We start from the raw sequence: 57,671 nt of genomic DNA, 5'->3' as shown, positions 1-57,671 counted from the left end.
TCCGCTGAACCGCCTCGGCTTTCGAAGGTGAGCACGTCTTCGCAGCCTTCCGCGATACCCCCCATGCGCACGAGGTGCGGGCAGAGGCTACAGCGCTTTGCTCCATTGCCTACGGCTGCGTCGGAATCGGCTGGCTTGTCCGCTTGATTGGGCGTCTCTAAGGTCGCTCGGTCGCTGAAAAATCAGTGATCGGGTGACTGTCTTGGGGATCGAACCCATTACGGCAAGGAGCGCTATGCCTACCGAAATGCTTAAAATAAGTACGCTTGGGGTCAATGGCCGAGATGGCAACGAGGAGCATGCCAAGGCGACAAAGTTGGCACAGGCTGCTTGGGATCGGGCGGTGGCGGCAAACGAACGCAACGATCGGGAAGCTGATGAGCGCTGGGAGAAGGCCCAGAAGCAGGAGGAAGGTGAGCCTAACGGGTACGTTTTTGCGAAGTCTTGCGCACTCCCGGACGGGGTGATGGATCACACAGGGTTTGTGCCTGTGGAGTCATTAGAGCATTACGGCGCCTATGCGGTGCTTGGTTCCGAGGCAGCGATGGCCGCAGGCGCGCAGGCGCTGGAATGGGTTGGAGGGTCTGTCAGTGCATCGGCCCTGACGGCTCGACTCGGGGGCACGCTGGCGGCGGTGTTACCGAGTGGGCTGGCGATCACGGTGGCGGCACTGATCCCGAACACGACTTCGCCGGACAGCGCGTTTTATTCATCCGCGCACTATGCCGAACTGACCAAAGGCAATACCCGCGCTCGGGTGACGCTCAAACAATTGCCAGACGGCTCGGTTGACCTGTACGGGTTCTATACCGGCGGCAAAACGGATTGGCAGAGCGTGCCGGTCATCAAAGCCGAGCCCCGCGGCGACCAGTGGGTCGCGGACATGGGCGACGGTGTTGAAATTATCTGGACGCCGGCTGCTGATCCCAATGCCGTGTTGGGGATTCCTGCGCTCGAGGGTGTGACGCTCAAACCTGCGGTCTGGGTGTATCCGCCCGGCCCCAAAGCAGAGCAGATCCTGATTAACCCGGCGTATCCGCCGGATTATCAGGACGCTATTATCTGGTTTCCCAGCCAACCGACGATTGCGCCAATCTACCTGTCGCTGAGCGTGCGTCGGGGTGAGCCGGGTGTGGTGAGTGGGCTCGGTGAAGACGTACCAGGTGAATGGCTTGATCATGCTAGGTCGGGGCTGGGTGCACCGATTCCGACCAGCATTGCTGATGTACTGCGCGGTCGTAAGTATTCGAGCTTTGATAGTTTTCGAAAAGACCTGTGGAAAGAGGTTTCGAAGAGTCCTGAGTTAGCCGTTCAACTCACTCCACAAAATATTACACGTATGAAAAACGGGTTATCGGCGACCACGCGGCGACAAGATATCGTCGGCAAAAGGCGTGTTTTTGAGCTTCATCACGTTGAGCATATTGCGAATGGTGGCGCTGTTTATGACGTTGACAATTTGCGAGTAAACACACCGAAAAATCATATTGATATGCATCGATAAGGAAACTAATGAAAAAGGCCTTTTCTGAATATACCGAAATCGAATTTATCTCTGAGCTAGATCATTTGATCAACGCCTGTGGCACTGCTTCAGATGACGATCTTGCTGATCTTTTGGAAAAATTCGAAAGCATCACGGGGCATCCAGCAGGATCAGATTTGATTTATTACCCGGAGCCGGGAGCCGACACATCCGCCGGAGGCATCACTAAGACGATCAAGGAATGGCGAGCGGCTAACGGCTTGCCGGGATTTAAAGCGTGAGGTTTCCCTGAGGGCGGGATTTTTTAGTTTTCGCGCGCGGGGAAACTTTGTTATCGCACAGAAAACCCCAGGACAGCACGTAAAGTCCATGGCAAATACCGATTGGTTCCTGGAACTGACATGTCAGGCTGACAAGCGCCGTTTTGTGGCGACGCTCAAGCACAGCATGGAGGCAGGTGGTAAGGCGTCGGAATCGGTTGGAGGGTCTGTCAGTGCATCAGCCCTGACGGCTAGACTCGGGTTAAAGGATGAGAAGCATGAGCGATCCATTCATCAAAAACAGCCTTCCGGATTACACGGAAGAGGAATTCGTTAGCTTCATCGACGAGATTCGAAAAGAGGATAAAGCCTCCACTGATGATCGTGCTGACGAGCTTGTATTGCATCTCAATAAAATCGCTGGCCACCCAGGCGGTATGGATTTGATTTATTACCCCGAGCTGGGAGCAGACACATCGTCTGCAGGGATTGTAAAGACAATCAAAGAATGGCGAGCGGCCCATGGCCTGCCCGGATTCAAAGAGTGATGTTTATCGCAGGCGAAAATTCGACAGAGTTTCGCCTGCGATAACATGGGTCATGGCCTTTTGGGTAATGAGTAAAATGGCCAGACATGGAGGCGGATACAGGAGTGTTGGGCGTGCGCCGCGAGCTTGCCGGATTGATTGGGCGGGTTCCAGGAATTCACATGACAACCATCATGTTGAGCCGATTCCAGAGGGTGGCGAAGTCTACACCGTAGATAAATGTCGAGTTAATACGCAAAAAAACACGTCGACGCACACAAAATATGCGCAAAAAATGAGCGATCCGTTTATTAAAAATAATCTTTCTGATTACACGGAAAAAGAGTTCATCGAGTTCTTGGAGGAGCTTTTCAGGGCGGATGTGGCACCCACTGGTAATCGTGATGATGTGCTGTTGCTGCATCTTGATAAAATCGCTGGTCATCCTGCTAGCTCTGATTTGATTTATTACCCAGAGCCGGGAGCCGATACATCCGCCGAAGGCATCACTAAAACGATCAAGGAATGGCGAGCAGCTAACGGCTTGCCGGGCTTTAAGGAACTTGCAAAAGCATCAAGGCGTTAGAACATGAGCGATGTATCTATTAAAAATAGTCTTCCGGCTTACTCCGAAGAAGAGTTCATAGGTCTTATCGACGAGATTCGCAAAGAAGATAAAGCGCCTACTGATGAACGTGCGGATGAGCTGCTATTCCATTTCAGACAGATTATCGGTCATCCCAGCGGCGCAGATTTGATTTATTACCCGGAGCCCGGAGCCGACACATCCGCCGAAGGCATCACCAAGACGATCAAGGAATGGCGGACGGCGAACGGCTTGCCGGGGTTTAAAGAACGTGCACAATAACTAAAGAGTTAGAATATGAGCGATCCGATTATCAAAAACAGCCTTCCTGATTACTCAGAAAATGAATTCATTGAGTTTTTGGAAGCGCTTTACAGAGCTGATGTAGCACCCACTGGTAATCGTGACGACGAGCTTCTGCACCATTTCAATAAAATTGTCGGCCACCCAAGCCGTATGGATTTGATCTATCACCCTGAGCCGGGAGCCGACACATCCGCCGAAGGCATCACCAAGACGATCAAGGAATGGCGCGCGGCTAACGGCTTGCCGGGATTTAAAGCGTGAGATTTCCCTGGAGGCGATAATTCCTCTGGTTTCGCGCGCGGAGAAATTTTTCCATCACACAGAAAACACCAGGACGACAGGCAAAACCCAAGGCAGATGCAGGAAAATCTTTGCCTACACCGCCTGCACGCAGTCAACTGTGAAGCGCCAACGATTTTTCTGAATGAATCCACCTTCTGCCCTGTCTCAAGCACTGATGGCTCCACCACGGAGCTGACCTCAACAGGACATTAGATATGACTCTGCCTCTAAACGTCGTCGCGATCATGAAAGCCAAGCCCGGCAAAGAAGCTGAGCTACACAGTTTGCTGCAAGACGCCCTGCCGCAATTCCAGCAAGAGCCCGGCTGCCAAGCGTATGCGCTACTGACTGACCTTGAGGACCCTACGCGTTTCATTTCTTATGAAAGCTGGGACGACGAAGCCGCGCTGCAAGCGCATATGAAAGCGCCCACCTTGACGAACGCCATGCCAGCGCTGGAAAAGATCCTCGCTGAGCCCATGCAGCAATTTCGGTTAAATCAGCTGCCGGGCAGTACGCTCTAACGGTGATCCGTGCAAAACCGGCGTGTACGGCACGCGCGCAACGTCACGGGTGCAGGCTCAGGGGGGAACACCCAGCATACGTTGCCGCCGTGGTGAAATGGGTCCAGTGAATCGAAGAAGGGTCAGTGTATGAAATATATCTATATCTTCGTATTGTCGGCATTGAGCTTGAGCAGCATGGCCGCAGACCGCGGGCTTGATCTACCGAGTTGCAACCTACAGGAGCAACGCGCATGGGTAGGCAAAACGGGTGGCCAAATCACTGACATCCGGCAAGCCCACATTTCGGAACGTGGCAATGTTTTGATTGCCGATATCAGTACCTCGCGAAAGGCCCGAATAATTACTGAGGCACAGGCCAAACAGATGTTCGATCGTATAGAAGACATACGCTTACAGTCTGACCGTTTTGTGAAGCAGCAGGGTTTCTTGAGTGCAGCGGAGAACGCCAGTTTTGATCGGGACCTGGATGCAATCGCTCACAAGCTTTGCCAGCCGTAAAAACCTAGCCCCTACCTGCGGCGCGCCAAAGACGCCGCACTCTCCCTATTCAGGTTTCTGCCTGGAACGAAACGCCGCCACCTTCATGCGATTACCGCACGTCGACATGCTGCACCAGCGGCGGCGGTGCGATTTACTCAGGTCATGGAACATCAAAATGCAGTCATGCGCCTCGCACTGGCGAACGAATTCGAATTTCTCGCTCGTGACCAGGCTCACCAAGGCATCGGCCACAGGCCACAGCAGGCTTGCCGGGCTGCCGTCGGTTCGATAAACGCCGACGCGGAACGCTTGCGCCTGGCCATCCCATTCCAGCCTGCTCAACGGGCGCCCCGCGTCCAGCACCTGATTGATCAAGGTGAGATCGGCTGAGGCGCCTTTCAGTGCAGCATTCACCAAAGCCCTTGCACTGTCGCGAAGCGTGCGCGCCTCGGCCAACAGCCCCTGCGGGACCGTCAGGCCTGCGCTCTCAGGCAACAGCCCAGCCAGCTTGAGCCAGCGCGCGACGCTTTGATCATCGGTAAAGCTGTCGTGACGCTGCTCACCCACGCCGTACTCACTGTTGATGAAATCGAGGGCGAGGTTGTCCGCCAAAAAAAGTGGGCTGGAAGAAGTGCTGGTCGGATTCATAGCGCCCTGTAACCAATAAATTAAGTTTGACAGGTTACCAAAAACATACGTAACCTTCAAATTCAAATTTGAACGGTTACACAAGGAGTCACCATGACCTCTCCCAAATCGATTGCAGCGGCAAGCTTTGCGGTTTCTCTGCTGGTTGGCGGTGCGCAGTCGGCCAACGCGACCAGCGTGGTTCATTACCGCTACGAGCAAGTGGGTGATGTGAAAGTTTTCTACCGTGAGGCGGGCAACCCCGACGCACCGACGGTATTGCTGCTTCACGGCTTCGCTGCCTCGTCGTTTATGTTCCGCGACCTTATTCCGCAACTTGCCGATCGCTATCACGTGATCGCGCCGGACCTGCCGGCGTTTGGCTTCACCGAAGCACCTGCACGGGGCGAGTACGCCTACACCTTCACCCAATTGGCGAAAACCATCGGCCAGTTCACCGAACAGCTCAAGCTGGATAAATACGCGCTGATGGTTCACGACTACGGCGCACCGGTGGGTTGGCGCCTGGCTGTGGCCCATCCTGATCGGGTGACCGCGATCATTTCTCAGAACGGTAACGCCTACGAGGAAGGCTTGGGCGATAGCTGGGCGCCTATCCAAACGTACTGGCACGCACCGACGCAGCAGAACCGCGACGCGCTGAAAGACTTCCCGACACCGGCCTCGATCAAGTGGCAATACCTTGAAGGGGTTGCCGACCAAAGCTCGGTTTCACCCGATGGCTACACGTTGGAAGGGCTTCAAATATCGCGGCCTGGCAATGCCGACATTCAGCTCGACCTGGTGTTGGATTACGCCTCGAACGTAGCAATGTACCCAGCCTTCCAGGCGTACTTTCGCAAGTACCAGCCACCGCTGCTGGCGGTGTGGGGCAAGAACGATCCGTTCTTCCTTCCGGCCGGGGCCGAGGCGTGGAAGCGCGACCTGCCGAAGGCGGACATTCGCTTCTACGACACCGGGCACTTCGCGCTCGAAACCCACGGCAAGGAAATCATTCCGGTGATCCGTGAGTTCCTGGACAAGAACATCAAGTAGCGGCAAGGCTTCAGCGGTGGGTCAAGTGGGCGGCTCAACCCACCTGTTTTGCGGGAACATCAGCGGCAGCGCAGTGGACTAAATTGAAGCACCTCTGCCGCTGCCCCAACAGGAATGAAACCGATGCATATTCTTCACATCGCCAGCTCTCCACGCGGGGAGCGCTCCGCTTCCCTGAAATTGGCCTCACGCTATCTTGAGACCGTAACCTCGCTTCATCCCGACGCCAGCATCGATGTGCTGGACGTTTGGACCACCGATCTGCTGCCCTTCGACGGCCCTGCCCTGAATGCCAAATACGCAGACCTGCAAGGCGTGCCAATGAGCGCTGAGCAAGAGGCTGTGTGGAAACAGATTCATGCGTTGGGCGAGCGCTTCCACAGAGCCGACGTCATTGTATTCAGCGTGCCGATGTGGAACTTCGGTATTCCCTACCGCCTCAAGCACTTGATTGACGCGGTGTCACAGCGCGGCGTGCTGTTCGATTTCGATGCCCAAGGCATGAAGGGTCTGCTTAAAGGCAAGCAGGTGGTGGTGTTCGCCACCCGCGGCGTAGCGCTGGGGGAAGACTACCCGACCGACGCCTACGATCATCAGGTCGCGTACCTTAAAACCTGGGCACGGATGGTGGGTATTCCGGCTATCAGCGCGGTGCTGTCGGAAGCAACGCTCGGGGAGGCTGCGACGGCAGACGCCAACTTTACCGCAGCGCTGGACGAAGCCTCGAAGCTGGCCAGCGAACGGGTGTGAATTGGAGCGACAAGCGCTACCTAACAAATGTTAGGTAGCCTATTGACGAGCGCCCTTCGAAGCCCTATGGTCTGCCTACCTAACAAACGTTAGGTTTGATTTCGCTCACCCCAGGAGATGGTCATGAATTCGAAATTGCAGCTGTTTACCTCGCCTTCCGCGTTCCCCAACCCTCAGCGGCTGCGTTTGTTCATGCATGAAAAAGGCATCGCCGATCAGTTCGATGAAATCATCTATGACATGGCGCCGGGTGGAGAACAGCGCGGATGGCGCCATCTGAACATGAACCCATGGGGTGAAACACCGACCCTGCAACTGGCAGACGGTGGCTTTATTTCCGAAACGCCGGCCATCGTGCGCTTTCTTGATCAGTCCTATCCTGGTCGCAAGATCATGGGTGATGACGCCCTGCAGCAGGGGCTCGACAACATGTGGGATAACCGCATTTGGGTGCACATTCTCTATCGCATCGTTACGGCGTTTCATGTGCTGCACACGGGGCTCGGGTTCAAGCTTGAACTGACCAAAAATGAGGCATGGGGTGAGCACTGCCGCAAGGAGGCGCTCACCCACGCGGCACTGGTCAATCGTCATTTGGCGGATGGTCGCGAATGGCTGCTGGGCGGCGCGCAACCCACGTTTTCCGATATTACGCTGGCAACCGCCATCGCCTTCTCCAAGTTCCCGGTCAACGCCACCCCGCTGGATGAGCGCTTCGAACACCTGGACGCTTACTGGAAGCGCTGGCAGCAACGGCCGAGCTTTCAAGCGGCGTACGCTGATCGCAGCAGTGGCATACCCGAACTGGATTCGCCCAGCGTGTAATGCCTGATCAGGCGCCGGGGCGGCCAGCACATGGCAGTCTCGGCGCGATATGAAATCGGTTCTACGGCGCTCCGACAGTGCCTGCCTAACCCTTGTTAGTTTTTTGCTTTAACATACGCCGCTTCCTCAGAAACTCGCCCGAAGTGCGAAAGGCACGACAATGAGCACCAACGCCCGAGAAGCCATACTCACGGCCGCCAGGAACATCGCCCAGTCACAGGGTTACAACGGCCTGAATTTTCGCGACCTTGCGCAAGAAGTTGGCATCAAGCCAGCCAGCATTTATTACCACTTCGCAAGCAAGGCCGATTTGGGTGTCGCTGTTGCCAAACGCTACTGGGAGGACGGCGCCGCTGCGCTTGAAACCCTCTCGGAGCAAAACCCGAACCCCATCGAAGCCCTTCACCGATTCCCCGAGATTTTTCGTCGCTCGCTTGAAGCGGATAATCGCCTGTGCCTGGGCAGTTTCGTCGGGGCTGAAACCGATAGTTTACCCCCCGAAATGTCCCACGAGATTCAAACATTTACCCAGGTCAATGTGGACTGGTTGAGCAGGCTACTGGTCGCGGCAAACGTCTGCGAACCAGCTGAGAGCGACGCCCGCGCGCGGGCTATTTTTTCCGCCGTGGCGGGCGCTCAACTCATCGCGCGCAGCAGGTCGGACATCGCGCTTTTCGATACGTTGATTGATGCGTACCGTGCGTATGGGCCGCTGCCTGCGTAATCGAAAAATGCCTGATCCAGACGTTTGTTGAACCAGCAATCGGCTGGCGCCGTGCAACGTCAAGACGGAATCATCTCGCGTATACGCGAAGCGATGACGTCGACCGCGAAGGGTTTCGTCAGAACGGCCATGCCTTTATCCAGCAGAACATCGCCCATCACTGCATTTTCTGCATAACCCGTAATGAACAAGACTTGCAGACCAGGGCGGACTTCACGCGCCGCGTCTGCCATTTGCCTTCCGTTCATGCCTCCAGGCAGGCCGACATCGGTTACCAACAAATCGATGCGAACATCCGACCGTAAAATTTTCAAGGCCGTGGCACTGTCGCTCGCTTCCAGAACCGCGTACCCCAGATCTCGCAAAATATCCGTGACCAGCATGCGTACGGTTGGCTCGTCATCCACCACCAGCACCGTGGCCTCGTGCACTGACGGCTTAGGCATCGAGGCGCGTTCCTCAACCGATTCGGCATCGTCTGGCCCGTCATGGCGGGGCAGATAAATGCACACGGTTGTACCGTTGCCTACCTCTGATTGGATGCGTACTTGCCCGCCAGATTGCTGGGCAAATCCGTAGATCATCGAAAGGCCCAAGCCGGTGCCTTCGCCAAGCGGTTTGGTGGTGAAGAACGGTTCGAATACGCGCTCCATCACATCGCGTGACATGCCAGTGCCGGTGTCGGTGACGCACACCGACAGGTACTGGCCTTCGACCATATCGAGTTGGCGCGCAGCCTCCAGGCCCAGCCTCCGGTTCGCGGTCTCGATAGTGATACGCCCGCCATGCGGCATCGCGTCGCGTGCGTTGATCGACAGGTTCAGCAAGGCATTTTCAAGCTGCGGCGGGTCGACCAGCGCCAGCCAAAGCCCCGAGGCACCGACGAACTCAATCTGGATGGAGGGCCCTACCGTGCGGCGAATCAAGTCTTCCATGCCGGAGACCAATCGATTCACATTGGTCGGCTTGGGGTCGAGTGTCTGTCGGCGCGAGAATGCAAGCAGCCTGTGGGTTAACGCGGCGGCTCGTTTTGACGCGCTTTGTGCAGCGTCAATGTAGCGGTCCACCTCATTAAAACGGCCCTGACGCAGACGGGTTTGCAACAGCTCAAGGCTGCCGGAGATGCCCGCCAGCAAGTTGTTGAAGTCGTGCGCAAGGCCGCCTGTGAGCTGGCCCACCGCCTCCATCTTCTGCGCCTGGCGCAGGGCTTCCTGCGTCAACAGAAGGTCTGCCGTGCGCTCTTGAACTCTGACCTCAAGCGTATCGTTCAACTCCTGCAAGCGCACTTCCGCAAGCTTGGTTGCGGTCACGTCACGCGAGGTCGACAGCAGCTTTTCCGGGACGCCATTGGGTCCCATTACGGGTGTGACGATGACATCCCACCAACGCGGAGCGCCTTTCATGGTCTTGGCAAAACCCTGGAAGCGGCCGATCCGGCCTTCTTTAGCCTCGGCCACGGCGTGCAAAACCTTGCTGTGCTCCTCGCCTTGCCATAAATCAGGCCAGCACGCGCCTTGAATGGCACCGAAGTCATCGACCTCCATCACACACATGCCGCCCTCGGTCATGAACTCCAGGCGGGCATCCAGATCGAGCACTTTAATGCAGTCAGCCGAGCTTGCGAGTACACGACGGTTGAACTCCTCACTGGCCCGCAGCGCTTCCTCCGCGTCTTTGCGCTGAGTCAAATCCACCGTGGCCACCAACAGGTTTCCAAGCAATCCTGCCGCATCAACAATGCGCTGGATGCTGCTGTTGGCCCAGACCAACGAGCCGTCGGGGCGGCAATAACGCTTATCCAGGGCAGTGCTGCTGCCCGTACGAATCGCCTGCTCTACTGCCGCCAGGGTGGGCGGCAAATCCTCGGCATAGGTTATGTCTGCGATGCCTAGCTGGAGCATCTCTGCTTCAGAACGCCCAAGAATACGGCACAGTTCACTGTTGACTCGAATGAAGCGGCCTGCGGGGTCGACCTCAGACAAGCCAACCGTAGCGCTGGTAAATATGACGCGCAGCCGCTCTTCGCTCTCGCGCAGCCTTGCGTCGGCGCGCGTACTTTCGAGCAACGACCACAGGCGCGCGCACGTCGTTTCAACGATCGCCACTTCAGCCTCGTCCCACGTGCGCGGCTGTGCATGCTGAACAAACAAGATCCCCAGCAGGCGACCCGCTCGCACGAATGGAACGCCAAGAATCGCGCGAGCCTTGATGGCGTTGAACGCAGGGGTTGGACCCGAGGCCATCCAATCTTCGTGGCCATCCTGCAGCGCGACAGTCTGGCCTTGCTTCAACCGCGCACTAAAAGCGGGTGCAAAATCATCCAAACGCCACGTACCCGGCATCAAGGCGGCGGTTGCCCCATTCCACTCGCGCAGCACTGAGACCTGCGTTTGCGTGTCATCCATTTCACCGAAGCCGACATGATCGACGCCCAAATGCTCACCGAGCAGTGCGGCGGCCCGCGCCATCATCTCCAACGGATTGGAAAGCGCTCGCAGTTGATCTTCCAGCGCAAGCTGAAACCTGTGTTGAAGGCGCTCGGCGGCGTGCAACCGGTCGCACCGGGCATCATCCAGATGCAACGCAATGAGATGCGCGAAGCCTTTGACCATGTCCAGAACCGGTGGGTTATCCAGGTGGGCCGGGTGTGGACCCACCGCGCACAGACCGCCCCACAGGCTGCCATCTTTCAAGACGATGGGCATGAACAGACAGCTCTGAACCCCCTGCCCCTGAAGACTCGGATGACAAAGGTGCTCGGCAAGGTTGCTGATGACTATCGCTTGCTTGGCTGCGCCGGCCTGATGGTCAATGGCAGGCACACACTTCAGTTCATCGCCCGGCTGCACATTCAAACCGATGGCATCGCGCACCGCGCAGGCCATTGAACGACCCTGAATCACGCGGGCAACCGCTGCAAAGCCCATCCCGGTCATACCGCACACGGTTTCCAGCAACGCAGAGATCGCGCCCATGCACGCTATGTCCGCCTGGTCGATTGCCAATTCAGCGGGGCACACACTATCGACCGACATATCTGGCATCGCAGGTTTACTCGAAAAGTGAAAGTTCAGCGTTCAAAAGATTTCCGCCAGGTTGCGCCTGACCTCTCCCACCGTGAGATTTAGTGTGGGAATTGAGCCGTGATTTGAGCTGGCTGCAGTCGAGCCTAAGCAACGACCTAAACGCTCAGACATCCGGATAAGCTAAAAGTCCGCATGAGAGCCAAGAAAGCGATAAGTACGCAGGTTGCGGGCAACGTTTGAGACAATCGCGCCGGGTTGCAGCCAGTTATCGTCCATGAAAGGGTGCAACTTTAATGGGTATTAATATTCCCCGTGCGAAACCGACTTTTACTCATGGAGCAACAATGCGGATCTACATCACAGGCGCCTCCTGCGCAGGCGTGACAACGCTGGGCCGTACCCTCGCCTCTTTGCTCAGCCTGCGCCATCTTGATGTCGATGACTTCTATTGGCTGCCCTCCAACCCTCCATTTACAACCAAGCGCCCACCGGATGAGCGCGTGGCTCTGATTCAACAAAACTTCGGCGATGACGATTGGGTACTGACCGGTTCCTGCATGGGTTGGGGCGACGCGCTGATTAGCAACGTCGATCTGATCGTGTTTGTGGTAACGCCAACCCTGGTTCGCCTCGAACGATTGGCCGCACGTGAAAAACAGCGCTTTGGAGACCGAATCGCACCCGGCGGCGACATGCATGAGATCCATATGGCGTTCCGGGAATGGGCCTCGCAGTATGACGACCCAACGTTCTCCGGCCGCAACAGGGCGTGGCACGAGCGCTGGATGTCGACGCAAACAGCACCGACGGCAAGGGTTGATGGGTTGAGCAGTGCTGAAAAAATGGCGGCAGATGTCATTCAGGCGTTGTCATCCGCGCTTTAAGCAGCATGGTATCGACGCATCGCCGCTCTGTCGGCACACACTGCAAATGTTCATAAACCCGGCGTATTGTAAAACCCCCTTGCAGGCAGCGCCTGCACCCGCCATGCCCCTTACTGGAGACGCCATGAACAAGTTCTGCACTTTTTTGCTCGCAATGTCCCTCCCCGCCATGAGCTGGGCCAGCGATGCTTTACCCAATTTGCCTGCCGTCACACAGTCGTTGTTGGCGGGTAAATCTGTGTCCGTGGTACTTGATCTGGGCCTGTGTAAGCCGGGATCAAGTGAGGCCAAGCCGACCAAAACCCGCGGTGGCCTGCGTATTGATGCCTTTCGCATCACTGAAGACGGCACCCTGGCATTCGCCGACGATCACTTCACGGTGAATCGTGAAGACAAGCCGATTAATCAATTCCTGCGCTACCGGGTGCACGCAGATGGCACTGCCGAGTTCAGCATGACGATATTCTCCGTGCCCAATTACCAGCAGATGGATAAAACCCTCACTTACAACTGCGCTATCGGCAAGGGCATGAGTTTTTTTGCCGCCGATTGAATTCAATGGGGCTGGGGCTGCGCTGACCGATTACTGTCGGGGCTGGCACTGAAGTTTTACAGGTTCAGCCCCCGTCGTGCTGACTGTTTTAAAGCACTAGCGTAAAGACCGCTTTTGGCCGCAGGCAGTCTCAGCCAGCGCCGTGCGATCACGTGGCCTACCTCGTTGTTTTGCAGGATGAGTACATTTCCTACAGCAAGCCGCGAAACGTTGAGGCCAGAGGCGACAGCGCCTTGCTCCATTGCCTACGCTTGCGTCAGAATCGGCCGGCTTGTGCGCTTGAGTGAGCGTCTCTAAGGTTGCCCGGTCGCTGAATACTCAGTGATCGGGTTTAGTAGCCCTTGGTTGAATTATGTTGAGTGCACAAGCTTCATCAATCAGACAGTTCTGTCTGTGTTTGATGGCGGCTGTGCGCAGGGCGCCTCCGGGCGCGCCGGCTTTGCATAATTCCCCGGTCTACTAACCTGCGTACCGCTGCCACCCTTTTCGTTTAGTAGCGAAACGGTGTCAGCTCAACTCAGGAATTATGTTGATGTTCAAAATCACGCCCAACCCTCCGAGCGAGCCGAGCCTGAAACTCAACCAGGCTGCGCATCGAACGATAGATCGTTATCTCAATCCAGAAACCGCCGCACCTTTGCTGAGACCGGGTTTGTTCAGCGTTGCCGCCGATACCAGCAGTGAAGCCCTGATCGCCAATAGTTATGAAACCTTTTGCTCGGTTACCGCGTTGTTGCTTGACCTGTCGGAGGATTTGACGGGAAAACAGCGGGATGTGGCGTTGGCGATTCACCAGTTGAGTGAGTTGGGGGTTTTGCTGATCGATAGGCTGATGGAGCGGGAGGCGGCTGTAGCTGTCGGCCAAGCTTAAAAGTCGGCAACCCAACAGATCGCCGAGTTGTCGTGACGTTCTTATGACAAATCGGCGATTTTCTATGGCGCTGTTGCGTTTTTGCTCAAAAAGCCAAACGCTCGCGTCCGGCGGATAAGAGCGCCATCCGCTAATATTCAGCGAGTCGCTAGTCCATTGTGCGTTCGGGTTCAACGCCTACTGGCGATTTCCTTCCAGATGTAGGCGTAGTTGTATTGCAGCCAGCGAACCAGGACTTTATCGAACTGCCGACGGAACCAGTTGCGCTTTCTAACTGCCAGCCTCTCTTCTATCGACTCTCTGAGTAGTTCGGTGTCGAATCCCGTCCATACCGGAGGCACCGCTGCGACGAGATTGGTGAAACATACCGGCGCGACCTCTGAATAGAGGATCGTGTAAAGTTTTTCAGGGTCGACGCCTCTCACCTGATTCGCCACGTACTCATATTCGACGGGAAAATCATTGAATGGCTCGGAAAGCGCAGCTCTGACTTTCGTCAGTAGTGGTTCGGTCAGAAGATTTCCCAATGAATGTATGAGCGCCTCTAACTCTTCGTCCAGTGAGCTCGCCATCGCTTCGCCTGCGGCACCACCGGCAATTGTCCCAGCCAAGACAATTGCTATTGCGAAAATGGGGGCGCCTGGACCGCACAACGACCTTGCCCCCGAGAAACGCCTCTCTCAACCGCGCTTCGGCAGTTTCCAATTCGGCCGCACAAAGTGGCACGTATAGCCGTTCGGTATCCGCTCCAGATAATCCTGATGCTCCGGCTCCGCTTCCCAAAACGGCCCCGCCGGTTCGATTTCAGTCACCACGCGGCCCGGCCATAACTTCGAGGCGTCTACGTCGGCAGCGGTGTCTTCGGCAACGTCGCGTTGCTGTTCGCTCAGGTAATAGATCGCCGAGCGATAACCTGGCCCAAGGTCGTTGCCTTGGCGGTTTGGCGTGCTGGGGTCGTGTATCTGGAAAAAGAATTCAAGAATCTGCCGGTATGTGATCACCGCCGGGTCGAAGACGATTTCAATCGCTTCAGCATGGTTACCATGGTTGCGGTAGGTGGCATTCGGCACATCGCCGCCGGTGTAGCCGACGCGTGTGTGCAGCACGCCGGGGTAGCGACGCAACAGGTCTTGCATGCCCCAGAAGCAGCCACCGGCGAGGATCGCGGTTTCGGTTTGGTTGGTCATGGTCGGTGCTTCCCCTTAATGGATATGGCTTAGTTATGGGGCCGTGCCGGCCAATACCAAGCCTGCGCTGCAGGTTATTCGCGCGGGCAATTGCGGCCATCGGTCGCATACGGGCGATCCCCCCTCTATTCCCCAACCCATCTGCCGATACCCCGGTTAACCGCACAGTCAAGATCCCGCGTGCCCCCCATCCGATCGAGCCCCCTAATGCAGCCATTTTCCTTCCTGAAAAAAACCCGGGCCAATCGCCAGGGCAGCGCCACCCTGACCTGCACCGCGAATGAACTCGACGCCGCCCTCACCCACCTGCACATCACGCCCACATTGATCACCGGCTTCATCTCGCCTCACCTGGACATCGACCACGTCGCCGCCAAGCTCAAACGCCGGTTCGCGCACAGTGCTATCAGCCTGTGCACCACCTCCGGCGAGCTGTGCAATTCGGCCGATGCGCTGTACTGCGCCACAGGCGAGCGTTGGGACCGGATTGTGTTGCAGCTGTTTGATGAGAGTGTGATCGCCTCCGCCGAAGTGGTGATGGTGCCGCTGGAATGTGAAGACATTCGCAGTGGCGGCAAGCGCTTGGGGATGCAGGAACGAATCGCCAAGTTGGTGGGCAACATCAAGCGGGTGCAAGTGCGCACGCAGATCGATCATCGCGATACGTTGGCGTATGTGGTGTTCGATGGGTTGTCGGCGTCGGAGTCGTTTTTTATGGAGGCGCTGTATGAATCGGGGCGTTTTCCGTGTTTGTTTGTCGGCGGCTCAGCGGGCGGCAAGTCGGACTTTCAGAAGACGCTGATCCATGACGGCCAGCGCAGTTATCAGAACCATGCACAAATTGTGTTCCTGAAAACGGCGGCGCAGGTGCGCTTTGGTGTGTTTAAAAGCCAGAACTTCAAGCCGGCAGATTTGACCTTCAGTGTGCTGACCGCCTCGGTAGAGGACCGCACGATTGACCAGGTGATCGACAGCAGCGGCAACATCAAGAGCATGGTGCAGGCGCTGTGCGATGCCTTCAATTGCACGGCCCAGGCGCTGGAGCAAAAGTTGGCGGATTACTCATTTGCCATCCGCGTGGGCAGTGAGTTGTTTGTGCGCTCCATCGCGCGCATCGACTACGAGCAGCAAATCGTCCAGCTGTTTTGCGACGTGGCGCCCGGCGAGGAGTTGGTCATGGTGCGGCGCACGCCGTTGCGTGAGGCCACCCGTTTGGACTATGAGCAATTCCTGCGTGGCAAGGGCGGCCAGCCGGTGGCGGGCATTCTGAATGACTGCATTTTGCGCAGGCTGAACAACGGCGCCGAACTGGGCAGCATGGCCGGTACGTTTGGGGATGTGCCGCTGGCCGGTTTTTCGACCTTTGGTGAAATTCTCGGCTTGAACTTGAACCAGACGCTGACCGCGATTTTCTTCTTTCGGGTGGCCAAGGGCGCGAGTTTCAGCGACGAATACGTCGACAACTTTATTGCGCATTACGGCGAGTTCAAGGCGTTTTTCCTGCGCCGCCAAGTGAAGAAGCTGGCGGGATTGAACCACGTAGTGGTCAAGCAGATTGCCGCGTTCAAGAACAATGACTTCACCGGCACCCTGAACACCCGCGGGCTCGACAGCAATATTTTGCCGGTGTTCGAAGGCCTCGCGGACTTGGGCCAGGTGTTGGCCCACGCCGAGCACCAGCAGGCGCAGATCGCCTCGCAGCTCAAGCACTACTCTGGCGAGTTGCACGCATCGATGGACGAACTGGTCGGCACCATCGACCGGCAAAACACCGTGTCGGCGCAGGCCGGAGCCACGGTCGAAGACCTGTCCAGCCAAGCCGACGACGCCGTGGTGGGCGCGCGCAGCCTGGCCGGTTCGAGTTTGCGCATCCAGTCGATTGTGCAAGTGATTCAGCAGATCGCCGGGCAAACCAACTTGTTGGCGCTCAACGCCGCTATCGAGGCCGCGCGAGCAGGCGACTTGGGCCGGGGCTTTGCGGTGGTGGCGGACGAGGTGCGCAAGCTGGCGGAAATAACCCGCAAGAATGCGGCGGACATCGGCGTGGATATCGGCTTGCTGTCCAGCGAGATCCAACGCGTCGCCCAGCAAATCGAAGACCAGTCCACCGGTGTGGGCGCCTTGCGCGAAATGCTCGATGCGCTGGAGGCGTCCAGCCGCGCGACCGAGGGTACGGCGCAGCGTACGAAGACCCTTGCGGATACGTTGACTGGGCTAACGCATGCGTGAGCTTTAACGGGGCGCAGTTCGGGTTAATAACCGGCAGCGCAGCATGACATTGAGCCGCTGTTGGAGGCCATGATGTATCGGTTTTTGGGGCAGGCGGTGACCCATTAAAACAAAGCACTACTCAAATTTAAACGTATTGAATACGATGCAAAAATAGCATTTATACAAAAATGCACCGTATAGGATGCGAATTGATATGGAAGACTTGGGCCTCCTGATCAAAAGCCTGCGTAAGGCGGCTGGCCTTTCACAAAGCCAGCTCGCGCAACGGCACGGTATGAGTCGCGCGACAATTTCGGGGATTGAGAACAACACCGTCCCTGAGGTAGGGATTCGCAAGGTTGCTGCGATCCTTGAGGGCTTGGGTTATGCGTTGACCGCAATACCCAAGCATCGACGTATGACGCTCGACGAACTGAAAGCAGGAAACGTCCATGAGTAGGCAACGTGACCGACTCTGTATCGGCGCCGGCGTCGGCGTCCGCAGCGTGGCGGCAGGAACGCTCGGGCGCAGCGAAGAACACCTGCGCGATTCGGTGTTCTCGTACAACGCAGCCGCAACCGAAAAAGACGCGGTTTCCTTGACCATGCCCGTGCGCTTGCAGAGCTACAACTGGGCGTATGGAATCCACCCGCTGTTTGAGATGCACATTCCCGAGGGGCACCTCAAAGCGGAACTCGTGCGGCGTTTCAGTAAATCAGTGCGCGGCTTTGACGACTTCGCCTTACTGGGAATCGTCGGTCCACATCAGTTGGGGCGTATCAGCGTTGCACACCACGCCGGTGACGAATCGCTGCCTGAAATCAAGCTCTCTGAGGTGCTGGTCTACGACGGGACGAAAGATCTGTTCGACGACCTACTGAAGACATACGCCGCCTATTCAGGTGTTTCGGGTGTTCAGCCAAAGGTACTGGTGCGCGATGCGGGTGACACGGTTTCCAATGTTGGGCGCCTCACCCACCCTGGCGCCACGCACCTGGTGAAGGCGTTCAATGACACCGACTTCGCGCATCTGGCGGCCAATGAGTTTTTCTGCATGCGTGCGGCCTTTCATACAGGCCTGGACGTGCCTGAATGCCAGCTTAGCCAACACGCTAAATTTCTGGTGGTTAAGCGGTTCGACATCGGTGCTACCGCCTACCTCGGGTTTGAGGATATGTGCGTCCTATCGGGATGGGGGACGAATAAGAAGTACGACGGCAGCTATCAGGGCTGCGCGAAGCTGATCAAGACGTATGTATCCCCGCACCGCGTGACCAAGGCGTTGGAGGACTTCTTCATGATGGTGGCGCTTTCTGCCGCCCTTCAAAATGGTGACGCGCATTTAAAGAATTTCGGTTTGCTGTATGAGAATTGTGGCGAAGACGCTGATGTTTGGCTCGCCCCCGCTTACGATCTGGTGACGACCACGGTATATCAAGTCAACGATATTATGGGTCTGTTGCTTGGCGGCTCAAAGGCTTGGCCAACACGCAAGATGCTGGTGCAGTTCGCGCGCAGCTCGTGCAATTTGACGGAAGCTCGCTGCACCCAATTGCTAGCGCGCGTGCACAGTGGCGTGAGCCGTGCGAGGGTGGAGCTTTCGGATTATCAGAGTACCCACCCTGAGTTCGAGGCGTTCGGGGAAAGGATGAGCGCTGCGTGGGCCACCGGGCTGGTGCAGAGTATTGAGCCAGAGTGATTTCGCCGGTTACTTGCGCGCAGGTCTCTTGGGCAACAGTCACAGCACATACCGCTTGCCCCTTCAACGCAAGTGCCCCGCTCGCCTGATAACGCCGGGGCCTTTTCCTTTACTACGCGATCAGCGCGCTTAGTCGCTCAGCGCGCATCGTGCTTTTCAGCCGCGCTTCACAGCTTGAACCGGCTGACCAGTTCATTAAACGAAACCGCCAGGCGCGACAGGTCTTGTGAAGACGCCGTGGTCTGATGCGCGCCTGCAGCCGTCTGTGTCGACAGGTCCTGGATGTTGATCAAGTTGCGGTCTACCTCGCGCGCGACATTCGCTTGCTCCTCGCACGCACTGGCGATGACGAGGTTGCGGTCGTTAATCTGGCCGATGCCTTGCGCGATCTGTTCCAGCGCATCCCCGGTGGCCTGGGCCAGCACTTGCGTGTCAGTGACCAGCGACTGGCTCTTGCCCATCGCTACCACCGCCTGATCGGCCCTGGATTGCACTGCGCCGATCATGCTTTCAATTTCGCCCGTGGACGATTGCGTCCTGGCCGCCAATGCGCGCACTTCGTCTGCAACCACCGCAAAACCACGGCCTTGCTCGCCCGCCCGGGCAGCCTCGATGGCAGCGTTCAGCGCCAGCAAGTTGGTTTGTTCGGCAATGCCGCGGATCACGTCGAGCACCTTGCCAATATCGCGAACCTGCACTGCCAGGTCTTCCACGATGGCGGTCGACGACTTGATTTCCACGGTCGCGCTGTTCACCGCAGTCACCGCGCTCTGTGCCTGACCCACACCCTGGCTGGCCTGCGAGCTGGCTGATTTGGACGCTTCGGAGGCCGACTGCGCATTACGCGCAACCTCTTCCACCGCCGAGGTCATTTCGGTCACCGCAGTGGCCGCCTGCTGAATCTCATCATTTTGGCGAAGCAGCCCGCGGCTGCCGTCTTCGGTCACCGCGTTCAATTCCTCGGCGGCCGACGCCAACTGATTGGACGCATCCGCAATCTGGTGGATGGTGGTTTTAAGGCTGCCCTGCATTGCCCCCAAGGCGGTCAACAATTGCCCGGTCTCATCGCGCGCGGCACTGTGGATGGTCTGGGTCAGGTCACCTTGGGCAATACGTTCGGCGCTGGAAACAGCCAACGCGATAGGCCGGCTGATGAGTCGGCTGATAAAAATACCCAGGAGCAAGGCTGCAACAAAGGCAATCGCGATGCCGATGTAAAGTGTGGTGGTTGCTGACCGCCCTAAATCATCAGCGTCTTTGGCACCTTCGCCGATTTGGCGATTGTTTGATTCGACCATGATAGTCATCTCGTCAATGACCGTGTTGAAACCGCGTTGCACGTCACCGGCAATCAGCGAACGAGCCGCCGGAACGTCGCCAGCTTGCAACGCGCTGACTGCTTTTTGCACTTGCGCCTGATAATCCGGCCAGTCCTTTACCATCTTGTCACCCGCCGCGCGCTCGTCATCTGCAAGCGGCGTGGTTCGGTACTCGGCAAAGGCTTTTTCACTGGCCACGCGGCTGGCGGTCAGGTTATTTAATATCTCGTCCTTGGCGCTTTGTGGCGCCCCGGCAGCGGTGGCGGAAACGAGGCTGTACAAATCGCGAAGCTGGGCGATGGCATTAGTTTTGGCTTCGGCGGTTTTCGCCACTGAAACAAGGTTGTTCGAAAACGTCAAATTCAGGCTGTCGGATAACTGCGTGACCCCACGGTTACCGAGTAACCCAACCACCAGGGTGATAACCGCACACACACCAAATGCTGCGATTAGTTTGCTGGACAGCTTCGCATCACGAAACCAATGCATATTTTTCACCCTATGATCTGTAGTAAAGGTAAGCCCTGAGATGAGCAGAGACGCGGTATTAACCGCGCTCTTAAAGTTTGTCGGCAAGAACATGTGACGCTTTAACGTTCAGAGACCAGAGGTACTTTCTGTAGGTCGCTTCAGGGACGCGACGTAACGGCAGTCGACAGTGCAACCCGCGACTGGTCGCGCCAGCCGCTACGCAGACCTTTCTTTAAATCAGCCTGAATCGTCCAACAATTGCGCTCAAGTCTTCGGCCAGCCGCGACAACTCATGGCTGGCGCCGGTCGTCTGCGAGGCGCCCTGGGATGACTGGATAGACAAGTCGCGGATGTTGACCAGGTTACGATCAACTTCCCGAGCCACGTGCGCTTGTTCCTGCGATGCGCTGGCGATGACTAAATTCAGACCATTAATCTCGCTGACCGCCGCGTTGATTTTGCCAAGGGCTTCGCTCGCGCCTTCTGCGATGAGCAAGGTGCTGGCGGCCAATTCAGTGTTGCCTTGCATGGAACCGACGGCTCGGTCCGTGCCGTTCTGAATACCGCTGACCAAGCGTTCGATTTCGCTGGTCGATTGCTGCGTGCGGTGCGCCAGCGCGCGCACTTCGTCGGCGACAACGGCAAACCCACGGCCTGCTTCACCTGCCCGGGCAGCCTCGATGGCGGCGTTAAGCGCTAACAGGTTGGTTTGATCCGCAAGGCCACGAATCACGTCGAGCACTTTGCCAATGTCACGCGACTGGCCGGCCAACTCGCCAATCAGCAGGGAAGTTTTACCGATGTCCACGCCCATATTATCGATGGCCGTTACGGTTTTTTTGACCAGCGCCGAGCCTTCTTCGGCCGCCCCCGTCGCGCTGCTGGAAGAACGCGAGGTGTGTTCGGCGTTGCGCGCGACCTCTTCTACAGCGCTGGTCATTTGATTGACAGCGGTGGCCGCCATATCAATCTCATTCGCCTGTTTTTGCAGGCCAACTGCACCTTCTTGAGTGATGCTGGTAAGTTGCTCGGCGGCGGTCGAGAGTTGGTTGGCGGATGACGCGATTTGCTGCAAGGTCTGGCGCAGTTGCTGTTGCATGTTGCCGACGGCGGCGGCCACGCTAGTGGTGTCGCCGCTGGCCAATTCAATGTTCTTGCTGAGGTCGCCCTGGGCGATGACGCGGGTGAAGTCGGCCACAACACTCGGCTCGCCGCCGATAGCGCGCAGGATACTGCGCGTGGTCATCAGGGTAACGATGACGCCGATCACCGAAATAAGCAGCGTCACGAAAATCGCGATAATACGCGTTTGACTGGCGCTGGCGACTTGCTCCTGAAAACGCAGTTGCGCCTGGTCCTTGCCCTGTTCACGCAGTTGCTGGAGCGTCCCGAAGACTTGTTCGGCAAACGGTTTAACTTCTTCGCGATTGATTTTGGTGGCGCCAAGGATGTCGCCTGACTCGATAACGGTGGTCTGATGACGCATGCCGTCACGCAGCTTTCTGTAGTCGCTTTGCAGTTTTTCGAAGACACCGTCGCTCGGCGTATTGTTGCCTTTGGCCGTCAGTTGCTCGGTCAGGTTATCAATGCGCGCAAAAGCGCTTTCGTTCTGGGCCTTCCATTGCGGTATCTGCACCGGGTCGCCGATCGCAATCATGCGCAAAATGTTGATGTCTACGCGGGTCAGGGCTCCGTCGATGCTGTTGACCGCCTCCATCTTCAGGAAGTCTTTGTTAAACAACGCATCGACATTGTCGGTCGATGTTTTAAGGGCTTGAATCATGAAGATGGACAACGCAACAAACACCAAAATTATGGCAAATGTCGACAGCATCAAACGCCGTTTGACGCTGAAGCCTGCGTTCGCTTCGTTCTTATTGATCATGAAATACCCCTGATGACAGAGATGTAACTGCGGAGGGAGCCCTAAAGCCTGAATACCTAGCTTATCGACTTGAATGGTCGGGTCTTGAGGGGCTGAGTGCAGGGATAATGGGGATCTGGGCCTGCCCGTGGTCCACCTCGACAGACTCTTCTGGCAGCCCAACTGGGTCGAACCCGACGCGGAGCAATTCCGCACACGGGTGCGCGACGCGCTATCGACGCGCAACTGGGTATGTGAAGGCAACTATGCGCGGCGAACCTTCGACCTTCGCCTGCCCGAGGCCGACTTGATCATCTGGCTCGATACACCGAGGCTGACGTGTTTTGCCCGAGTACTCTTGCGCAGCCTTATGAATCGCCCCAGCGCAGACCGGGCAGCAGGCTGCCAGGAGAAGCTCGACCGCGAGTTCCTGAGTTTTCTAAAGTTCGTCTGGGGTTTTGATCGCGATTACCGACCGGGTATAGAGAAGGTTCGCCTGGCCATCGGTCCGCAGATACCGCTGCTGCACTTGCGCAACCGTCAGCAAGTCGCCGCGTTTCTCGATGGTTTGCCTGCCATGTCGCCAATAGCTCGTGAAGGCAAGTAGTTCCCCGCGCCGCTACCCGGCGCGCTTAGCGTTTGCAAGCTGCTCTTCACGACGGCGTGAACGTGGGCAGCTCTCGATGCCACACGCAGGGGCCTGACGCGCGGGCTTAAGCTGATATGATTCCGGCACTTACCCGCTGAGTAGCAAACGATGAATCGCCAGAAGAAACTGAAGCAGCTGTTTAAGGCCAAAGCCAAAAAGGCCAGCGCCAAACTGGCGCCGAAAAACAAAGATCAATACATCAGTAAGGCCGACCGCGCGAAACTGGCGGCTGAGTCTGAGCCCGCGTCAACCACCGAGTGCGACGCGTCCAGTTGAAGGCGTACCGACTTCGTATTTGCCCCAGATACGCCGCAGGTGGCGCGCCGAACCAAAACCTGCGCGCTCGGCGACGGTGTCGATGTTCAGCGCCGACTCGGCGAGTAATTCACGCGCCACCGTCAGACGCAGCGTGTGCAGGTAATCCAGCGGGCTGATGCCTGCGTGTTCGTGGAATAACCGCGCCAAGTGGCGGCTGCTGGTGCAGGCCAGGGCGGCCATGCGCGTGACGCTCCATGCCTCGCACGGGGCGGCCGTTATGGCGTCCTGCACCCGATGCACGGCCGGGTGCACGTGGTTGCGACCGGCTAGCCAAGGCGACAGTTGCGGGTCGGCGCCGCTGCGGCGCATGTACACCACCATGTCGCGCGCGACGGCGCAGGCCAGCCTTGGCCCCGCCAGCTCGGCAACCAGGTGCAGCATCAGGTCGATACCGGCCGTCACCCCCGCGCTGCAACTGACCGGGCCGTCGATGACATACAGGCGGTTTTCAAGCACGCGAGCCTTGGGCGCGATGGCCTGCAGTGTCGCGCACAACGCGTGGTGCGTGGTGCACTGGCGCCCATCCAGTAGCCCCGCCCGAGCGGCACTCAACGCCCCCGCGCACACGCACACCAACCGCTCGCCCGAGGGCGCAAAAACGTTTTTCAGCCACTCAGTGAGCACCGCGTTGGCCGACTCGAATGCCTGCCGGCAAGCTGTCGTCAGCGGCGGCGTGGAGCCCACCAACACCACCAGCGTGCCAGGTGCCAAGGCTGGCGGCAGCGGCGCCAAGCCATTCAGCGGCAGGCCGATGGACGTTTGCAGCGCCGCTACCGGGCTGACGTACTGCAAGTCGAAAGCGACCGACGCAGGGCCTTCGGCTTGCGCGGCAAGGCGCAACACTTCGGCAGGCCCGGCCAAATCCAGCATCAGTGCGTTGGGCAACAGCACGAACAGCACCGGCACGCTCATGGCTTCAACCCTGCAACGCCTGGGCGACGGTGACGATGCGCGCAAAACGGTGTTCCAGGACCAGCTCTGTACGCTCGCGAATCTCGGCCGGGGTGTAACGCCGGCCGCTGCGCGCGTGCGTCATCTCGAAGGTCAGCGTCGCTTCGCTGACAAAGTCCACATTGAAGCCGCTGTCGGACGCGTGCCGCGTGGTGGTTTCACAGCATTGTTCGGTACGAATGCCACTGATAATCAGCGTCGTGACTCCCATCTGTGTGAGCCGGGCCGCCAGCGGCGTTCCGGCAAAAGCGCTGTGGTAGCGCTTGTGAATGATCAGGTCCGGGTTGATCGACAACTCGCTGAATGCCCTGACGTGACCCGAGGCCAGTGAAAAATGCCCGTGGTCCTCAACATGTAAGACTTGTATCACCGGGATGCCGTGTTGAACACACCCGTCGATCAGTGCCTGTTGTTTTTCCAGGTAACCGGGCAGGTCATTTTCGGACCAATAGTCTGAATGGCGGAACGACTGCTGGGCATCGATTACAATAAGCGCTTTGTGGCTCATAAGGGTCCTTAAGGCTTGCATCGTGAGGAATGATGCAAGCCATGCTAAGGACGTTGCCGGGTGAACAACAGGCGTGCTTCGGACCACTTGAGGACGTATTCGGACATCATTACCCAAGGCACTCTGCGCACCCTGATGGGTTCAGCAACCGCTCAATGCCACCTGCGGCCGCTCGCCCGCAAAGAACCATGGCCGCAACCGCACGCCTACGCTATTGCCGATAAACGCCGCCACTAACCATACCCAGCCATGCAAGCTGCCCGAGGCGATACCGCTGAAGTACGCACCGATATTGCAACCGTACGCCAGACGCGAGCCATAACCGAGTAACAGGCCACCGATCACCGCAGCCACCAGCGAGCGCGCCGGAATTTTCAGGTTGGGGGCGAAACGCCCAGCCAACCCTGCGGCCAACAAGGCACCGAGCATAATGCCGATGTCCATGACGCTGGTGATGTCTTCCCACACCGGCGCGGCGAGTGCCTTGGCATTGCCCGGCATTTGCCAGAACGCCCAACTGGCCACATCCACCCCCAACCCGCTCGCCACTTTGGCGCCCCACAACGCGAACGCCGAGGTGATGCCCCAAGGCCGCCCGGCCAACGCCAGGGTCGCGTAGTTGAGCAGCGCCAAGCCTATGGCGCCCCACACCAATGGCCACGGCCCGCGCAGAAAGCGGCGCAGGCCCGTGTGTTGACTGGTCACGGCCTGTTCAAGCTGGCCGTGGCGGCGTTTTTCCAGGCGCACCGTGACGGCTGCAATCAGGCCGAACACCGCCAGGCTAATGAGCAAAGCAGGCAGCACGCCGAAGCTTTTGACGATGGACACCGCAGGGAACGCCGGCAGCGCAAACCACCAGTCAACATGGTGCGTGGCGATCAACGAACCGCAAATAAAGAACAGCAATGTGACCAACATGCGCGCATTACCGCCGCCCGCAGTGAACAAGGTGCCCGATGCGCAACCGCCACCCAACTGCATGCCGATGCCGAAAATAAACGCACCAAACACCACCGACACACCGGCCGGCGCCACCAGCCCGACCAACGGCTGGCCAAACAGTGTGCCCGCGCCCAGCGCGGGGAAGAACAGCAGCACCGCCACGGCCAGCATCACCATTTGCGCACGCAGACCGGCGCCACGCCGGTCATTGATAAACACCCGCCAAGCGGAGGTGAAACCAAAGGCTGCGTGGTACAGGGTCAAGCCCAGCGCGGCGCCGACTACCAGCAGCAGCACCTGGCGTGAACCGACGCTGCTTTGCAGTAATATAGCGCCCATCACCAGAATGATGAGAGCCGCCCACGGCGCGATGGGCTTGCGCGCGGGGGCGAGGGGAATAGCGTGACTCATGAGGTATCTCGGTGTGTATGAATGGGGGTGCGTACGATGGCGGCGAGTATAAACCCTGTGGCGGCGCTTTTTTGGGAGTAATCCGGGGTGCGTATCGGTCGCGCTCTGATAGCGCCGCCATGCAGTCAAATGTGGGAGTGTGCTTGCCCGCTCCCACAGTAAGGCGCTTGTGCACACAACCATGGGTTGCTTGGCGCGGCCCACGAGTAAAACGCAAAACGCAGCCTCTGCGTGGTGAGGCTTTGCATAGGCAGGTGAGCCCTTGGCTAAAGATATTGAGAACCCGTGCATTTCCACGTGCCAGCTCAGTGGCGATTTATGCGTCAGCTGCGGCCGGACCAAGGACGACATACGCAAATGGAAACGCATGAAACGCCCGGAAAAAATGGCCGCCGTTCAGCGTGCAACGTTGCGCTTGAAGGCGCTGAAAAAGCCCAGGTAAGGCTGGCGCTGTTGCCAGCCTTTGGGGCGTCACATCAGCCTCGACCGATGGAGCCGGTGACCGGCAGATTGCCCAGCAGCTTGAGCCCGGTGGTCTTCACAAACGTGTCGTAGTCCATCGGCCGTTGAATACGCGTTTCAGCATTGGGCAGCACGTAGGCCCAGGCGCGTTTCGAGGAGGCGTCATACACCAGCTTGAACAGGCGCGTCGGCACCCACACTTTGTTGCGGCCCGTGGTTCGGTAACCCGCGTCAAACAACGGGCCGGTGAACACATACACATTGCCGCCGGCGCGCTTGGCAAACTTGCGCACGTCCGCCTCGACCTTGCTCCAGATCTTGCGATTGTTGGTGGGGTTTTGCGGCACCATGTTCGACAGCGCGAACGACTGCGCCATCGCATGCGCGTTCGGTGCATCGGCAGCGGGGGCTTGATGGCCGCGGTCCATGGCCGGCTTCTGGCTGCGGTAGTCGCTCAACTCTGCACGACCACTTTTCGGGATGCGCGGGTCCGGGTAGAACTGGTTGGTGCGCTCCTCACCTTTGGCATCGCGCAGTTGGGCAGCGTTCAGGCGCTCGACGACCAACAGCGGCGTCTTGCTGGTTTGCGAATACAGCACCGCAAACGTGTCGGAACACAGCGCCATGGGCTTCATCGACGCGGGCACGGTGGTCGTCTTGATTGGGTTCGATGCGGGGAAGAGTTCAGCGCAACTGTCAAACGAAGCCTTTCGCTGCTCGGCGGTATAAGGGTTTGCCAGACTGCGGGCGTGCGCCGAGGTGGAAAGTAAAACAAGGGCCGAGAGCCCGATTGCAAGGTTGCGTAGGTACATGCGTTAGATCTTATGGTGAGGGTCAACGGATAACGAATTCCGGCTCATGGAACCGACAGAGGCACGAGCGCTGACGATCGTGCGGGGCTTATGGACCCTCATAAGCGCCTTTGGTGCCGCGAGTGTCGTGCACAGGTTGAACCTCAGTGGCCTCAGGGGCTCAGAACCCTACATACTCGGGAGAATCTTATGACCCAAATCGCATTAGTCGTGGGCGCCAGCGGCATCGTTGGCAGCGCCATCACCCAATTACTGCTCGACAATCAATGGCAGGTCGCCGCGCTTTCCCGCAGCCCCTCGAAAGTGCCTGGGGTGATTCCGGTGGCTGCCGACCTGCAAGACCAGGCTTCAGTGCAACAAGCGCTGGCCGACCTGAAGCCGACCCATGTGTTCATCACCACCTGGTCTCGCCAGGCCACCGAGGCCGGGAATATTCGCGTCAATGCCGCCATGGTGCGCAACGTACTCGACGCCGTGCGCCCGGCTGGCAGCGTGCAGCACGTGGCATTGGTCACCGGTTTGAAGCACTACCTTGGCCCGTTCGAAGCTTACGGCAAAGGCAGCCTGCCGCAGACCCCGTTCCGTGAAGAACAGGGCCGACTGGCTGTGGAGAACTTCTATTATGCGCAGGAAGACGAAGTGTTCGCCGCCGCTGAAAAGGACGGTTTCACCTGGAGCGTTCACCGCCCGCATACGGTCACCGGCGTCGCCGTGGGCAATGCGATGAACATGGCGACCACCCTCGCCGTCTACGCCAGCATCTGCAAACACACCGGGCGCCCGTTTGTGTTTCCGGGCTCGCGCGTGCAGTGGGACAGCCTCACGGACATGACCGACGCGCGGCAACTGGCCAAACAGCAGCTGTGGGCCGCCACCACGCCTGCGGCGGCCAACCAGGCGTTCAACATCACCAATGGCGATGTGTTTCGCTGGCAATGGATGTGGGGCCAGATCGCTGGTTATTTCGGCCTGACACCCGCCGACTTCCCGGCCTCCGTCACCCCGCTTGAACAGCAAATGGCCGATGATCAGAACACCTGGCGCCAGATCGCCGAGCAACATGGCCTGGCAGAAACCGACATCAGCCGCTTGGCCTCGCCTTGGCATACCGATGCCGACCTTGGCCGGCCGATCGAGGTGGTTACGGACATGTCCAAGAGCCGCAAAATGGGGTTCACCGCCTACCAGGCCAGCGACCAGGCGTTTTTTGATGTGTTCGATCAACTGCGGGCCCAGCGCTTGATTCCTTGAGGCGGGCTACCGCGGGCCGAGCGCGCGCTTGACCGGCAGCGGTCAAGCGCCTTGCGCCTAATGCCCTGACGCCGCAGGCCCATCGGCAGAGCGCTGCCCCGGTTTGAAACCATGCGCCTGCGCCGACCACGCGATGCACAACGCCACCGCCAACAACGCCAGCATCGCCCACGGAAATGACGCCACGCCCCACGTATCCAGCAACACTGCGCCGAGGATACCGCTGGCGGCAATAGCGCTGTTCCACGCCACCACATTCAACGATAACGCCACGTCTGCGCCATCGCCCGCTGCGTCTGCAAGCGCAGTTTGCAGCAACGTTGCGGCGCCGCCAAAACTTAGGCCCCACACCGCTACGCCGAGGTAAATCACCTGCGGCACATCGCCCAGCAAGCCGAATGCCACACTCACCGTCGCAAACATCGCCAGGCTTGCCAGCACAGTCTTGCGCAGCAACGGCTCGACCAATTTGGCCGTCAGCCAAATGCCGGCCAATGCGGCAACGCCGAACACCAGCAACACCAGGTCCACGCGGCCAGCCAAACCGGCCGGCAGCAAAAATGGCGCGATATAGGTGTACAGAATGTTGTGCGCCAGCATCCAACTGATCACCACCGCCAGCACTGGCCTTACGCCGGGCGTGGTCAGCACGTTGCGCAGCGACACACGCTGGTGCTCAGCCTGTGGCGGATAGTCGGGCACCTTCACCAGCACCCAGACGATTAACACCAGTGTCAGCGCCGACATGATGCCGAACGTCGTGCGCCAGCCCACCAGGCCGCCTAGCCAGGTGCCGAGCGGTACGCCCAGCGACAGCGCAATCGGTGTGCCGACCATCGCCAGTGCGAGCGCCTTGCCCTGCTGATGCGGCGCGACCATGCGCCGGGCGTAACCGGCCAACAAACTCCAGGCCAACCCGGCCGCCACACCGGCAAAAAATCGCGCCACCAAGGTCACGCCATAGTGCGCCGAAAACGCCGTGATGGAGTTGAACAGCAGAAAGCCGACAATCGTCAGCATCAGCACATTACGCCGCCGCCAACCACGGGTGGCGATGGTCATGGGGATCACCGCCAGTACCGAACCCAGCGCGTAGGCGGTGACCATCTGCCCGGCCATCGACGGGGAAATCGCCAAGCCTTCACTGATCAACGGCAACAGGCCTGCGGGCAGGGTTTCGGTGACGATGCAGATAAAACCCGTCATGGCCAAGGCGAGCAAGGCGCCTATCGGCAAGCGGTCGGATGCTGCGGCTGCGCTGAGTGAGGGTGTCACGAGAGACTCCTTGAGGGGACTTAAATATCGATCGATACAGATGTTGCAGCACACACTGCCGATTGTCAAAGACTTATGTATCGACTAGTATTTATCTCGTTATTCAGAGGATTGCTGACATGGCACAAATGGGCCGCCCGCGTAATTTCGACCGTGATCACGCCGTGGAACAGGCCATGCACCTGTTCTGGGAACACGGCTACGACGCCACTTCGCTGACCCAGCTCAAGGCCGGCCTGGGTGGCGGTATTTCTGCGCCGAGCTTTTACGCGGCGTTCGGTTCTAAAGAGGCGCTGTTCGATGAATGCGTGCAGCGCTATCTGGCGACCTACGCCCAAGTCACCGAATGCCTGTGGGATGAAACCCTGCCTCCGCGACAAGCCATTGACACTGCGCTGCGCCAGTCGGCGCGTATGCAGTGTGAAGACGGGCATCCCAAAGGCTGCATGGTGACGCTTGGGGTTATGAGTGCACCGAGCCTCGACAATGCGCAGGTTGCCCAAGCATTAACGCACTCCAGGGCGCGAACGCGCGCTGGCATCCTGGCGTGTGTTGAGCGCGGGGTCAGTGCGGGGCAGCTACCGGCCACGCTTGATGTAGAGGCGCTAGCTACCGTGTTTGACGGTTTCTTGCAGGGCGTGTCGATACTTGCGCGCGATAACGCATCGCACGCGACCCTTGATTCGGCCATCACACAGGTTCTGCTGACATGGGACATTGCGGCGTCGAGCGTTACGCTCCAAGCCAAAGGCGACGCTGCAGCAGTGGCGCAGCAAGCATCCTGATGAAGCGCGGTAACCGGGTAGCAGAACAGCCTGCAACCTGACGGTGGCCTGCCAGGCAGTGCGCGCGCTCTGGCCCAGGGACTTTTGAACGCCGCCAAATCCAGGGCAAAAAAAAGCCTGCATCTCTGCAGGCTTTTTACTGTCTGGCTCCACGACCTGGACTCGAACCAGGGACCCAATGATTAACAGTCATTTGCTCTACCAACTGAGCTATCGCGGAATGCGCCGTATGTTACTGATTAAAAAGAGAAAGTCAAGCATCGTGCGGCAACTGTCTGAAATCCAGGATTCGACCAGGGCTAAACGGGGTGCGCAGGCTCGCGCTGGCAGTGACTTTCAGCCAATTAGCCAAATAACTGGCGCGGTCACGCGGCGCTTGCTCACGGCGATACTAGCAGTCGATTGATTTATAAGAGTTTTAATATAATGAAACGTTATGGCATGAATCTCGCTCTAAACCCTTCAAGCAGGTCAAGCGATGACAAGACGTGTGGCAGTGCCCGGGGCTTATAACCCACGGCAAAGCGGTCTAAACTGTTTCCCAAGTTTCACGGAACTGAAGGAACAGCCAGACGCTTGGCACTCGCCACGCTCACCGAGCCTGTAGGACAGTTTAGCGCTTAGAGGCCGTCAACTTATGAAAACACCGACCCAGACCAACGCAATTGACTTCGACAGCGCTAAATTGCAACGCCTGGGGTTTGGTCAGCCATCTCTGCGTCCTCACCGCCCCGTCACTTTTTCCGAACTTCGCCGGCAATTGGGTCAGCAATTGCAGACCAGCCTCGAACCGGAACGCATCCTGGGTTTGTTCTTTCGCGAGATCCAGCGGTTGGTGCCTCTCGACGCGCTGCACTATCGCCATGAAGCCAGCGACTTGCGCCTGGAGTTCGGGCAGCGCGGCCACCATTCGGTCAGCTACACGTTGAGCCATGAAGGCGAGCATTTGGGCGAGCTGATCTTCCGTCGCAACCAGCGCTTTATGGAAGACGAACTCGGCCAGCTTGAGTCCCTGCTCGCGAGCTTGCTTTACCCTATGCGCAACGCGCTGCTCTACCGCGCCGCCACCCGCAGCGCGCTGCGTGACCCATTGACTGAAACCGGCAATCGCATCGCCATGGACCAGACCCTGCAACGGGAAATCGACATGGCGAAACGGCACTTGAGCCCGCTGTCCTTGCTGATGCTGGACATTGATCACTTCAAGACAATCAATGACACCTACGGCCATGCAGCTGGCGATGCGGTGCTGCGCGCGGTGGCCGCCTCGATCAAAAGCCAGCTGCGCAATGTGGACATGGTGTTTCGGTTTGGCGGGGAAGAGTTTCTGATTCTGCTCTCGAATACCGGCCGGGACGCGGCAGAAATGGTCGGCGAGCGCTTGCGCCGTGCAGCGCAAGCTCAGGATTACTGGGCAGATGACATGCGCATTGACTTGACGGTGAGTCTGGGCTGCTCGACCTTGTTGGCCGCCGAATCTGCCGAAAGCCTGTTGCGCCGGGCGGACAGCGCCTTGTACGTGGCCAAACGCGAAGGCCGCAACCGCCTGGCAATGGCGGGGTAACTACCCCGCTACATCCCCCTCACTTCCCCGCCAACTCGCTTACATCAAGCCTCGCTGGCGATGCGCGCCTGACGCTCGCGAAACACGGCTGGTGGCTTTTCCTGGTCTGCTTCCAAGCGCATGCAGCTTTCCAAAAACAGGTACATGTAGTCGTAGCTCTTGCGTACGGCATCGCGCAGCTCTAACTGCAGGGCTTTGCTTGGGTTCATGCCGGCCAGGGTGCAGATGATTTCCAGCGCTTCCCAAGGGTGAGCATCGTCGTACTGGGCATGCATCTTCAGCCACTTCATGGCGCGCTTGCGGTCTTCTTCAGGGAAGGCTGCCGCATACACACCGGTAGAACAGACCACGGCGGACCACTCGCCGGTCGCCCCCTCGATCGCATAGTTGGTCGCAGCAATCGCGACGATCAATGAATCGGCCGAGCTGGTGTGCCAGCACCAATGGCTCAATGCGTGCAACTCAGGCGGTACGTTCTGCGCTTGCAGCTCTTCGAGGCTGACACCATGCGCGCGGGCCCAATTCACCCAATAATCGGCGTGGTTGAGTTCCACGCGAATATTGCGCATCAACCACCGGCGCGCCATGTCTTCGCCAGGGTGGCGGGCAAACTTGGTCTTGGTGAGGTTCTGTGCCATGTACAAGGCAAACTGTTCAACCACTGGCCAACCACCGATCAGGTAGTGGCGCAGGGTCTTGGCGCTGAGCGTGTTATCACGCATGCGCTGGTACAGTTCGTGCTCGACAACCCGGCGCTTGCTTTCGCTACAGTCCTGGATCAATTGCTGCGCCCAGGCAGGGTAACTCGAGGCTTCCATAAGCGGGCCGGTTCTGTTGAATGTGTCGATCACTGTAGGGCTCCTTTTTAAGTGTGATTTTACAGACCAGCAAATGTTTCAGCGGAACGTGCCGGGCGCCTTGAACAACAAAGGCTGCGGCCGCGCGGGTCGGCATTGCAAGCTGTCACAGGTAAACAATTGCGGGCGCTCAATCAGATAGCCTTGAGCGTAATCCACACCGATCTCAAGCAGTGCCTGTTCGATTTGCGGTGTTTCAACAAACTCGGCAATTGTGCGCTTACCCATGACGTGACCTATGTGGTTAATCACTTCGACCATAGCGCGGTTAATCGGGTCGTCCAGCATATCCTTTACGAAACTTCCATCGATCTTCAAGAAGTCTACAGGTAAATGTTTGAGATAAGCGAACGAGGACATTCCGGCGCAGAAGTCATCGAGTGAGAAATGGCAGCCTAACGCTTTGAGTTCATTAATAAACCTGATCGCACTGCCCAAATTGGCAATAGCAACGGTCTCGGTTATTTCAAAACAAATCATTTCCGCAGGTATGCTGTAAGCCTCGAATTTCTCATGTAAAAACTCTAAAAAATCGTCATCTCCGATAGTAATGCCTGACAGATTTATCGCACACATGGCCATGGGGCGGTCTGGCCGCTCATGTATACAGCGGGCAATAATTTTGAATACATTATCAACTACCCAGCGGTCCAGGGACGTCATCAACCCATAACGTTCAGCCGCAGGAATAAAACTGTTGGGAAGAATTATTCGACCCGCCTCATCGTGCAGCCGCAGCAGGATTTCGACATGCCCGTTACCGGCGTCGGTGTTGCCCAGCGCCGAGATTTCTTGCGCATACAGGCAAAAGCGGTTTTCCTCCAGGGCGATATGCAAACGCTGCACCCAGGCCATTTCGCCAAAACGCACGGACAGCTCCGAGTCATCGTCGTGATACACCTGCACGCGGTTGCGGCCCTTTTCCTTGGCCATATAGCACGCCATATCGGCGGCCCGCAGCGACGTTTCCAAGGTGGTCGGGGTGTGCGAAATATGCACCAGGCCAATACTCACAGTGGTCATGAACGGGCGACCCTTCCACACAAAATGCAGGCTTTGCACGGTGTGCCGCAGGCTTTCGGCGATCTTCTCCGCGACCAGTGCCGGGCAGTTCTCCAACAGAATGCCGAACTCGTCGCCCCCCAGGCGCGCCAGGGTGTCACCTTCGCGCAAGTCTGATTGCAGCAGTGCGCAAATATGCCGTAACAGCTCGTCACCCGCCGCATGGCCGCAGGTGTCGTTGACCAGCTTGAACTGGTCCAGGTCGAGAAACATCAGCGCATGCCGTCCATTTGGCTGGCGCGTCACCTGTTGCAGCACCTGCTCGAGACGGAACTCGAATTCGCGGCGGTTGGCCAGGCCCGTCAGGGCGTCGTGGGTCGCTTGCCACGACAAATTAGCGATGTACTGTCGCTCCTGAGTCATGTCGTGCAGCACCAGCACCGCGCCGCTGACCCGGCCGGCACTGATGATCGGCGCGCCCACCAGGGTGACCGACACCGTGCTGCCGTCCAGACGCTGGATCAGTTTGGAGTGTTCGCTGCCGCCACTGAGCCGGCCCTTGATAATGTGCTCGATCAGGGCAAACCCGTCGGGCTCGGCATTTTCATCCAGCAGCTTGAATAATGCCGCCAGGGGCAAGCCCTGCGCCTGGGCGGTTTTCCAGTGGGTCAGCGCCTCGGCCGCAGGGTTCATGTAGGCGATGGCGCCGTCGACATCGGTGGTGATCACGCCGTCGCCGATCGACTCAAGGGTAGTCTGCGCACGCTCGCGCTCCATCTGCAACGCGTCGGCGAACGCGTGGCGCTGTGTCAGCAATTTATGCGTCCGCAACAGCGCCAGGGCAATCAGGCACAGGGCGGTCGCAAGGTTGGTGATCAACAACAGCCGCAGGATGACCCGCGAACCTTCGCCCAGGGCATCGCTGAAGGCCTTGGCGGCTGGCGCGACGCCGTCGTTGATCGCAATGATGTGCGCCTTCCATTCACTCACATCCAGGCTGTTGACTTGACCGCTGCTGATCGCCCGATGCATCGCCTGAGCCAAGTCATCCAATTGCACCAGGTAAGCGTCGCCCACGGTCCACGATTCGATGGCTTTTTCCAGGTAGGTAAAATGCCGGAAATTGAGGTACAGCCAGATCAGGCTGGACACGTCATCGGGGTGGTTGCCGCCTTTGAGAATGCCCTGGCGCGCAGCGGCGAGGTCTGGCGTGGGGCGGTCCAGCGCGACGCGCAGTTCATGGCCGCCCTGGGGCACGGCGATGGCTTGCTGGTATTTGAGGAAGGTCGCCTCGTCGCGCTTGTCGGCGTAAAGGGTCAGGTAATAGATGGCATCTTTCTGGCCTTTGGACCATAGACTTTCACCCGCCACATAACCGCGTACAGCCGACAGTACGTAAAGGCTCACGCAGCCCAATAACGCCTGAAGCAGTACCACTGCGATAAAAGGCCAGACGATGCCCAATAACCGAGGGGTACTAAACGTCATTCCAAGAGTGCGCTTTTGCTTCATGAGGTCCCTTGCATAAGCACTACCAAAAACACGCGAGTGGTTAACGCTCCTGACAGCACAGCTCTGGCTAACGTCGTTCAATCCGATCAGCTACGACGTGCCTATCCAAGGCGGGCGCCGTAAACAGTTCAGCAGGGCCACTGTTTTTGCAGAGGGCCCTCGTACTAAGCACAGAACATGTTTCAAACTAAACAGTTCAAACTTGCTGTAAATGCCCGTACAGCTTTGCATAAAGGCCGCCATCGGCGATCAGTTGCTGATGGTCGCCATCCTCGGCGATATGCCCACCATCAAACACCAGCACACGGTCAGCCTGTTTCACCGCCGAAAGCCGGTGGGCGATGATCAGTGTAGTACGCCCACTGAGAAACCGCGCCAGCGCTTGATGGAGGTTGTACTCGGTGGCAGCGTCCAGGGCGGAGGTGGCCTCATCCAGGATCACCACTTTAGGCTCGGCCAACACCATTCTGGCGATGGCCAGGCGTTGGCGCTGCCCGCCGGAAAAACGCACACCGGAGCGCCCCACCACACTGTCAAGACCCAAGGGCAGTGCCTTGACGGTAGCATCCAATTGGGCGATTTCCAGTGCCTGCCAACACGCTTGGTCGGTACGTGTGCGGCCCATGGTCAGGTTGGCGCGCACCGTATCGTTGAACAGCGCCGGATGTTGCAGTACTACAGCAACGTTTTCACGAATGGTCGCGAGCCCGATTTCTTGCTGGGTCGCCCCGCCGAAGCGAATGCTGCCGGCCTGCGGCGTGTAGAGCCCCAACAGCAATTGCACCAGGGTACTTTTGCCGCCGCCGCTGGCGCCGACAATCGCCACCTTCTCACCCGGCGCGATGGTCAGGTTCAACTGATCGAGCACGCGGTCGTCGCCATAGCCGAAATCAACGCCACGCACCTCAATGCCGACGGTCTCACGCCCGGTGAACGGGTCTTCGCCGCCTGCGTATTGCGGCTCGTCGGCACGCGCCAGCAGTTCGTTGATCCGCGTCAGCGCCCCGCCCGCCGCGTAGAAGGCGTATTGCAGGTTGAGCAACTGCTCCACCGGGCCGATCATGAACCATAAATAGCTGAATACCGCGAGCATCTGGCCGATCGACAGGTCGGAAAACAATACGGTGAGCATCGCCGCTGCGCGAAAGATGTCGATGCCGAACTGGAACAGCAAGCCACTGGCGCGGCTGGAGGCGTCGGTTTTCCACTGCGAGTGAATCGCGTAGTCACGCACTTCCTTGGCACGCTGGCCAAGGCGGCCGAGGAAAAAGCCCTGACGGTTGCCGGCGCGCACTTCCTGGATAGCGTCGAGGGTTTCGGTCAGCGCCTGCGTGAAGCGCGAGGTGCTGTCGTTCTCCAGCTTCTTCAGGTGTTTGACGCGCTTGCCCAACTGCACGGTGGCGTAGATCACTAGCGGGTTGAACAACAAAATCAGCAACGCCAGTTGCCAATGCATCCACACCAGAATCGCCGAGGTGCCAACCAGGGTCAGCATGGCCACGAGGAAACGGCTGAGGGTTTCGCCGACAAACTTGTCCAGCGTGTCCAGGTCGGTCACCAGATGCGTGGTCACCGTGCCGCTGCCGAGGCTTTCGTATTCACTCAGGGAAATGCGCTTGAGCCGTTCGATCAGCCGCACGCGGATGCGATACACGATGTCTTTGGCCAGCCGCGCAAACAAGCGCGACTGCACCACGCCGAACACCAGCGCACCAGAGCGCAGCGTCAAGGTCACCAACAGCATCAGGCCGATATAACCGGCCGCCTTCTGCCAGCCCAAGGGCAGCGCGTGGTTCATCACCTTGAGCGCCGCATCGCCCTGGCCCAGCAACACTTCGTCGACCAGTAACGGCAACAGCAAAGGGATGGGCACGCTGCACAGGGTCGCCAGCACGGCGACGCCATTGGCGATCCACAGGGATTTCTTGTGGCGCAGGGCGAGGCGGCGAATTTCTGCCCAGGTCAGGCGATCAGTGCGCTGGGGCGGCTCGCCACCGTCCGGCTGGTCATGCACAGGTTTTTCATACACAGGCGGCTCGCTCCAACCAACGGGCGAGCAATGGCGACAACTCGGAGAGTGGCTGGTAACCGTTGGTCAACAAGGCCATCTGGCCATTACGCTCGGCGAGCAACGTCGGGAAACCGTCGATGCCCAAATCCTTCACCCAGGTGAAATCAGCACCCGTCGCGGCGTGTTGCTCTGCGCGGTCGAAGGCGCCGGCAAACTCGATACGCGGTATGCCCGCCTCCTCCGCCAGTTCCACCAGCACACTGGCGAGGGTCACATCGCGCCCCTCTACATAAAACGCATGCTGGATCAGCCCCAGCAGCGTCCAGGCGCAATCCGGTGCCAGGCTGCGCGCAGTGACGATGGCGCGGCAGGCCGGCTCCGTGTCGTAGACAAAACCTTCGGGCAACGCCCCCTCAAACGTAAACGACTGACCGGTGGCATCCGTTACCGCCTGCCAGTGTTCGAGGATGTAACGCCGGGTGGTGGGTTCCAATGCCGCGCCGCTGCCGGTGCGCAAGCCGCCCACCACCAGGTGCAGTTCGACGCCGGCGGCCTGAGCCTGCTCAACCAAGGCTTTGGCAACGGGCGCAAAGCCCCAGCACCAGGAACACATCGGGTCCATTACATAGAGCAGGCGCGCGGGCATGGGTCAGGCCTCGGAAGGGGTTTGCTTGTAGTTGAAGCCAATCGGGTGCGGCATATTGCGGGCCTTGGCCAGTTCAATCTGCTTTTGCCGGTCGATTGCGCTGCGACGGGTCTTCTCCGGCAGCTTATCCCAGCAATGCGGGCAACTGATGCCGGCCACATAGTGCTCGGACACGCGGTCTTCTACGCTCACCGGTGTGCGGCAGGCATGGCATTGATCGTAGTCGCCTTCGCTCAGGTCGTGACGCACGGTCACGCGGTTGTCGAACACAAAGCAGTCGCCCTGCCATTTAGTCTCCGCCTGCGGCACCTCTTCGAGGTACTTCAAGATACCGCCCTTGAGGTGGTAAACCTCGTCAAAGCCTTCGCTGAGCATGTAGCTTGAGGCCTTTTCGCAACGAATACCGCCCGTGCAGAACATGGCGACTTTCTTGTGCTTGGCCGGGTCGAAGTTGGCTTTGATATAGTCGGGAAATTCGCGAAAGCTAGTAGTTTTCGGGTCAATCGCGCCTTCGAAGGTGCCGATCGACACTTCGTAGTCGTTGCGCGTATCAATCAACAGCACTTCCGGGTCGCTGATCAGCGCGTTCCAGTCCTGCGGGTTGACGTAGGTGCCAACTTTTTTGTTCGGGTCGACGCCTTCAACGCCCAGGGTCACGATCTCTTTTTTCAGTTTGACCTTGGTGCGGTAGAACGGCTGGTCGTCGCAGTAGGATTCTTTGTGGTCGATGTCGACCATGCGCGGGTCGTTCTTCAGCCAGGCCATCAGGCCATCAATGCCTTCGCGGCTGCCGGAAACGGTGCCGTTGATGCCTTCTTCGGCGATCAGCAAGGTGCCTTTGATGCCGTTGTCGACCATCGCCTGCAGCAGTGGCTCGCGCAGGGCGACGTAATCTTCGAGGGTGACGAACTTATACAGTGCCGCCACGACAATCGGTTGAGTCATGGGTGTTCTCTCCAGGTGGCTACCCTCGTAAAGGGTGAACCGGATATCAAAAAACGCCAACGTGGTAAGGCGCGGGCGGATTCTAGCAAAACCTGCCTCGGTATGGCATCGACTCTGACGCGCTGATATTTCCCTAGTGCTATCGCAGCACCGCCTGACGCAGGCCGCGACAGCCCGCGTGATAGCGTTTCCTGCCCCTCCGGATCTGCCGGAGGGATTGAAGGAACCTATGGATATGGAAGCCGACACCAGCCCCTTGCTTGCTCAACTGATTGACCACGCCCGCCCGCCTGCGCATGGCCGGGACGATTTCAAGACCGCTCTGCAGCGCCTCAATATCAACTCGGTGTTCGACATCGTGCGCGTGTCCGAGCGCGAGTTCGCCAAGCGATTGGCAACCTGCAATGACGACGATGCCCACCCGGTGTACCTCAAGGCCCAGAGTGCCGCCGCGCAACTGGAGACATTATTTCGCCAACAACAAGTCGCGTCAGACGCCACTGCCCTGCGCAATAAACGCAAGGTTGCCGCCGAAACCGGAGCGACCTACCAAGCCTTGTTCAACGAGAACTGGCAACAGTTCTGCTCCAGCACCTCCATCGCCGCAGTCGATTCGCCAGCGGCGTACTTGCGGGCGCTCTACCTGTTCGCCATGCAACTGGAACACAACGCCCAAGGGTCAAACGCCGTCACGTTGAACGATCGACGCGCGGACCTGCACGCGCTGGTGATCGACCAACACAGCGTGTCGGGTCAGGTGCCCATGTTGTCGATCATCAACCAGACCTTGCTAAAAAATATAACCGGCGCTGACGACAAGGATGCCTACACGTTACTGAGCAAGACCTGGTATCCATTTTCTCTGCCCTACCACTTTCACCATCAGCAATGCCGACTGAGCCTGGCAGGCGACACGCCGGCGTTGGGCGAGTTGAACTATCGCATCAGTCGCGAGCTGCCGCTGGCAGCAAAAGCCGGCGCTTACGGGCAGGTCATCACTCAGAATAACGAGGCCCAATGCTTGTTATCCGGGTTGAGCCCTGAACAACAAACACTGCTGAAAAATAGCCTGGTCGCCGCAGACGGCGCGCACACTTTTTTTCGTGACTATTACCAGTGGCGAGAGACGCCAAAAGGTCCCGAGAAGATCAGCGACTTTCTGCGCCTGACACAACTCGATGCCGAACAACTTCAGGCGCTGCTTGCACAACAGACGCACGCACCGCGCAAATCACCTTACTGCCCGCAGAGCACGCAGCTGACGTACGGCGCGTGTTACGTCAACGGCGCAACCACGCCCGTTATCAGCCTGGACAACGGCGCGCCTGCCCAACTGGTCAACGTTAACCTTGAGCGCTTCGACAGGTTGCAACGCATGATTCGCCTGCAGCGCTGGCTCGGCCTGCCGTTCGCGCAACTGGACAGCCTGATAACCAGCGCCATGCGCTGCGAGGGCAGCAGTAACCCTTCGCTGCTGATCAGCCATAACACCCTGAGGGCGCTGGGCGTTTTTTGCTATCTAAGCAAGCACTACGGGCTGCAGGCCGAGGAGTTTGCCGCCTGGCTCCATCAGTTGCCCGTGCATGCCTCAGGCGAGCGCCTGCCCTTGTTTGATCAGGTATTCAATCGCGCAGGCTCTGCTCTGCCACCGCTGTATCTGGACGGCGGTGCATTCGACGCGACTACTCGGCAACAACTCTGCGCGGGGTTGGGCCTGCAGGACACCCAGGCGTCGCTGCAGCTACTGATCAGCCCCGATGTGCCTGCCACACGTACGATCGAGACCGTCAGCGCGATTTATCGGCAAGCACACATTGCCCGCCTGTTTGGCCTGTCGGTCCTGGACTGCCAGCAATGGCTACAAATGCTCGGGCAGGCGACCCTCGCAACGCAACTGCGTAATCCGACATTACGCCGCAAGCCGAAAGGCGCGACTGACTTCCTCGATATGCTCATGCACCTGGACTGGGCCAGCCGCTGGCTCAAGCAAAGCGGGAACAGCCTGTCACTGTTAAACCCTCAACGATCGCTGCACCCATTGGCCCAAGACCCTGCCATTAAGCAGCTGGTCAACGCGTTCGCCGCCTACGACCAGGCGTCTCTCGCCCAAAAGTTGAAGCGTCTGACCCTGCCTCAACAAAACGCTGATGAAAGAGACGACGAAAAAAATCACCTGCCCGCGATTGATTGGGCGTCCATCGGCCAGCAGGTACTGCAAAGGATTCGCGCTGTCGCGAGCGTGGAAGCTGCGCTGAATGATGTTCTAACGCCGCTTAAAATAAGCGTTGACGCTGTTCGTAATGCATTTTTGATCGAGCAAGCCAGGCTCATCCTCCTGCCCCTGTTGAGCGAGGTGCGTGACGAGCTCTGGCGCCTTCATTTACGCCTGAAAGCAATCATTCAAGCCACGGCCCATACGCCAAGCGATACCAGCGGCTATGTCAAATATGATCATGCCAACCAGTTCCTGCGTTTACACGCGCCCACTGCCCCGCCGCTACACACCATCGGCTACTTGATACTGCTGTTACCTAACGCCGCCGACATTCTGCAACTTCCGCTCAGCCCACATGCACTGCATCAATTTCTGCTCAATCCGCACTGGCTTGAGAGTGAGTACGCGGCCTCTTCGTTGCTTGAACTGACCCCGCGCACTCTCTACCTCATGCAGCAATTCAAACAGTGCATCAATCGCTGTGGCACCACCGAAGAACAGCTTCTCGCCTACTTCGAACATGCCCATGCCTTACACAACAGCGCTGTGCAGCCCCCCCCTGAAGAAAAAAACGCGCGACTGGCACAACTTTTAGGCTGGAGTGCCAGTGAAATCGACAGTTTAAGCAGCCAACTGACACCGCCGCGCATTACCTCCATGGACCGCCTGGACTGGGTGCTGCGCTGCCGCCAGGCAAGCGCCGACACCGGCCTGTCGACCCGCATGCTGATTCAAGCCAGCCAGCTTAAAACCGACTCGACGTTTGCCGAATGGAAGGCCGTGGGCGAGGCGCTAACGAGCGCCCAACAGTAACTGACTAATACCCCACTTTTTTTCGACCTGTTCAAGGACTGATCATGTCTCACTTGCTCAATCAACACCTCAATGAAAGCCTGCGCGATGCGATGCTCGCGTATTACCTGACCCACAAAGTGCCTGACGCGTTAAAAAGTAAAATCACCAACGCCGACGCTCTCTACGAGTACTGGCTACTCGACGTGCAGGTCAGCCAAGCCGTGCCGACCAGCCCGGTAGCCTGTGCGATTTCCAGCCTGCAGCAATACATCACGCGCATTCAACTGGGCCTCGAACCCGGCTATGAAACGCATGCGATGACTGCGCAACAGCACCAGACCTGGCGCGAACGCTTGCACACCTACCCACTGTGGAATGCCAACCAACAGCTGCGCTACCACCCCGCCAACTATCTGGACCCGACGTTACGGCGTGACAAGACGGCGAGTTTTCAACACTTGGAAAACGACCTTAGCCAATATCGAATTCAACGGGACACCGTGACCACCGCAGTTAACCGTTACCTTGCCAGGTTCGAAGAAACCGCCAACATACGCACGATCAACGGGTACATCGACGCAGGTTCAAGCGAGCTGTGTAGCGGCACCTATTACTTTGTCGGCAAATCAAGCTCCGAGCATACCTATTACTGGCGCTCCCTCGACCTGTCCAAGCGTTCCGGCGCGGGGCTTGCCCAAGGTGCCTGGTCTGATTGGGAGCGGGTGAACTTATCGGTCTCCGACGCCACTGCCGAGCAGAGTATCCGCCCGGTGTTTTTTAATAATCGAATCTTTTTCATCTGGGCCGAATGCATCAAACCCACCCCCACCAGCGCCTTCAAAGCCGACCAATCGAATGCGGGAGAAAAAGCACAGCTCACCGCATGGATAGACAACCACTACGTCAAGTTTCGGCTTAACTTCTCTTATAAAAAACACGATGGCAGTTGGAGCGTACCGCAGGCGTGTATTGAACAATACTGCGCCACCGAAGACGTCAACGCATCGACCACGGACTTTCTGAAAACGATCACGCAAACGGTGGCGATCGTCGATGCCAGCGGCCCGCCCGTGCTGTTTTTAAGTGTCCTTGCAACCGCACGTAAAGACCCTAAACAGCAGGAGAACTTTATTGGCAAGTTTTTCCAGTCCGTGCAAATCGACCAGTCCTTCAACATCACCACGCTCGCCGATGGCGGCAGCCCCGAGCGTTATAGCGTGCTGCCGGGCTCAGACGTGGACGAAGAAATAAACCGGCTGCTGGAACCCTTCGACCCCTCGCAGAAAACCAGGGTGCGCGCGGTACTCCAAAGCACTAACGGCTATTACAGCGAATTGCTACCTGACAACGCCAGGCAATACCTCACCTTCTTTGCGCACAAAAACCAGGGCAACCTGCAGTTCAAGGTAACGCCGGCCTCCAAACATTCGATTTCGGTCACCGTGCAAACGCCGTTCGCGGACAAAAACGATTGGGACTTTGAAAAACACCAACTGAACATAAAAGACACCGAGCAGAGCGCCGTCGCTTTTGACGCTAATACCGACGAGATTATATTTTCTTCGATTCTCAAAGAGCGCTTTCAACACCCGTACACCGTCACCTTGAGCGCAAGGCGCACGACGCCTATCACCATCACACTGATGACCGATGCGGCATTGGACGACCCCAACACGACTCAACTCAAACTGAGCAAGGGTTCTAAAATCACCGGCACGGTAGAAGTATTAACCTCTGATTTTTATGCACTCTATTTTAAAAACGCGACCACGCATGAAGAATACCCCAACGCTGTACACGACGAAGATGGGTCACTGTTTACCTCTACACCCGAGCAAGTCGGCGACACTACCCTTTCGCTGGAAGGCAAATTTATCGACAAGAACGCTTTCGTAAATCTGTACACGCACAAACACTTTCACATCACGCTTAACCGTTACGGCCATTACCACCTGCCTGAAAAACTGAACCAGTTGCACTCCCAAAATGTGCTGCTGATCAACAACACCGACGTGGCCACCTCGACGTTGCGCGCCTACAAACACATCATCATGAGTGCAAACTTTCAAGACTACCCCTTCACCGAAACCATCAACGCCAATTCACATAAAATCATCAACTTTCAGCACACGTCTCACGAAAGCCTCGCCGGCTCCACGCCCGAACTGCCTGCCGGGCATCGGGCCACCACGCGTATTTCAATAACACGCGCGCAGGCGGCGTCCGGCATTACCCTGATCCATGGGGTGGTGACACTTGAGCCCAGCGCCGACGGCCCGAAAATTCTCGGCTACGCACTAAAAGCCGCCACCTTGAAACTGGCCGCGCCCGTGTCTGACGCGCCGCTTAGCCAGCAACTCGCGCCGACCATCAAACGCTATGCATCGGAAACCCTCGGCAGCGCCGAATTCATTGATTTTTCAAACAGCAAAGACACGCTGCCTGCCGGCCTGCCGACCACCCTGCGTATGAACACCTGCTTTGCCGGCAAGCTGATTCAGGCAGCCAACATCAGCCTCGAACACCTGTTTTCGTTAACCCCGAAAACCTGGCAGGAGCCTCCACTTGCGCCGGGTGGTACAGCGCAAGATATCGACTTCAAAGGCGCTAACGGCAAGTATTTCTGGGAGCTGTTCCTGTATGTGCCCTGGCTGATCGCCCATCGCCTTAACCAGGAACAGCAGTATGACGAAGCACACACCTGGCTCCGCTACCTATTCGACCCTGCGCGGGCAGCCGAGGGTTCCATTGACCGCCCGGCCTTTTGGGGCTTCAGCGAACTGCTGCGAGAAGATCAGGCCCCGGGCCATGCCACCCACGACCCTCACGCACTGGCGGTTCGTGCGCCGGTGCATTTTCGCAAAGCGATCTACCTGTTTTACCTCGATATTCTGCTCAATCGCGGCGACGCAGCCTATCGCCAGCTCACCCCGGACAGCCTGACGCACGCCAAACTCTGGTACACGCGAGCGCATCAGTTCCTCGGCACACGCCCCAGCATCACCCGTCTTGAACCGTGGTCGAAAATCACCCTCGCCGCCCTCGCAACGTCTGGCTCGCCAGCCCTGACGGCACTTGAGCAGCAAGCCCCGAGCATCGAGATCACGCGCCCGGTTGAAGGCGCCACAGCGGCGTCGCTGACGCTGACCGACTCGCTGTGCCTACCCTTTAACAGTGAGCTGGTGGCTCGCTGGGATACGCTCGAAAGCCGCCTGCATAACCTGCGGAATAATCTCGACATTACCGGTAAACCCTTGCACTTGCCGCTGTACGCGGCCTCGTTGTCACCCCGCAGCCTGGTGGCCGGCCAGGGCAAAGGCGGTTTCGACAACGCGCGTGCCGCTGCGCTTGCGGACACACAGGTCGGCCATTATCGGTTCCAGATCATGCTGGGCCATGCGCTCACGGCGACCGAAGCATTGATTCAATTCGGCCATACGCTGCTGACCCTGATTGAACGCAAGGAGCAGTCTGAATACCTGGAGCTACAGCAACAACAAGCGTGGGACCTGGCCAATATCGTCGTCACTCAACAAACCCAAGCGTTGTTGATCGATCAGAAAAACCGCCAGGCGCTCAACACCAGTCGGCACATAATTGAGGCCCGGCTGCGCTACTACGAACATCAACTCAAAGAAGGTATCAGCCCCTCGGAAGCGCATGCCGGCCTGCTCTACTTGACCAGTACCGGATTCGATACCGCAGGTTCAGCCGCCGGCGCAGGGGCCGGCATCGCGATGATGGCGCCGAACATTTTCGGTACCAGTGTCGGCGGCTCGCGCTGGGAAGGCCCGTTCTATGCCGTTCAAGCCCTGGCCCAAGGCGTTGCGACGGCGCTGCGCGGCACGGCTGCGGACCTTGACCGTACCGAACAATTCCGCCGCCGGGCACAGGAGTGGGCCTATGCTCAGGAGCAAGCCCAACTTGAACTGGCGCAGGTGGATGCTCAGCTACACACCTGCGCCGAACAGGAAAAAGCCACGCGCCTGCAGTTGCGCCTGGCCGAAACTGCCCTGACACACGCCTGGTCGAACTATCAATTACTCGCCCGGCGCTTTTCCAAGGCACAGTTGTATGACTGGCTGAATGTTCAACTCAGCAAGTTCTACTACCAAGTCTATGACCTTAGCCTTTCGCTGTGCCGAACCGCGCAAGCGTGCTGGCAGTACGAGGTTGCGGACTATGCACGCACGTTTATCCAGCCCAGCGCCTGGAACAACAATTACCGTGGTTACCTGGCGGGTGAGGCCCTGAAGCTATCGCTGTTGAGCATGAACACCGCCTACTTGAACAATAACGTGCGGGATCTGGAGATCGTCAAAACTATCTCGTTGCGTCATCACCTCATCGATTGTGTGGTCGCCACGCCCCACGCCAACACCGCTCAAGCCACTCACCTTACAAGCACTGATGACCCCTGGGCTTCACATAAACAACAACTGGTCAGCCAAGGCAGGCTGTGCTTCAAACTCACCGAAGCGCTGTTTGAAGATGATTACCCCGGCCACAGCCTGCGGCGGATCAAAGGCATCAGCGTATCGTTGCCCGCAACGCTGGGGCCTTACCAAGACATCAAAGCGATATTGACCCAGACCCGCAACGAAATCGTATTGCCCACAGGCCAGCGGCGTGCCGACATGCGCGTGCATCAGCAAATCGCCCTCTCCACCGGCCTTGATGACAACGGCCTGTTCAGGCTCACGTTCGACAGCAATGATCGCTACTTGCCCTTTGAATACACCGGGGCCATCTCCGATTGGACGCTGGAGTTCCCCAATCCGCCTCAGCAAAAAGCCATACTCGAAACGATCAACGATATTGTCATTCACCTGCGTTACACCGCCAGGGCGACGGCTGCCAGCGGGGGCAACGCATGAGCGACGACAACCTGAACCTGCAGATCAATAGCCCGGCGCTGCCCACAGGTGGCGGTGCCATCCAAGGCACCGGCAAGGGCTGGGGCCCGGTCGGCGCCAGCGGTACGGCAACCTTTGAAATTGCCTTGCCGGTGTCGGCGGCGCGCGGCTATGCGCCAGCCATGGCGCTGACATACCACAGCACCGCCGGCAACGGCCCGTTCGGGCTGGGTTGGACGCTGCCGATCGGCGCCGTCAGCCGGCGTACGTCCCTGGGCGTGCCTGGCTACACGATCGACGATGTGCTGTTAGGCCCCGACGCGCAAATAGCCTTACCCGAACGCAACGCCGAGGGCGCGATCATCAGCCACCGCGCCGCCTCGTTCAATGGCTTGGCGCTGAGCACCACCTACGTGGTCACCCGGTACTTCCCCAGGGTCGAGAGCCGCTTCGACCGTATGGAACACTGGCGATCGGAAACCGACCAAGCTGGCTTTTGGCTGATACAACGTGCTGATGGCAGCCAACATTTCTACGGCAAAAACGCGTTGGCGCGCATTGCCGATCCCGACCACCCGCACCATGTGGCGCAATGGTTATTGCAGGAAAGCCTGAACGCCCACGGCGAGCACATTTACTACCACTACAAAAAAGAAACCGATCAATCGCGTTACCCACGCGACTGCCGCGCCCAGCACTACCTGGAAAGCGTCTGCTACGGCAACTTCACCGCCAGGGAACAGGAACAGCTTTACCTGTGGCAGACCGAGGATAAACCGACGGTGGGCTGGCACTTTCAATTGCTCTTTGATTATGGCGAACGCGCCCTGGAACCGGATCAGCGACCGACTTATCAGCCAGCCCGTGCATGGCCGGCACGCGGCGACGCTTGCTCGGACTTTGCCTTCGGCTTTGAGTTACGCACGCTGCGCCTGTGCAACCAGATTCTGCTGTATCACCACTTCCCCAAAGAAACGCACATGGGCACCGAGCCAATGCTGGTCAAGCGCTTGCTGCTGGAGTACAGCACCCACGCGCATGTCAGCCTGTTGAGTGCGGCGCATGAGCAGGCCTTCGACAGCGCCGGCAATAGCGTGAGCCGCCCGCCGCTGGAGTGCCTCTATCAATCGGGCCAGCTCAAGTCGGACCCGCGCCGCTATCAGGCCTTCAGCTCGTTGCCCGCGCTCAATGACGGCGATCGGTATCAACTGGTCGACCTGTATGGCGAGGGCATACCGGGTGTGTTGTATCGCACTGACAAAAGTTGGTATTACCGCGAGCCGCTAAGGCCGCAGCACACCGAGACCGGCGACGAGGTGATCTTCGGTGCGGCGCAAGCGTTGACGCGAATCCCGGTAGCCGACAGTACACGGCCCATCCACCAAGCGCTGGCCGATATCAATGGCGACGGTCGGTTGGACTGGCTGGTTGCACAACCGGGCATGAGCGGCTTTTTCAGCCTGGACGAGCAGCGCAATTGGTCAGCCTTCACACCCTTCGATGCGTTTCCGTCGGAGTTCTTCCATGCCCAGGGAGCGCTGGCCGACCTGATGGGCTCGGGTGCCCACGACTTTGCCATGATTGGCCCGCGCAGCGTGCGCCTGTATGCCAATCGCCGAAAATCCGGCTTCGCGCCGGCCATCGAGGTGCCGCATACAGCCGACGACGGCCTACCGATCATTTCCGCCTCGCCTAACGAGCTGGTGGCCTTCAGCGATGTGCTCGCCACGGGCCAACAGCACTTGGTGCGTATCCGCCATAACGAAGTGAAATGTTGGCCGAACCTGGGTCGAGGACGTTTCGCCCAAGGGTTTGTGTTCGCCACGCTGGCATTGCCTTATCAAACATTCCGCGCAACGAATGTGCGGCTGGTCGACCTCAATGGCAGCGGCGCTACCGACTTGCTGTATTTGAGCGCCGATCACCTGAGTGTCTTCCTCAATAAAGGCGGCAACGGCTTTGCGGCAAAGGCAATCAAAGTGCCGTGGCCAGACGGCGTGCAATATGACGACCGCTGCCAGGTCAGCCTGGTCGATCTGATCGGCCTGGGCTGCCCGAGCCTGATCTTCAGCGCCGCCCACCAGACGCCCATCCACTGGCGCTACGACTTTTTCACCCAGAAGCCCTGGCGGCTCATGCGCACCTATAACAACATGGGCACACGCGCATCCATCGTGTATCGCAGCAGCGCCCAAGAGTGGTTGGATGAAAAACGTGAACGGCACGCCAACAGCGAGCCTGCCATTTGCCAGTTACCCTTCGCGCTGTGCCTGGTCAGCCAACACACCCGGCAGGATGAAATAACCGGCAACCAACTCACCCAGCGCTTGAGCTACAGGCAGGCTTATTACGACCGGGCCGACCGCGAATTTCGCGGCTTCGGGCTGTTGTTGCAGACCGACACCGACAGCCACAAAAACAACGAAAACACTCAAGGTTTCAGCGCTCCCGTGCGCACCAAGACGTGGTTTCATACCGGCCAGTCGGTTGATATGGCCGCCCTCGGCCATAGCGCTCACGACGTCAAGGCCAAGGCCATCGGCCCAACGCTGTTAAGCCGGTACCGGGCCACGGGGCAGGTGCGGCCGCTTGACCATCACGACGACTTGATCAGCGAGCCTGCGCCGTCGCTGTTGCGCGAAGCGGCACATGCACTCAGCGGGGCGGTTCTGCGCGTAGAGGTGATGGCGGCGGACCCGGCGCAGGGCGCAGTGCCCTACTCGGTCACCCAACACCGTTATCTGCTGCGCGAACTGGCACCGCCCAGCGCCCACACGCGCTACGCCCGGCTGCTGCCATTAGCGCTGGAGTCCATCAGCTATCAATACGAAGGCGTGGAAGACGATCCCGTCTGCCGCCACCATATCCACCTGCGAAGAGATGCCTATGGCTGCCTGGTGCATGGCGTCACGATTGATTATGCCCGCCGTACAAGCGCCGACGACTCGCCGCCTGCGGTGCTGGCTGATGAACATCACCAACGCTGGTGGCGCGATACGCATGACAGCGCGCAACAGTCCTATTACCTGCGCGAAACCCTGGCGCAACATATTCATCTGGACGAGCCACAACTGCGCTGCCTGGCCTTGCCCTACCGGCAACGACACAATGCCCTGGTGTTGCCCAAGGCACCCGCAGCCGATGGATTAAACCTTGAGCACATCGCCTATGAACGGTTCATCGATAACCGTAACGGGCCGTTGGCGAGCAGTGCCAAGCGCGAACTGAGTGGTTTGTCGGTGCAGCACTATCGGCAAGCCGGTGGCCATGGCAAGGCCTTGGAACCGGGCGTCGCGACGGCTCAGGCATTGACTGATTACCTTGAAACCGCAGAGCTGGACGGCAAAGCCCTGGATGTCTACAAAGACCTGCCGACTTTGCCCAACCAGCCTCCGGCAGGGCTGGTGCAAAAGCTCACGGACAGCGGCTACCGCACCATGCTGCTGTTTTTTCTTTTCGACGGCGAGGTGCCGCCTGCAGACCATCGCTTGTGGTCGATCCGCCGGCACTTCCCGCGCTATGCCAAGGCAACCCGGTTTTATCGTTTAAGGGCGCTGCGCGCGACCGAGGCCCACGGCGAAACAACGCTGGCGTACGACGCCTACGCGCTGCAAATCATTCGGGTGAAAACGCCGGACGGCGGTTTGACCAAAGCCGAATACGACTATCAATCGCTGCTGCCGAAAAAAATTGTCGACCCCAACGGCACCATTCAAGAGGCACTCTATGACGGTTTTGGGCAGGTACTCGCCAGCACCTTTTACGGCCATGAACACGGCCTTGCGCTGGGGTTTTCGGCGTTGAAAGACTACAACCCACCCAAGGATGTGACGCCCGCGTTTGCCATTGAAAACCCGAAAGCCGTCTTGCAGAAAGTGGCCAGCGCGCACTGTTACGCTCCGTTTAGCTGGATGGGCAGCGTCGATTTGGCCCTGGTCAAGCCAGAGTGGCTTGCCAAGGCGTATGTGTTGCCCAGCGGGCATATTCGAATGAGCGCGCGCCTGCGCCTGGGTGGCAGTCGCCAAGCGCTCAACGAGAGTGACAAACAACTCAAGGCATTGATCGACGCAGCCGGACGAACACCGGTACATGGGCTCATGCTGCAAGCCGATTGCTACCCGGACGATCCCGCCCAACAGATTCGGCTGAGCTTGAGCTATTGGGATGGCTTTAGCCGGGTCTTGCAGAGCCAACAAAAAACCGAGCCTGGTACGGCCAATGCCGTCGACGAAAAGGGCGACCTGTTGGTCGACGACCTGCCGGGTACTGCGCCCGGCGCCTTGCACAAACAGCTACGCCAAGTGCATGCCGACCCGCGCTGGCGCATCAGTGAACGTGTCGAACACAACAACAAAGGCTTGGCCATTCGTATCTATCGCCCTTACTTCGCCAACAAGCATGGCTACATCAATGATCAATCGATGCGCGAGTTGGCTCACAGTGACCAGCAATTCTACGACCCACTGGGGCGCCCCACCCAGACATTGACCGCAGGCGGGTTCATGCGGCGTACCACCCATTGGGCGTGGTACAGCGTGAATGAGGACGAAAACGATACCGATGAAGAAATGCAGGCATCAAAGCAGTTGAAAACCCCGTGACCCGAGTGCGTCGATAGAGGAATGGGCCGTGGCGCTGGCCCATTCTCCCTCCCGTCAGGCGCCTGCGTTTCGGCGCCAACGTGCACCGAGGGAGGCATACCCGCGCGTGGCCACCTCGACTAAAAAGCCCCGCCATTGGGTCAGCGCTGATATAACGCCACGGGCAGCCATCACCAGCATGCGAGTCCCACGGCCTTGCGCAGCCACGGGCAAGCCGGTTATCGCGACGGTCAAGGCCTCAACGCCGGTGGATGCCCAGTAGGCCCAGACCTGATTGAACATTCTGCTTAGCCCACCGTGCATCGTCGCCACGGGGTCTGGAAGCTGCAGGGTTTGGCCATGCGGGTCACGGGTGGCCGTCTCGTGCCCGGCGCGAATCAGGGTGCCCATTGCGGCGTCGTAGGCTTCCACTGCGGGCATCACATTGGGGCTGATCAGCGCGGGCACATCCGCGCCATACATCGCATTGGCAATGGTTGCGACCGCATAGGTCGCCGTCGATGCGGCGGTGCGCCCAACCCTGGCCCTCATTGGCGTGCTGCCCCAGGATACGCCGGTGCCGTGCCCGCGGATGACCTGCCGCACCAACTCCCGGCTCAGCGAGCGTATATGCCCGCTCAACCGCACGGTCGCCACAGGGTCCCAGCCTTCACCGGCTTGCGAACCCAGCGCGTCGGCATGCGCGGCGTACCCGATACCTGCGATGCCTGCCGAAATAAGGCCGATTTGTGGCGCAAAACGCGTCCAGTTACCGGCGATCCCTGAGCTCATGTGTGCCACGGACAGCGCATCCAGCCCCGCGACGGTATAGCGCAGAATCTGGTTGCGTTGCGGCGTGGGTTCGACATTGCTGAACACCGCCAGATCGATGCCTGTCGCGATGGTGTTGGCGATGTAGGTTGCTAAACCATCACGAATGGCCGCCGAAGCGGCTTCGTTTATCCGCGGTCGCAAAATACGTCCCATACTGGCTATCCCGCGCCTGGCCAACGACAGCTGGTTTTTTTGACCCTCACCCGATTCAAGCGCCGGGATGCCCGTCAACCCTTGCTGATCAATCTCGGTGATGGGATTACCGCCGACCATGGCGTACAGATTCAAGCCATCAGCATCGCCGGTCGGGTCCGGGCTGACCCAACGGCACAACCACGGCGCGTAATACCTGAACCCGTAGTAATAAAGCCCACTGGCATCGCGCTCCTTGCCCGAGTAGCGAATAAACCTGTAACTCGCCTCGCTGGCATTTTTAGCCGCCCGCCACGCCGTGCCGCCATAGGGGTAATAGCTTTCCTGGCTGAGCAATTGCGCCTGCTCACCGAGTTCCAGGCCGCTGCTGCCCAAGTGGTCGGACAAACCGAAACGTATCTGCACCTCCTGGCTAACGCCCGAAGGATGGCGATCCCAGAGCAGTACCCGCACAGTGGTGGTGCCCAGATTCAGGTTGAGTACATTCAACTGCTCACCCGTTGCGCTGTCATGGCGAATCTCCAATCCAGGCAAATAGCGCACCTCGGCCGTATGCATCACGCCCTTGGCGTGCGTTACCCGTCGCTTGAGGAGGCGCTGCCCCGTCGCATCGTATGCGTAACATTCTTCATCATCGTCACCGCCCTCGCGTGCCACTTGCGTCATGCGCACCAGTTGATTGCGCACATCCCAGCCCATGCCGGGCGTGCCCTCCAGCCCTTGCAGGTTGCCGCTGAGGTCAAAGCCCCGGCCCAGGCCCGGCGCTGCGCCGCCTTCGGAGTGCGGCGAAAAATGATTGCTGCCGGCAGCTACGCGAAGCTCGCGAGTGAAGCCGGTGCCGCTGCTGGGCACATGCTGCAATGTCAGCAAATTGCCCGCCTCGTCATAGCTGAACCGCTGGGTGTAGCGGCGCCATACGCTGTCGTCAGTCGAGCCGAACGTCACGCTGGCCGGTAAACCCGGGCCGCCATGGCTGCCGACGGTTTCGCGCCCGGTGGCCTTGGTCAGTTGCGATAACGTATCGTAATCATAAAGGCTGGCCGAATTGACCAAGGTGTTACTCGACCATTGCGTCGGCTGCGCACGGTCGTCGATACGCACCACGTTACCCACGCAGTCATAGTCGTAGGTCAGGTCTTGCAGTGCGTTACCCACCGCCACCGGCCCTGGCGGATGGGCCGTCATCTGGCGCAAGCGACCATCGAACTGACGGTAGTGCATCGTACGCAGCACGCGATTGCCGGCGCGCTCGGAGATGACCTTGCCCGCCGCGTTGTAACCACGCTCGCCCATCAACTGCGTGCGCTTGCCGCCCTTGGGCAACAGAAAAATGCTCGCCGGTTGGCCGTCAACACCGTAGGCGTACTCGAAACGATTGCCCTTGGCATCCATGTGATGCAGGCGTTCACCCAGCGCGTTGAACCCAACCGTTGTCTGGAAGCGCTCGGGCGCCAGGCGCAGGTCGCGTTGTGCATCGGGCTGCGGCCAATCAAGGGCTGCCGACGCCTGCCGAAATTGCCGGGTCTGCTGAATAACTTCTGCGCGCAACCCGTAAAACTCATGGAACAACGAACCGCCCCCGTCATCATGACGCAGCACTTGGCCACAGCGATTACGTGCAGCCTCTTCATCCGACTGTTCAGCATAGGCAAGGCGTTCGACACACAGCGCTTGCGCGTCACCGGCCATGTGTTCAAACACCGCAACCGGGCGAACGTATTGATCGTAGTGATGCACCTGGTGGGCGCCGCGCGCATCCCATTCTTCGAGCAACTGCCCGGCCGCCCCCGGCAACGTGATGCGCCAGCCAGCATCCACGCTGTCAGTGCGCAATGCTTGCCCACCCAGACTGTAGACCGTGCGTTGATTGGCCTGAATGTCGGGCTGCGAGCGCGACAATTGAAACAAGCGCGAGTCCCACTGTTCAATCAGCAAACCCGTAATGCTTAACACCTGTCGTTGAATACGTGCTTGCGCTTCAACCTGTGCGGTCGAGCGGTGATAGTCGACGTTACGCACGATCAACCCACGCGGGTCGAACGCTGCCAGAGACGGCGTGTTTCGATGGATCAAATTAGACATGCCCTCAAGACCTTATTTTGAGTAAGTAGTCCTGGAAGGCTAGTGAGAGGGGATGGGTGCGGGTGGTGCAGGAGGATGTTTTGTGTATCTGCGTACGCACATCGCCTCGACCCGCTCGCGCGGGTCGAGGCTGCGCTCAGTGCCCGCCGGCGCAGGTCGGCGAGGCCGGGGCTGCGTCGATTTTCGCCCATTCTTCAGGCGAATAGGTATGCAGCGCGAGCGCATGAAACTCGCTCATCAGGTCACCCAGGGTGGCGTAGACGGTCTGATGGCGCTTGACCCGGTTAAGCCCCTCGAACTGCTGGCTGACCAGCACGGCCTTGAAGTGAGTTTGCAACCCACGGCTGTGCAGGTGGCTTTCATCCAACACGCTCAAGTGTTGCGGGCTCAGGGCGGCAAGTGCCGTTTCGATACGCTGTTGCATGGTCATTGCTGCTTACTTCTTCTTGGCCGGTGCAGCGGCTTTAGGCGTCAGCTCGTTGGTCATGTCTTCCAACAGCTTGTTCACCACCGGCACGGCGCTTTCCAGCTTGGCTTGGGTCATTTGGGCCGACTGCTGGGTCAGCTGCGGCATTTTTTCCAGGACTTTCTTGCCCAGTGGCGACTGGTAGAACGCTACCAGGTCCTTGAGCTCGGATTCGCTGAAGTTGGTGGTGTAAAGCTTGACCATGTCCGGTTTCAGCTTGGGCCAGCCAATGGCCTGGTCCAGCGCGGCGTTGGCCTTGGCCTGGTAGCTGTCCAATACCGACTGCTTGGCGGCAGGCGCCTTGGTCTGTTCGAAACGCTGGGCGAACATTTGCTGCACTTGCATGTACACCGGAGTGCCCAGCTTGTCAGCGTGCGCCAGCGTCAGGAAAGCTTCGGCACTGGCGTTGTGGCTGGCGGTATCGGCAAAGACTTGGCCGCTGGCGCAAACCAGAGCAACCGCGGTACAGATGGCACGAAGACGAGTCATCGAGTTTCCTTTTCTAGCAGGCGAGGTCTTACCCCCAAGGGCGGCTATTCTGCGCCTAAAAAACTCCACGGCTCAACCCCACCCGTACTTCGGCCAGGTTTTACGGGGGTTCAATGCGATGAAAAGTCTTTTATGGAACCCCATAGGCCCATCACGGCCTAAACTGCGCAAACGAACTTGAAGGAGTATGCCCGATGAGCCGTATCGAAACCGACAGCCTGGGGGAAGTTCACGTCCCGGATGACGCTTACTGGGGTGCGCAGACCCAAAGATCGCTGGTCAACTTTGCCATCGGTGAGCAGCGCATGCCCCTGGCGGTACTGCACGCGCTGGCTCTGATCAAAAAGGCCGCGGCCCGGGTCAACGACCGCAACGGCGACTTGCCCGCCGATATTGCCCGCCTCATTGAACAGGCCGCCGACGAGGTGCTCGCAGGCTCGCATGACGACCAGTTCCCACTGGTGGTGTGGCAAACCGGCAGCGGTACACAAAGCAACATGAACGCCAATGAAGTGATCGCCGGCCGCGCCAACGAGCTGTCGGGCAAACCGCGTGGCGGCAAGAGCCCGGTGCACCCGAATGATCACGTCAACCGCTCGCAAAGCTCGAATGACTGCTTCCCTACCGCCATGAGCATCGCAGCCGTGCAGGCGGTGACCAAGCAACTGCTGCCCGCTATCAACCACTTGTCGGGCGGCCTGGCAGAACTCTCGGCGCGGCACATGAAACTGGTGAAAACCGGTCGCACGCACATGATGGACGCCACACCGATCACGTTTGGCCAGGAAGTCTCGGCGTTTATCGCCCAGCTGGATTACGCCGAACGCGCGATTCGCAGCGCCCTGCCTGCAGTCTGCGAACTGGCCCAGGGCGGTACCGCCGTCGGCACCGGGCTGAATTCACCGCACGGCTTTGGCGAAGCGATTGCCGCCGAGCTGGCGGCGTTGTCGGGGTTGCCGTTCGTGACTGCACCGAACAAATTTGCCGCGCTCTCAGGCCATGAGCCATTGGTGACCCTGCACGGCGCGCTGAAAACCCTGGCCGTGGCGCTGATGAAAATCGCCAACGACCTGCGCCTGCTGGGCTCCGGCCCGCGCGCCGGGCTGGCCGAAGTCAAGTTGCCGGCCAACGAACCGGGCAGCTCGATCATGCCGGGCAAGGTCAACCCTACCCAGTGCGAAGCGCTGTCGATGCTGGCGTGCCAGGTGCTGGGCAATGACGTGACCATCGGCATTGCCGCCAGCCAGGGGCACTTGCAGTTGAACGTGTACAAGCCGGTGATCATCCACAACCTGCTTGAGTCGATCCGCCTGCTCGCCGACGGTTGCAACAACTTCCAGGAACACTGCGTTGCCGGTCTTGAGCCGGATGCCGAGCAGATGGCCGAACACCTCGAGCGCGGGCTGATGCTGGTGACGGCGCTTAACCCGCACATCGGCTACGACAAGTCGGCGCAGATCGCCAAGAAGGCGTACGCCGAAGGGCTGACACTGCGCGAGGCGGCGCTGGCGCTGGGTTACCTCACCGACGCCGAGTTCGACCAGTGGGTACGCCCGGAAAACATGCTCGAAGCGGGGCACTAAGCGTATAGCCGTTTAGGTTTGTGACTTGGGTTTTGAGTGCATATCCGTTGTTTGGGTGATAACTGGTATGGGTTCCGCTCTTACAGCGGGTCACTTTTGAAAGGCCCGGAAGCCGGCCCAATCCCCCAAACAGAATGCATTCAAACTGTGGGAGGGGGCTTGCTCCCGATGGCTGTGGGTCAGTCAACTCATGTA

At 58.7% G+C, this 57,671-nt stretch carries 46 protein-coding genes, 1 tRNA gene and 3 pseudogenes; 28 read left to right on the top strand and 22 right to left on the bottom strand.

Annotation, left to right across the window (positions count from 1 at the left end; translation table 11 throughout):
* Nucleotides 1–235 precede the first annotated feature (235 nt).
* From F0169_RS12920 to F0169_RS12885, 8 genes are all read left to right on the top strand, one after another.
* Nucleotides 236–1,504, top strand: a complete 1,269-nt coding sequence (locus F0169_RS12920; protein WP_241679116.1) for an S-type pyocin domain-containing protein — start codon at nt 236–238, stop codon at nt 1,502–1,504.
* Between the two features lie 8 nt (nt 1,505–1,512).
* Nucleotides 1,513–1,767 carry a bacteriocin immunity protein gene (locus F0169_RS12915; RefSeq protein WP_152746748.1) on the top strand — a complete coding sequence of 85 codons (255 nt, stop codon included), beginning with the start codon at nt 1,513–1,515 and terminating at the stop codon, nt 1,765–1,767.
* 257 nt (nt 1,768–2,024) lie between these two features.
* Nucleotides 2,025–2,294, top strand: coding sequence for a bacteriocin immunity protein (locus F0169_RS12910; RefSeq protein WP_058411902.1), 270 nt, complete (start codon nt 2,025–2,027; stop codon nt 2,292–2,294).
* Nucleotides 2,269–2,859, top strand: coding sequence for a bacteriocin immunity protein (locus F0169_RS28165; protein ID WP_341869098.1), 591 nt, complete (start codon nt 2,269–2,271; stop codon nt 2,857–2,859). The genes F0169_RS12910 and F0169_RS28165 overlap by 26 nt, the downstream gene beginning before the upstream one ends.
* 3 nt (nt 2,860–2,862) lie before the next feature.
* Nucleotides 2,863–3,141 (top strand): bacteriocin immunity protein, encoded by a 279-nt coding sequence (locus F0169_RS12900; protein ID WP_152746747.1) that lies wholly within the window; start codon nt 2,863–2,865, stop codon nt 3,139–3,141.
* A 15-nt stretch (nt 3,142–3,156) separates the two neighbouring features.
* A complete protein-coding gene (locus F0169_RS12895; RefSeq protein ID WP_122250602.1) occupies nt 3,157–3,426 on the top strand; it encodes a bacteriocin immunity protein in 270 nt (89 codons plus the stop codon).
* Between the two features lie 236 nt (nt 3,427–3,662).
* Complete coding sequence (locus tag F0169_RS12890; protein ID WP_152746746.1) at nt 3,663–3,971, top strand: putative quinol monooxygenase; 309 nt, start codon at nt 3,663–3,665, stop codon at nt 3,969–3,971.
* A 129-nt stretch (nt 3,972–4,100) separates the two neighbouring features.
* The gene (locus tag F0169_RS12885; protein WP_152746745.1) at nt 4,101–4,472 is read left to right on the top strand and encodes a hypothetical protein; all 372 of its coding nucleotides are present in this window, start codon (nt 4,101–4,103) and stop codon (nt 4,470–4,472) included.
* Nucleotides 4,473–4,517: 45 nt separating this feature from the next.
* Here the strand turns inward: F0169_RS12885 and F0169_RS12880 are convergent, their stop codons facing one another.
* Nucleotides 4,518–5,102, bottom strand: a complete 585-nt coding sequence (locus tag F0169_RS12880; RefSeq protein ID WP_152746744.1) for a CGNR zinc finger domain-containing protein — start codon at nt 5,100–5,102, stop codon at nt 4,518–4,520.
* Nucleotides 5,103–5,195: 93 nt separating this feature from the next.
* Here F0169_RS12880 and F0169_RS12875 point away from each other — a divergent pair, with 93 nt between their 5' ends.
* The 4 genes from F0169_RS12875 (at nt 5,196) to F0169_RS12860 (ending at nt 8,436) form a co-directional block, all read left to right on the top strand.
* On the top strand, nt 5,196–6,137 hold the full coding sequence (locus F0169_RS12875) for an alpha/beta fold hydrolase (RefSeq protein ID WP_152746743.1): 942 nt from the start codon (nt 5,196–5,198) through the stop codon (nt 6,135–6,137).
* A gap of 123 nt (nt 6,138–6,260) precedes the next feature.
* On the top strand, nt 6,261–6,887 hold the full coding sequence (locus tag F0169_RS12870) for an FMN-dependent NADH-azoreductase (protein WP_058411908.1): 627 nt from the start codon (nt 6,261–6,263) through the stop codon (nt 6,885–6,887).
* Between the two features lie 123 nt (nt 6,888–7,010).
* A complete protein-coding gene (locus F0169_RS12865) occupies nt 7,011–7,712 on the top strand; it encodes a glutathione S-transferase family protein (RefSeq protein ID WP_152746742.1) in 702 nt (233 codons plus the stop codon).
* Nucleotides 7,713–7,872: 160 nt separating this feature from the next.
* Entirely contained in the window at nt 7,873–8,436 is a 564-nt protein-coding gene (locus F0169_RS12860) for a TetR/AcrR family transcriptional regulator (protein WP_152746741.1), read from the top strand.
* A 59-nt stretch (nt 8,437–8,495) separates the two neighbouring features.
* On the opposite strand, the gene F0169_RS28160 is transcribed toward F0169_RS12860, so the two are convergent.
* Nucleotides 8,496–11,411, bottom strand: a complete 2,916-nt coding sequence (locus F0169_RS28160; RefSeq protein ID WP_172979428.1) for a PAS domain S-box protein — start codon at nt 11,409–11,411, stop codon at nt 8,496–8,498.
* A gap of 395 nt (nt 11,412–11,806) precedes the next feature.
* Here F0169_RS28160 and F0169_RS12850 point away from each other — a divergent pair, with 395 nt between their 5' ends.
* From F0169_RS12850 to F0169_RS12840, 3 genes are all read left to right on the top strand, one after another.
* Nucleotides 11,807–12,346: an ATP-binding protein gene (locus tag F0169_RS12850; RefSeq protein WP_152746739.1), complete on the top strand. Its 540-nt coding sequence runs from the start codon at nt 11,807–11,809 to the stop codon at nt 12,344–12,346.
* A gap of 124 nt (nt 12,347–12,470) precedes the next feature.
* Nucleotides 12,471–12,899 carry a VirK family protein gene (locus tag F0169_RS12845; protein ID WP_172979427.1) on the top strand — a complete coding sequence of 143 codons (429 nt, stop codon included), beginning with the start codon at nt 12,471–12,473 and terminating at the stop codon, nt 12,897–12,899.
* 532 nt (nt 12,900–13,431) lie between these two features.
* Complete coding sequence (locus F0169_RS12840) at nt 13,432–13,770, top strand: DUF6124 family protein (protein ID WP_152746738.1); 339 nt, start codon at nt 13,432–13,434, stop codon at nt 13,768–13,770.
* A 170-nt stretch (nt 13,771–13,940) separates the two neighbouring features.
* On the opposite strand, the gene F0169_RS12835 is transcribed toward F0169_RS12840, so the two are convergent.
* Nucleotides 13,941–14,297: a DUF7079 family protein gene (locus F0169_RS12835; RefSeq protein WP_152746737.1), complete on the bottom strand. Its 357-nt coding sequence runs from the start codon at nt 14,295–14,297 to the stop codon at nt 13,941–13,943.
* A gap of 153 nt (nt 14,298–14,450) precedes the next feature.
* A complete protein-coding gene (gene msrA / locus F0169_RS12830) occupies nt 14,451–14,957 on the bottom strand; it encodes a peptide-methionine (S)-S-oxide reductase MsrA (RefSeq protein ID WP_058411916.1) in 507 nt (168 codons plus the stop codon).
* A 207-nt stretch (nt 14,958–15,164) separates the two neighbouring features.
* On the opposite strand from msrA, the gene F0169_RS12825 reads away from it, so the two are divergent.
* The 3 genes from F0169_RS12825 (at nt 15,165) to F0169_RS12815 (ending at nt 18,868) form a co-directional block, all read left to right on the top strand.
* Nucleotides 15,165–17,186: a methyl-accepting chemotaxis protein gene (locus F0169_RS12825; protein ID WP_152746736.1), complete on the top strand. Its 2,022-nt coding sequence runs from the start codon at nt 15,165–15,167 to the stop codon at nt 17,184–17,186.
* A 196-nt stretch (nt 17,187–17,382) separates the two neighbouring features.
* Nucleotides 17,383–17,628, top strand: a complete 246-nt coding sequence (locus tag F0169_RS12820; protein ID WP_058411918.1) for a helix-turn-helix domain-containing protein — start codon at nt 17,383–17,385, stop codon at nt 17,626–17,628.
* Complete coding sequence (locus F0169_RS12815) at nt 17,621–18,868, top strand: type II toxin-antitoxin system HipA family toxin (protein ID WP_152746735.1); 1,248 nt, start codon at nt 17,621–17,623, stop codon at nt 18,866–18,868. Before F0169_RS12820 ends, F0169_RS12815 begins: the two co-directional genes overlap by 8 nt.
* Nucleotides 18,869–19,035: 167 nt before the next feature.
* Here the strand turns inward: F0169_RS12815 and F0169_RS28420 are convergent, their stop codons facing one another.
* The 4 genes and pseudogenes from F0169_RS28420 to F0169_RS28605 form a co-directional block, all read right to left on the bottom strand.
* Nucleotides 19,036–19,899, bottom strand: a complete 864-nt coding sequence (locus F0169_RS28420; RefSeq protein ID WP_421556609.1) for a methyl-accepting chemotaxis protein — start codon at nt 19,897–19,899, stop codon at nt 19,036–19,038.
* Nucleotides 19,894–20,676: pseudogene (locus tag F0169_RS28415) on the bottom strand (MCP four helix bundle domain-containing protein); the annotation flags it as partial. The pseudogene F0169_RS28415 and the gene F0169_RS28420, both read right to left, overlap by 6 nt.
* A gap of 214 nt (nt 20,677–20,890) precedes the next feature.
* Nucleotides 20,891–21,961, bottom strand: a complete 1,071-nt coding sequence (locus F0169_RS28610; protein ID WP_482822451.1) for a methyl-accepting chemotaxis protein — start codon at nt 21,959–21,961, stop codon at nt 20,891–20,893.
* A gap of 51 nt (nt 21,962–22,012) precedes the next feature.
* A pseudogene (locus tag F0169_RS28605) lies at nt 22,013–22,543 on the bottom strand (MCP four helix bundle domain-containing protein); the annotation flags it as partial.
* A gap of 115 nt (nt 22,544–22,658) precedes the next feature.
* On the opposite strand from F0169_RS28605, the pseudogene F0169_RS12800 reads away from it, so the two are divergent.
* Both F0169_RS12800 and F0169_RS12795 read left to right on the top strand, forming a co-directional pair.
* Nucleotides 22,659–23,129 (top strand): annotated as a pseudogene (locus F0169_RS12800) (P-loop NTPase family protein); the annotation flags it as partial.
* Nucleotides 23,130–23,279: 150 nt separating this feature from the next.
* The gene (locus F0169_RS12795) at nt 23,280–23,447 is read left to right on the top strand and encodes a DUF2986 domain-containing protein (protein WP_152746732.1); all 168 of its coding nucleotides are present in this window, start codon (nt 23,280–23,282) and stop codon (nt 23,445–23,447) included.
* Here the strand turns inward: F0169_RS12795 and F0169_RS12790 are convergent.
* The 3 genes from F0169_RS12790 to F0169_RS12780 all read right to left on the bottom strand — a co-directional run bounded on the left by F0169_RS12790 (nt 23,418) and on the right by F0169_RS12780 (nt 26,301).
* Nucleotides 23,418–24,401, bottom strand: coding sequence for a GlxA family transcriptional regulator (locus tag F0169_RS12790; RefSeq protein ID WP_152746731.1), 984 nt, complete (start codon nt 24,399–24,401; stop codon nt 23,418–23,420). The genes F0169_RS12795 and F0169_RS12790 overlap by 30 nt on opposite strands.
* Before the next feature lie 4 nt (nt 24,402–24,405).
* Complete coding sequence (locus F0169_RS12785) at nt 24,406–24,948, bottom strand: cysteine hydrolase family protein (RefSeq protein WP_152746730.1); 543 nt, start codon at nt 24,946–24,948, stop codon at nt 24,406–24,408.
* A 141-nt stretch (nt 24,949–25,089) separates the two neighbouring features.
* A complete protein-coding gene (locus F0169_RS12780) occupies nt 25,090–26,301 on the bottom strand; it encodes a YeeE/YedE family protein (RefSeq protein ID WP_152746729.1) in 1,212 nt (403 codons plus the stop codon).
* Between the two features lie 262 nt (nt 26,302–26,563).
* Between F0169_RS12780 and F0169_RS12775 the strand changes: the two genes are divergently transcribed.
* On the top strand, nt 26,564–26,743 hold the full coding sequence (locus F0169_RS12775) for a DUF1289 domain-containing protein (RefSeq protein ID WP_152746728.1): 180 nt from the start codon (nt 26,564–26,566) through the stop codon (nt 26,741–26,743).
* Between the two features lie 34 nt (nt 26,744–26,777).
* Here the strand turns inward: F0169_RS12775 and F0169_RS12770 are convergent, their stop codons facing one another.
* Entirely contained in the window at nt 26,778–27,575 is a 798-nt protein-coding gene (locus F0169_RS12770; RefSeq protein ID WP_152746727.1) for a DNA/RNA non-specific endonuclease, read from the bottom strand.
* Between the two features lie 189 nt (nt 27,576–27,764).
* Between F0169_RS12770 and F0169_RS12765 the strand changes: the two genes are divergently transcribed.
* Entirely contained in the window at nt 27,765–28,826 is a 1,062-nt protein-coding gene (locus tag F0169_RS12765) for an SDR family oxidoreductase (protein WP_152746726.1), read from the top strand.
* A 57-nt stretch (nt 28,827–28,883) separates the two neighbouring features.
* On the opposite strand, the gene F0169_RS12760 is transcribed toward F0169_RS12765, so the two are convergent.
* Nucleotides 28,884–30,101 carry an MFS transporter gene (locus F0169_RS12760; protein WP_172979426.1) on the bottom strand — a complete coding sequence of 406 codons (1,218 nt, stop codon included), beginning with the start codon at nt 30,099–30,101 and terminating at the stop codon, nt 28,884–28,886.
* 119 nt (nt 30,102–30,220) lie between these two features.
* On the opposite strand from F0169_RS12760, the gene F0169_RS12755 reads away from it, so the two are divergent.
* Entirely contained in the window at nt 30,221–30,886 is a 666-nt protein-coding gene (locus tag F0169_RS12755) for a TetR/AcrR family transcriptional regulator (RefSeq protein ID WP_152746724.1), read from the top strand.
* A gap of 144 nt (nt 30,887–31,030) precedes the next feature.
* Here F0169_RS12755 and F0169_RS12750 read toward each other — a convergent pair.
* Nucleotides 31,031–31,106, bottom strand: a tRNA-Asn gene (locus F0169_RS12750).
* 417 nt (nt 31,107–31,523) lie between these two features.
* Here F0169_RS12750 and F0169_RS12745 point away from each other — a divergent pair.
* Nucleotides 31,524–32,450 carry a GGDEF domain-containing protein gene (locus F0169_RS12745; RefSeq protein ID WP_058411929.1) on the top strand — a complete coding sequence of 309 codons (927 nt, stop codon included), beginning with the start codon at nt 31,524–31,526 and terminating at the stop codon, nt 32,448–32,450.
* Between the two features lie 44 nt (nt 32,451–32,494).
* Here the strand turns inward: F0169_RS12745 and F0169_RS12740 are convergent, their stop codons facing one another.
* The 5 genes from F0169_RS12740 to trhO all read right to left on the bottom strand — a co-directional run bounded on the left by F0169_RS12740 (nt 32,495) and on the right by trhO (nt 39,423).
* Nucleotides 32,495–33,268, bottom strand: a complete 774-nt coding sequence (locus tag F0169_RS12740) for an iron-containing redox enzyme family protein (protein WP_152746758.1) — start codon at nt 33,266–33,268, stop codon at nt 32,495–32,497.
* A gap of 78 nt (nt 33,269–33,346) precedes the next feature.
* A complete protein-coding gene (locus F0169_RS12735) occupies nt 33,347–35,821 on the bottom strand; it encodes an EAL domain-containing protein (RefSeq protein WP_152746723.1) in 2,475 nt (824 codons plus the stop codon).
* 196 nt (nt 35,822–36,017) lie between these two features.
* Nucleotides 36,018–37,835 (bottom strand): ATP-binding cassette domain-containing protein, encoded by a 1,818-nt coding sequence (locus tag F0169_RS12730; protein WP_122250626.1) that lies wholly within the window; start codon nt 37,833–37,835, stop codon nt 36,018–36,020.
* Nucleotides 37,836–37,842: 7 nt separating this feature from the next.
* On the bottom strand, nt 37,843–38,478 hold the full coding sequence (locus tag F0169_RS12725; protein WP_152746722.1) for a DsbA family protein: 636 nt from the start codon (nt 38,476–38,478) through the stop codon (nt 37,843–37,845).
* Between the two features lie 3 nt (nt 38,479–38,481).
* Entirely contained in the window at nt 38,482–39,423 is a 942-nt protein-coding gene (gene trhO, locus F0169_RS12720; protein WP_152746721.1) for an oxygen-dependent tRNA uridine(34) hydroxylase TrhO, read from the bottom strand.
* 235 nt (nt 39,424–39,658) lie between these two features.
* Between trhO and F0169_RS12715 the strand changes: the two genes are divergently transcribed.
* From F0169_RS12715 to F0169_RS12705, 3 genes are read left to right on the top strand one after another with little or no spacing between them, the layout of a single operon-like run.
* The gene (locus F0169_RS12715) at nt 39,659–42,451 is read left to right on the top strand and encodes a Tc toxin subunit A (RefSeq protein ID WP_241679115.1); all 2,793 of its coding nucleotides are present in this window, start codon (nt 39,659–39,661) and stop codon (nt 42,449–42,451) included.
* A 44-nt stretch (nt 42,452–42,495) separates the two neighbouring features.
* The gene (locus F0169_RS12710; RefSeq protein WP_152746719.1) at nt 42,496–47,310 is read left to right on the top strand and encodes a Tc toxin subunit A-related protein; all 4,815 of its coding nucleotides are present in this window, start codon (nt 42,496–42,498) and stop codon (nt 47,308–47,310) included.
* Complete coding sequence (locus tag F0169_RS12705) at nt 47,307–51,890, top strand: SpvB/TcaC N-terminal domain-containing protein (RefSeq protein WP_152746718.1); 4,584 nt, start codon at nt 47,307–47,309, stop codon at nt 51,888–51,890. The genes F0169_RS12710 and F0169_RS12705 overlap by 4 nt, the downstream gene beginning before the upstream one ends.
* A 54-nt stretch (nt 51,891–51,944) precedes the next feature.
* On the opposite strand, the gene F0169_RS12700 is transcribed toward F0169_RS12705, so the two are convergent.
* The 3 genes from F0169_RS12700 to F0169_RS12690 all read right to left on the bottom strand — a co-directional run bounded on the left by F0169_RS12700 (nt 51,945) and on the right by F0169_RS12690 (nt 55,893).
* Nucleotides 51,945–54,938 carry an RHS repeat-associated core domain-containing protein gene (locus tag F0169_RS12700; protein WP_152746717.1) on the bottom strand — a complete coding sequence of 998 codons (2,994 nt, stop codon included), beginning with the start codon at nt 54,936–54,938 and terminating at the stop codon, nt 51,945–51,947.
* Between the two features lie 136 nt (nt 54,939–55,074).
* Nucleotides 55,075–55,368, bottom strand: coding sequence for a BolA family protein (locus F0169_RS12695; protein ID WP_152746716.1), 294 nt, complete (start codon nt 55,366–55,368; stop codon nt 55,075–55,077).
* Between the two features lie 6 nt (nt 55,369–55,374).
* Nucleotides 55,375–55,893, bottom strand: a complete 519-nt coding sequence (locus F0169_RS12690) for a DUF2059 domain-containing protein (RefSeq protein WP_003236690.1) — start codon at nt 55,891–55,893, stop codon at nt 55,375–55,377.
* Between the two features lie 194 nt (nt 55,894–56,087).
* Here F0169_RS12690 and F0169_RS12685 point away from each other — a divergent pair, with 194 nt between their 5' ends.
* A complete protein-coding gene (locus F0169_RS12685; RefSeq protein WP_152746715.1) occupies nt 56,088–57,476 on the top strand; it encodes a class II fumarate hydratase in 1,389 nt (462 codons plus the stop codon).
* Nucleotides 57,477–57,671 lie beyond the last annotated feature (195 nt).

This window comes from Pseudomonas kitaguniensis (assembly GCF_009296165.1).
GTDB lineage: Bacteria > Pseudomonadota > Gammaproteobacteria > Pseudomonadales > Pseudomonadaceae > Aquipseudomonas > Aquipseudomonas kitaguniensis.
Note: the sequence above shows the minus strand (reverse complement) of the source record. Positions and strands in the feature narration are given on the sequence as shown.

Bases quoted from the DNA above. Each gene is read 5' to 3' on its own strand.
- F0169_RS12815 (WP_152746735.1), top strand. From the start codon at position 17,621: ATGAGTAGGCAACGTGACCGACTCTGTATCGGCGCCGGCGTCGGCGTC.
- F0169_RS12915 (WP_152746748.1), top strand. From the start codon at position 1,513: ATGAAAAAGGCCTTTTCTGAATATACCGAAATCGAATTTATCTCTGAG.
- F0169_RS12890 (WP_152746746.1), top strand. From the start codon at position 3,663: ATGACTCTGCCTCTAAACGTCGTCGCGATCATGAAAGCCAAGCCCGGC.
- F0169_RS12770 (WP_152746727.1), bottom strand. From the start codon at position 27,575: ATGTACCTACGCAACCTTGCAATCGGGCTCTCGGCCCTTGTTTTACTT.
- F0169_RS12710 (WP_152746719.1), top strand. From the start codon at position 42,496: ATGTCTCACTTGCTCAATCAACACCTCAATGAAAGCCTGCGCGATGCG.
- F0169_RS12790 (WP_152746731.1), bottom strand. From the start codon at position 24,401: ATGAGCGTGCCGGTGCTGTTCGTGCTGTTGCCCAACGCACTGATGCTG.
- F0169_RS12735 (WP_152746723.1), bottom strand. From the start codon at position 35,821: ATGAAGCAAAAGCGCACTCTTGGAATGACGTTTAGTACCCCTCGGTTA.
- F0169_RS12875 (WP_152746743.1), top strand. From the start codon at position 5,196: ATGACCTCTCCCAAATCGATTGCAGCGGCAAGCTTTGCGGTTTCTCTG.
- F0169_RS12900 (WP_152746747.1), top strand. From the start codon at position 2,863: ATGAGCGATGTATCTATTAAAAATAGTCTTCCGGCTTACTCCGAAGAA.
- F0169_RS12820 (WP_058411918.1), top strand. From the start codon at position 17,383: ATGGAAGACTTGGGCCTCCTGATCAAAAGCCTGCGTAAGGCGGCTGGC.
- F0169_RS12690 (WP_003236690.1), bottom strand. From the start codon at position 55,893: ATGACTCGTCTTCGTGCCATCTGTACCGCGGTTGCTCTGGTTTGCGCC.
- F0169_RS12725 (WP_152746722.1), bottom strand. From the start codon at position 38,478: ATGCCCGCGCGCCTGCTCTATGTAATGGACCCGATGTGTTCCTGGTGC.
- F0169_RS12860 (WP_152746741.1), top strand. From the start codon at position 7,873: ATGAGCACCAACGCCCGAGAAGCCATACTCACGGCCGCCAGGAACATC.
- F0169_RS12870 (WP_058411908.1), top strand. From the start codon at position 6,261: ATGCATATTCTTCACATCGCCAGCTCTCCACGCGGGGAGCGCTCCGCT.
- F0169_RS12845 (WP_172979427.1), top strand. From the start codon at position 12,471: ATGAACAAGTTCTGCACTTTTTTGCTCGCAATGTCCCTCCCCGCCATG.
- F0169_RS12910 (WP_058411902.1), top strand. From the start codon at position 2,025: ATGAGCGATCCATTCATCAAAAACAGCCTTCCGGATTACACGGAAGAG.
- msrA (WP_058411916.1), bottom strand. From the start codon at position 14,957: ATGACCAACCAAACCGAAACCGCGATCCTCGCCGGTGGCTGCTTCTGG.
- F0169_RS12825 (WP_152746736.1), top strand. From the start codon at position 15,165: ATGCAGCCATTTTCCTTCCTGAAAAAAACCCGGGCCAATCGCCAGGGC.
- F0169_RS12765 (WP_152746726.1), top strand. From the start codon at position 27,765: ATGACCCAAATCGCATTAGTCGTGGGCGCCAGCGGCATCGTTGGCAGC.
- F0169_RS12755 (WP_152746724.1), top strand. From the start codon at position 30,221: ATGGCACAAATGGGCCGCCCGCGTAATTTCGACCGTGATCACGCCGTG.
- F0169_RS12880 (WP_152746744.1), bottom strand. From the start codon at position 5,102: ATGAATCCGACCAGCACTTCTTCCAGCCCACTTTTTTTGGCGGACAAC.
- F0169_RS12785 (WP_152746730.1), bottom strand. From the start codon at position 24,948: ATGAGCCACAAAGCGCTTATTGTAATCGATGCCCAGCAGTCGTTCCGC.
- F0169_RS12885 (WP_152746745.1), top strand. From the start codon at position 4,101: ATGAAATATATCTATATCTTCGTATTGTCGGCATTGAGCTTGAGCAGC.
- F0169_RS12740 (WP_152746758.1), bottom strand. From the start codon at position 33,268: ATGGAAGCCTCGAGTTACCCTGCCTGGGCGCAGCAATTGATCCAGGAC.
- F0169_RS12700 (WP_152746717.1), bottom strand. From the start codon at position 54,938: ATGTCTAATTTGATCCATCGAAACACGCCGTCTCTGGCAGCGTTCGAC.
- F0169_RS12840 (WP_152746738.1), top strand. From the start codon at position 13,432: ATGTTCAAAATCACGCCCAACCCTCCGAGCGAGCCGAGCCTGAAACTC.
- F0169_RS12895 (WP_122250602.1), top strand. From the start codon at position 3,157: ATGAGCGATCCGATTATCAAAAACAGCCTTCCTGATTACTCAGAAAAT.
- F0169_RS12685 (WP_152746715.1), top strand. From the start codon at position 56,088: ATGAGCCGTATCGAAACCGACAGCCTGGGGGAAGTTCACGTCCCGGAT.
- trhO (WP_152746721.1), bottom strand. From the start codon at position 39,423: ATGACTCAACCGATTGTCGTGGCGGCACTGTATAAGTTCGTCACCCTC.
- F0169_RS28420 (WP_421556609.1), bottom strand. From the start codon at position 19,899: ATGCAGGGCAGCCTTAAAACCACCATCCACCAGATTGCGGATGCGTCC.
- F0169_RS12705 (WP_152746718.1), top strand. From the start codon at position 47,307: ATGAGCGACGACAACCTGAACCTGCAGATCAATAGCCCGGCGCTGCCC.
- F0169_RS28160 (WP_172979428.1), bottom strand. From the start codon at position 11,411: ATGGGCGCGATCTCTGCGTTGCTGGAAACCGTGTGCGGTATGACCGGG.
- F0169_RS28165 (WP_341869098.1), top strand. From the start codon at position 2,269: ATGGCCTGCCCGGATTCAAAGAGTGATGTTTATCGCAGGCGAAAATTC.
- F0169_RS12920 (WP_241679116.1), top strand. From the start codon at position 236: ATGCCTACCGAAATGCTTAAAATAAGTACGCTTGGGGTCAATGGCCGA.
- F0169_RS12865 (WP_152746742.1), top strand. From the start codon at position 7,011: ATGAATTCGAAATTGCAGCTGTTTACCTCGCCTTCCGCGTTCCCCAAC.
- F0169_RS12745 (WP_058411929.1), top strand. From the start codon at position 31,524: ATGAAAACACCGACCCAGACCAACGCAATTGACTTCGACAGCGCTAAA.
- F0169_RS12695 (WP_152746716.1), bottom strand. From the start codon at position 55,368: ATGACCATGCAACAGCGTATCGAAACGGCACTTGCCGCCCTGAGCCCG.
- F0169_RS12715 (WP_241679115.1), top strand. From the start codon at position 39,659: ATGGAAGCCGACACCAGCCCCTTGCTTGCTCAACTGATTGACCACGCC.
- F0169_RS12780 (WP_152746729.1), bottom strand. From the start codon at position 26,301: ATGAGTCACGCTATTCCCCTCGCCCCCGCGCGCAAGCCCATCGCGCCG.
- F0169_RS12795 (WP_152746732.1), top strand. From the start codon at position 23,280: ATGAATCGCCAGAAGAAACTGAAGCAGCTGTTTAAGGCCAAAGCCAAA.
- F0169_RS12850 (WP_152746739.1), top strand. From the start codon at position 11,807: ATGCGGATCTACATCACAGGCGCCTCCTGCGCAGGCGTGACAACGCTG.